Here is a 40,709-nt window from a genome sequence, read left to right on the forward strand (position 1 = left end):
CCGTAAAGAGCGCAAGTAGAAGAAAAGATAAATTTGTTGACTGACGCTTTTAGCATGGCTTCTAAAAGTGTCAGAGTACCGACAACATTATTTTGATAATATTTGGCAGGCTGGGTAACAGATTCACCTACAGCAATATAGGCAGCAAAATGCATTACAGCAGCTATATTGTGAGTAGAAAATATGTTGTCAAGAAGAGAGCGATCGCTCATATCGCCAACAATCAATTTTACCTGCAAAACATCTTCTACAAGTTCTCGATGTCCATTAGACAGATTATCTAAAACAATAACTTCATAACCTGCATTTTTTAGAGCTAATACTGCATGGGAGCCAATATAGCCGGCTCCTCCCGTAACTAAAATTGTGTTTTTCATTGGGCATTGGATTTAAAATCCGTTTTTCACAAAATCTCAAATTTCTTATCTTCTATCTTCCAAGTAGCGGGAAATGGCACTATCAAGGTGTGACATTAATTCACCGCGACTGCTACCGAGAACGCTGTAGACTGGACGGGGAGCGATGAAACCTAGTTCTTGGGTGGGTACAGAAATTAAACTGTTGACACTCACACCGGCTTTTTTGGCGGCTAATCTTGCTAAGTCAGCCCAAGCAATAGCCCCTTTATTCGCTAAGTGCCATAAACCGTTCTCGCCATCAATCAGCAAATCTAGGCTGGTATGAACGAGATCCGGTACATAGGTAGGAGAGACGATCGCGTCTTCTGCGGCGACAAAGGTATTCCCGGCTGCTAATTGGCGTAAGGCGATGGTGACGAAGTTGTACTCATCCCAAGGGCCGAAAAATGCACTGGTGCGAATCACCAAAGATGCAGGATTAGCTTGCAATACTAGCTTTTCTGCCAATACTTTGCTACAGCCATAGACATTCAGAGGAGCAACGTTATCAGTTTCCACATAGGGATTAGAGACAGCGCCATCAAATACTAAATCTGAGGAGAAAGTCAGGAGTGCTACGTGATGTTGAGCGCAAGCGGCTGCTAAAATTGCCGGGCCTTCAGCGTTTACCTTTAAACAAATATGGGGTTCCCGTTCGGCATCATCTACGCGCACATATCCGGCAGCGTTAACAACTGCCCAAGGTTGTAATTCATCAAGGACTTGATTCACGGAAGCTGGATTAGCAATATCCATATCTTGCCGTGTCAGTAGGCGATAGGATATACCTCTAACTTCACACAACCGTGCAAAAGCCTTGCCCAGAGTCCCTGTAGCTCCAATAATTACCAAAGGACGAGGGGAAAGTTGAGAAGCGAACTCCTCTTTGCTTTTGCCACAGCTAACTGCTGGATAAACCAAACGTGTTGGACGATGCCACCAGCCTGGGGTTTCAAGTATGGGGTGATTGGGTTTACGTCCTGCTGCTAAATCTTGCACCATTTTAGCGATCGCAGTTTTTCTGGGACGTAGCGATCGCAAATCAAACACCCCTGACTCGTAATATCCAACACAGCGAGTCAGTAAACTATTCCAATCAAAGCTGCCGAGAAGCGCCCAAGCTGTGACAGCGCGAACATCCGCACCTTGTTCTCGTAATTCTTGGGCGGCATTCCAAACTTCATTCAGCCAGCGTAACTGTTCTTCACGAGTGCAACTGAGATGAACTTCTGTAACAGCTAGAGGTAGTTGATAGCGTTCCCATGTCTCTTTGAGCAAGGTACGCGGGCCTGCTAAACCTTCAGTGCATACTCGTACAGCTTCCACATCTGCATAGTTATCCCGCCCATTACCGCCATGGGTGCAAGCTGGATAATTTTCGAGATTTTCATCTAAAAAGCGCTCGCTTGTGAGGTAATGGTTAATGCCAATAATGTCAGGCGGACAGGTATTTTGGCTAAATACTGCCAGTTCAGCCTCGCTGATACCACTGTCGCGCAAGTAATCCCACATGGGATGAGTTGGAGTAATTTGACCGCACAATAAATCTAAACTCAACCAACGGCGCTCATTTTCAAATTCTGCTTGATACGCTAGTTTTGCTGTACTGTAAGTCTTACCCAAATCTTCCGTTTGTACTAGTTTGGCATCGGGGTTAACTTCGCGGATAGCTTGCATCGAAAGTGCGATCGCTCGACATTCCCCTAATAACGCACGGGCAAAAGTTAAATCGTCTCTGCCGTGAGGATACCAGTGTCCGTACATCCCACTGAATCTGGCTGTTGTCAGTGGTTCGTTGATTGGTGTGTAATGGGTCACCCAAGGATAGCGTTTCGCCACCGCACGGGCAAAAACCGCTAATTTCTCTGGAAATTCTGGGTCTATCAAGCTCGTATCACGGGGGCCGCTACCATGATGTACTAAACCCACAATCGGACGAATACCGAGTTCCCGTAAACGTTCTAATCGTTCATCCGCCCAAGACCAGTCAGCATTCTCTAAACCATTGGGCGCGATCCGCTCCCACAGCACAGGATAACGGATCGCCTGTATCCCCAGTTCAGCGAATAAATCTAGGTCATCCAAGCGCATTGCATGACCGTTGCGTTCTAACTGATCGAAATACTCTTCACCCACACGATTAACCGTACACTCCACACCAGCCCACACTTCTAAGGGAAGTTGTGATTTCGTAGTGTTAAGTGTCGATTGGAAAGCAGAAGCCATAATTTACAACTCAAGCTGATATTTGATTTTTCAACTAAGACTTACCCACAAAATCTCTCAAATTCTTATTCCTCTGCGGACTCTGCGGTTTCTTTTTCCGTTGTCCTTGCATAAGTCCTATCAAATTTTGTAGGGTGTGTTGTCGCGTAGCGCAACGCACCGGACTATTCAAAATTCTCGGTGCGTTAGGACTAAAGTCCATAACGCACCCTACTTACACAGCTTTAACTGCAATTTGCTTGTATACAGTCAGAGCTTGAGCGACACATTGATCCATGTTGTAATACTTGTAAGTCGCTAACCGCCCAACAAAATATACTCCTGATGCGGCATCAGACAGCGCCTTATACTGCTTGTACATTTCGTTATTTTCTGGACGCGGTACAGGGTAGTAAGGATCGCCCTCAGCTTTGGGAAACTCGTACACAATACTAGTTTTACTGTGATCCTGACCTGTCAAATATTTAAACTCCGTCACACGGGTATAAAGATGCTCATTGGGATAGTTAATCACAGGCGCAGGTTGAAACACCGACGTATTGTGTGTCTCGTGCTTAAAATCAAGGGAACGGTATGGTAGTTTGCCGTAGCGATAATCAAAGAATTCATCTACAGGGCCTGTATAAACCATTTCCCTGCAAGGAATTGCTTTATTAATCTCCCGGTAATCTGTGTTCAGCATTACCTTGATATTTGGATGATTGAGCATATTCTCAAACATCCGGGTAAAGCCGTGTAATGGCATTGCCTGATAAGTATCTGTAAAATACCGATTGTCGCGGTTGGTACGGGTAGGTATCCGGGCAATTACTGATTTATCTAGTTCCGATGGATCGAGTCCCCATTGTTTGCGGGTATAGCCTCGGAAAAACTTTTCATACAGTTCTCGCCCCACTTTACTGACTACCACATCCTCACTAGTGCGGATTTGTTCGATGGGTTCAGCTAGGGATTTGTAAAAATCCTGTATCTCCAGTGAATTGAGACTCATCCCATACAACTTATTGATGGTGTCGAGGTTGATGGGAATTGGTACAAGTTGCCCATCTACACTAGCAAGAACGCGATGTTCGTAAGAACGCCAAGGAGTAAAGCGTGAGAGGTATTCAAAGACTTCGCGAGAATTGGTGTGGAAGATGTGAGGGCCGTATTTATGTACGAGAACGCCATGCTCGTCATAATGGTCGTAAGCATTACCACCAATGTGATTGCGCTTATCTACAACCAGGACTTTTTTACCAGATTGAGTGGCGAGACGTTCTGCAATGACGCTACCAGAAAAACCAGCACCCACAATCAGGTAATCAAAGACAAAATCTCTGGTAATGATATTTGGTGCTTGGGTACTGGCTGCACCTTTAGAGTTTGCTTTATCTTCACTATCGCGAGCTGCGATCGCAGAATCAATCAGCTTCATCATCGAAGCCCAAGTCCGATCCCAAGAAATTTTTTCTAGAAAGGCGTCTACTCGACTCAACCATTCGGATGTTCTGGTGTCCTCTCGCATTGCTTGTTCAGCAGCAGTGACGAAATCAGCCACTGTATCTGCAATCCGCACCAGTTTCAACTCGCCGTAAGGACGCACCACATCGCGAATTGAGGTAGATACTACCGGTCTCCCGGCTGCTAGATATTCTGGTGTTTTGGTGGGGCTAATAAAGCGTGTTGAATCATTGCGCGCAAATGGTAGCATCGCTAAATCCCACCCGGCTAAATATGCAGGTAGTTCTTTATAATCTCTACCGCCGAGATAATGTATATTTTCCTGTTGTGGTAAAGCTGCGGGATCGATTTTCACCACAGGGCCAATAATTACTAAATGCCAATCTGGACGGGCTTCAGCAATCCCAGCTAGCAATTCTATATCCATTCGTTCGTCAACCACGCCAAAAAACCCGAGGCGCGGATGGGGAATATGGGCTTGATCTGCAGGTTCGGAAATAGTTCTCGCTTGCGCAAAGTGGGGAACATCTACGCTGCTAGGAAATGCATAGACGTTGAGATGCTGATTGGCTTTACTTTCGTAGAGGCTTTGTCCGCCTGTAAATACGAGATCTGCAATCTTGAATAGTTCGGCTTCGTAATTTTTTAAGGTAGGTGATGCGCCTTTGAATGCAGATAATTCATCCATGCAATCGTAAATGACTGCTTGGGGTTGCAAGTGGCGAGTAAAAGCGATCGCCATTGGTGTGTAATACCAACATATATATTTATGGATATTATGCGCGGCAAATAACCCATCAATTAAGATTTGTAAATCTGCGTTGATTCTGTCTGCGCTCAAACCTTGTGGGAGATGGGGTAGAACCACGATGACACCAGTAGAATCTTCGCTGATATCTAACCTTCCCACGGGATCGTCGGAGAAAATTGGCTCTTCAATAAAGAAGACTCGCTTTCCTTGGGCGCAACGGCTTAAAAGATGCTGCGGCCTTTGATAGACGAAATTCCAGCGTAAATGAGATAAGCAGATAATATCGGGTGTATCTTGAAAGGTTTCTGTGATTTGGGTCTTTTTATTTGATGAAGCTATATTTAAGAGTGATTGAGTTGATGATTGCGTCTCCTCTAAATGCGATCGCTTGTTTGTACCTTGCTTTGGCGAAATAATATTGCTAACACCATTGTTGTTAACTTTAGCTTTTTCACTTGCCATAGATGCTCTCTGTATTTCGATTATTAATTCTCACTAGCCAATCGCTAATACCTTTTCTGGTTCAGGTAGCACCAAACTCACTCTCAGGCAATGCAACATAGTTTGGTCTTATTTACCTATGGAATCGGTATAATCATTAATTGGTTGAATTAATAATAAATTACTATTAATTTTCTTATATCTCATCTATCCAAATAAATATAAAATCAATTTATTTATTAATTCTTCAGTATTATCTGTTGTGGGAAAAGTTGATATTCTTGATGGCTAAATTAGCCCAGTACATTAAATGGCTATAGATATGCAATTATTCATAATTTTTATCATTCAAATGGCAATATATTACGGTCAATCCTTTACAAAATGACTGTAAGTACGCTAATTGATATATTCCCTAAATATTTTCGTCTTACGCAAAGACGTGAATCCACAAAGGAAAAGATATTTACTGTTGATTATAAGTCTATGTAAGAGTTTTAGTCTGCCCGGTTGCGTACATTTAATTCGATAAATATTGCAAAATGCATATACAGCATATTGCCAGTTGGTGATGTACAAATTATCGTTGATTTTAGGGGCACTGGCACTGCCATGCCCCGAAGCGCTTACCTCATTTACCTGAAATATGCTGTATTAATTTTTCTAGATAATTATTAAACTTATTTTGTAGCATTTATTACTTTAATTTTTAATCAAATTTTGCTCTAAATAAGTAAATTAATTAATCTTGTTGACTTAATTTTAAGGCTTTCAGTTTTTATATAATAATCTTCAAGGCTTTGTGAAATATTATATGTAAAGTCAACATTACGCCTTTCGGGGCATGGCACTGCCATGCCCCTACTGTATATTTTTTAATGGGGTTGGCATTGCCCAGCGTATCAGGGTTTTAGTAGGTAGCAGCAAATTTTAATTTTTAACAAATCAAATCAGATTTCTATATATCTTTTCTCTGTCTTAGGTTAGGTGAAAGCATTGTTAGCAATGCCTAATATCCTTATATTGGGATTAGTAAAGATTAGGCGATCGCTTCTATTTATCTCAGTCATTGAAGCGATTATTTCTCCTCAATGCTGCTCGTAATGAATGGATATCGTCAAGCAAAGTCTGCAATTATTATCAAAATCTGGGAAATTCATTTGAGATAGCTTTGGAGTCGAGTAAACCTATTGATATTTCAACTAGCACATAATTAACCGGAGAAGAAGCATGGAAAACATCAACCAGGCAAGAATGACGGAGCGTTACATTTCTTTAGTTATTGGCATTAGTTATTTACTGTTAGGTTTAGCGGGATTTATCCCAGCTTTAGTTTCATTACCAGGTTCAAGCGCATCTTATGTACCAGTAGATCAAGCTGCTGGTGCATATTCTGCGGGTTTTGGTTATCTTTTTGGGTTAATTCCTACTAATTTCTTGCATAATATTGTTCGCTGTTCTGTAGGATTGTTAGGCATTGCTTGTTATAACAATTTTACAACGGCGCGGCTATTCAACCGGGGCTTTGCAATTTCTTATGCGCTGCTAGCTATTTTGGGATTGTTACCTTTTGCGAAGACATTTTTCGGTTTAATGCCGTTATTTGGTAACAATGTTTTACTGAATGCATTAGCTGCGATCGCAGCTGCTTATTACAGCATTGTTATACCAGCTAAAATCATGGGTGTTAACGTCTCGGAAAATATTTAATTTTCTAGCCAAAATTAGAAACACCTAGCTGGAAAATGGGCATGGGGCATAGGGCATAGGGCATGGGGGATTAATCAATTTTTTGTTCTGGTGTACCCAGTTTATGACGGCTACTTAAATCTAAAACTACAGATGGACGCAAATTAATGCAGATGATTTTGATAATTAATCATCTGTGTTCATTTGTGAAAATACTATATGAATGAAGAAGTATCTCAGAAGTTAAAAATAATCAGACAAACCCTCTCGCAAGCTGAGGTTGAGGGTGTACGTCTGCGCGGTACAGATTGGTTTGCTTGGGCGACTGCTGGCGCTTCTCACACTGTATTGCTAACTGCGGAAACAGGGGTAGCCGAATTGTTAGTTACTCAAGAAGATGCATGGATATTGACGGATGAAATTGAAGCCCAACGTCTGAAAGATGAAGAATTAGCAAGTAATTTTAAGTTATATGTTAATCCTTGGGCTGATGCGGCGGCGCGTGAGGCTTTTGTGCGCGATGCCACATCTGGAGGTAAGATAATTAGCGATCGCCCTTCTTCTCAATTAGAACAACCCATACCACCATCTCTACAACAATCTAAACGCAGATTATTACCAACAGAATTAGAAAGATATCGCCAAGTCGGACAAAAAGCCAGCGCCGCAATGACAGAAGTATTACAAGCAGCACAACCTGATTGGACAGAATTTCAATTAGCTGGTGCGGGTGCGGAAGCCTTATGGGCGCTAGGTTTGCATCCAGCTTTGACATTAGTAGCAGGTGAGAGACGTTTACCTCTTTACCGCCATGCTACAGCCACAGGTGAAAGAATTGGACGCCAAGCAATGCTGGTTTTTTGCGCCAGAGGCTATGGATTATATGCTAACCTGACAAGATTCGTCTGTTTTGGTAGCCTTTCTCCAGATGACGCCGAATTACATCGTCATGTGCGGGAAATAGAAGCTACAGCTTTATCTGCATCTCAACCAGGAATGACGCTGGATGCAGTTTATTATGCTTTAGCTCAAGCTTACGAACAGCATGGTTTTCCTGATGCTATTCGCCAACATCACCAAGGAGGAACTACAGGATATTTAGCGCGAGAAATTGTAGCCACGCCTCAAACACAGGATTTTTTAACGGAAAATATGGCTATTGCTTGGAACCCAAGTGTCACAGGTGCAAAGGTAGAAGATACTTTTGTCATTCTCCAAGATGGGAAATTAGAAAATTTAACTTTTGATGCAAACTTCCCTCATGTTGAAGTAGAAGGTAGATTCCGCGCTGTACCTTTAGAAAAATCATAAAAATTCAAAATTCAAAATTCAAAATTCAAAATGAAGAAAAGTAGATTTTTTAGGCGAATTTTGGAGAATGAATATAAATTGGCAATTTTAGAGAAATTATGACTTTTCAAGAGATATTTAATAAACCACCAGAAACTGAAGCTAGCGCACCAGGAAGGGTGAATTTGTTGGGCGAACATACCGACTACAACGATGGTTTTGTTCTCCCGACAGCGATTCCCCAACAAACAACGGTAAAGCTAGGTTATAGCAATGATGAACAACATCAATTTTATTCAGAAAATCTGCAAGAACGTGTGAGTATTTTAGATATTCATCATTCGCCTTCAGGATTTGCTAGTTATATTTTTGGTTGTATAGAAGTAGTGAAACAAGCACAATACACCATTCCACCACTCAATATTTACGTTCAATCTTCAGTTCCTATCGGTTCTGGTTTATCTAGCAGTGCCGCTTTAGAAGTAGCGACAATTAGAGCAATTCGCGAACTTTTGGAGCTTCCAATTAATGATGTAGAAATTGCGCAATTTGCCCAACAAGCAGAAATTCATTATGCTGGCGTACAATGCGGCATCATGGATCAAATGGCTTGTAGCTTGGCTGACAATCAACATATTTTGTTTTTAGATACGCGCAGTTTAGAACGTCAGTTACTTCCTTTGCCAAGTAACACTAGTATTGTCGTGATAGATAGTGGCGTACCCCGCACCTTAGCCAGTAGCGGTTACAATCAGCGTCGCGCTGAATGTCAAGAAGCAGCGAAATTATTATTTGTTAGGGCACTGCGGGATATTACTGATGCTAGTGTAACAGAAAGCTTGCCCGAACCATTAAACCGTCGCGCCCGTCATGTGGTGACAGAAAATAACCGTGTCTTGGAAGTATTGCAAGGAGTAAAACCTGAGCGTTTTGGCGAGTTAATGAATGCATCCCATGCTAGTTTACGGGATGATTATGAAGTATCCGTACCAGCATTAGATAAATTGGTAGAAATCTTACAACATACTCCAGGTGTATATGGTGCGCGGTTAACTGGTGCGGGTTTTGGCGGTGCTTGTGTGGCGTTGGTAGCCTCAGGTAAAGAAGAAGGCGCAATTCAAGCTTTAGAACAATACAATCATGCAGGTTATACAGGGAAAATTTTAGTTCCTGAGTTGATAGAGGCTAGGGATTAGGAGCTAGGGGTTTGTCGTATTAATTATGTCGGGTAATAACCATTTCTTTGTGATGATGCACCTAATATTTATTAATAAACCGCCAAGTACGCATTAGACGCGTTCGCGGAGCGTTGCCGCAGGCTAGCGGCTTCCCGTAGGGTAGTACGCCAAGAAACAGAGAGGTAATCATTTAGTGTAAGTTTATAGAGAATCGGTATAAGTTTCTTCTTCTTTTCTCTTTCTTCGCGTACTTCGCGTCTTTGCGGTTCGTTTGTAACCAATCAAAATTAATGCGACAAACTATAAGGAAATAAGGATTTTGATGATTTTTATCAGAATTGTTCGAGATTAAATTGGAGGTAAAGAATGCAGCCTAATGTTATTTTTGGGAATGCTGTTAGCGAGGGTGCAAATCGCTGGGGTTGGTTTATGGGACATTTTATTACACCAGATGACGATCCGCGCTCAACTTCAGCAATAGAAATAAAATGGGGTGTTCATAAAGCAGGAGAATGTAGAAGCGAGTGGGCGATTAATCATCAAGCTGCTACGCTTTCTATTTTAATTAGTGGGAAATTTTGCCTTCAATTTGAGGATAGAGAAATTATCTTATCTCGTGACGGTGATTATGTGCTGTGGTGTGCGGGTGTACCCCATTGTTGGATTGCACAGTCTGACTGTACGATTTTAACTGTGAGATGGCCTTCGGTTCCCAATGATAGTGTGGAAGTGCGATCGCCTGCAACGGTCAATGATATTATGGCAGTGCGATCGCCTCAATAAAACAAACATAAATCAACCTCACCGGGGAACTGGTACTTGATTAATCACCGATGCAATCACCGCATCCATTTGTAAACCATCAAGCATTGCTTCTGGTTTTAAAATCAGGCGATGACGCAATAATGGTGATGCAACAGCTTTGACATCATCTGGCGTGACAAATTTTCTTCCTGCTAACCAAGCTGCTGCTTGAGATGTTTGCAACCAAGCACCAGCAGCACGAGGTGATGCGCCTAATGCTAATTCGGGGTGTTGGCGTGAGTTTTTCACTAAAGCTAGTAAATAATCAATAATTTTTTCATCAACATCAATTTCTTTTACAGCTTGTCGCGCCTGCAAAATTTCGCTGACTGTGGTGACAGGTTGCAAACGATTAATATCTCCCCGTCGCGCTGCAAATCCAGCCTGACGATTAAGTAACATTTGCTTTTCCGCAGCAGGTTCGGGGTAATCTACGGCTAGTTTAAATAAAAATCTATCTAATTGCGCTTCTGGTAAAGGATAAGTACCCTCAAATTCTAGAGGGTTTTGTGTCGCAATTACCCAAAATAATTCTGGTAAAGGTAAACTTTCACCATCGAGAGTTACCTGCATTTCTTCCATTGCTTCTAACAGCGCCGCCTGTGTTTTGGGAGGAGTGCGGTTAATTTCATCTGCTAGTAATACTTCTGTAAAAACAGGCCCTTTTTTTAAAGTAAAATCGCGGCTATTTAAATCAAATATATTTGTCCCAGTAATATCTGAAGGTAATACATCTGGCGTTAATTGAATCCGGCGAAAATCTGCTTTAATTAACTGCGCCAGCACTTTTACCAAGAGTGTTTTACCCGTTCCCGGTACACCTTCTAAAATTATATGTCCTCCCGCTAGTAATGCTACTATTAGCTGTTTTATCAAGCTAGATTGTCCCACAATTACTTGATTGAGTCCTTGCTCCAGGTGAATTAAACTAGAATGTGTATTGTTCATGTTTGTCATTTGTCATTTGTCATTTGTCATTTGTCATTTGTCATTTGTCATTTGTCATTGGTAAAATCAATTCTTAATTTTGAATTTTGAATTTTGAATTTTGAATTTCTTGAATTTTCTGCCATTTGCCCAACCAGCTTAACAGTTCTTTATCGCTCATGGATCGTTTTGGCGATTTAAACTTTAATACTGTAACTAATTCGGCTGCACTTCTTCCGGTTTTCTCTACCCAAATATCAATTAAGGCTTGAGGTTCGAGGAGAATTTCTCCTAATCCTAAAGCTTTTTGTAATTGTAATTGTTCTTCTTTCCCTACCATCTCCACAACAAAATCGCTGGATTCGGCTTTTTGTAAGACTCCGGCTAATGCTTGGATATATGCTTCGCTATTGTCTAAAACTGGTGCTTCTAAAACTATTGGCTTACCAAAACGGCGATTTTGTGACCAAATTAGCACTAATAAAAATATACCTGCTTGCAATATGGCTACAATTAAAGGTTGATTAGCAAAATAAGTCAATAAGTCACCTTCACCTTCTTTTTGTCTAATATCAGCGTCTTTATAACCATGAATGTATTCATCCACAAATATGGGATGATTTTGTTTGCTGACTAAATCTGCAAGAAATTTAAAATTACTTAAATAATCTTGATAAGCATTCGCTGCTAAATAGGGAGTGGTGCAAAAGATAACTTTTCCTTTACCATATTTTGTCTGCCAAACTATAGCACCAAAGCGATCGCCTAATAACATCTCTTCTTCAGCGTCTGTTTTTTGGCGTCTGCGCGTATCAATTTTGACATTACCAACAGGCGATTGTTGCATTGTCTGAAATTTAGCGGCTTTTACTGGGTACTGTGCGCCTAAAATTACCCAAATATTACCTTTTTCAATCCATGCGCGTTCTTGGGAAGTGATGACTGCATAATTCAGACGGCTGTATACTTGTAACAGCGTCACGGGAGTTTTGGCTTTAATATCATCCCACGGTTTTTGCCAGCGCTGGATAGAACTACCCTGTTCTTGCATAAAAGCATACCAAGCACCATAGCCATCAGCACTACGGTTATAAGTAGAACCACTATTAAGAATGCTGTTGCTAGGTGCCGCAAATAAGCTGATAATTACTATCGCTACTAATGCGATCGCACCTAGCAAAGACAAGCGATTTGCACGCTGCATAAGGTATAAAAATTTAGTCCATAGTCAATAGTCCACAGTCAATAGTCCATAGTCAATAGTCCATAGTCCAGAGTAATTAACCTTAACAACTGATAACACTTCATGTAGCTGTCAGTGCATCGCTGACAACTGACAATTGTACAGACGCGATTAATCGCGTCTCTGAATATTGCCTTGTAAGCCGCCTGTGTGGATTAATAATATGCGATCGCCTTTTGGGAAAAATCCCTGTTTTAATAAATCCATGACGCCATAAAACATTTTGGCGGTGTATACATAATCTAAAGGTATACCTTGTTCTTGGGTGAATTGCTGCTGAAATTGTAATAATTCGTCGTTGACTTTGGCGTAACCACCCATGTGATAATTACAGATTAGTTGCCAAGATGCGATTTCTTCATGAGCTACAGGTAAACCAGAAGCGAGGTAATTTTTCAGCCAATTATCTACATCCGATTTGAGAAATTCCCCACCTTTGAGAACCGGAAAACCAATAGCGCGTTGGCTTTTGGTTAACGACAAAATAATTCCCGCTAAAGTTGTACCCGTACCGCAAGCTACGCATACAGTATCAAATGCGGCATTATTTACTATCTCCATACACCCGCGCACACCGTTCAGATTTCCCCCACCTTCAGGAATGATAAACACATTACCAAAGCGTTGCTGTAATTCTGCTTGTAATTCTGCTGTGTGGCGCTGTCGGTATTTCTGTCTATCCAAGTAGAAAATTTGCATACCTTGTTGCACAGCAAAACTCAGTGTAGGGTTGAGTGGTAATCTCTCCTCTCCCCGAATCATTCCAATTGTGCGGAATCCTAAGAGATTTCCCGCCGCAGCTGTGGCAAATATATGATTAGAATAAGCACCACCAAAGGTAAGCAAGGTGGTTAAATTTCTTTGTTGCGCTTCCAAAAGGTTGTACTTGAGTTTAAACCACTTATTACCATTAACCAAAGGGTGCATATTATCGAGACGAAGTACAGACAATTCCATTCCAATTTGTTGAGCAATTAGACTTTGAATTGGCTGTATATTTGGAGGGAGAAAAGTTAATGACATTTAGACGGTTGACGGTTGACGGTTGACGGTTGACGGTTGACGGTTGACGGTTGACGGTTGCATAACGTTATTAGCAATTAACCCTCTTCTATCACTTTGGGAAGAGAATAATAAATGTAGGTTGGGTTAAACGGAGTGAAACCAAACAATACCAAGGTTTTCGGGTGTTGGGTTTCGTTCCTCAACCCAACCTACGCCTCAATTGATAAAAACCTTTAAAAAAAAGGGTTTGAGATTCTTATTCGGCTAGAGTGATTAAAGAGGGTTAAGTAAGTCGGTGGAAAAAAACCAAACTATATTACGAAACGTAAACTGGCTTGAAACCCTTACCAATGACAAATGACAAATGACAAATGACAAATGACAGCCATCGCCAGTTATCTTTAATTGCACCGCCCTAGTTAATCATTAACAAAATTGAGTCCTGATATTGCTCGATCAATATCTAAATTTAAATATTTATCTATTGGTAGATACATCCAATTTAGCGCTACTTGGGGATCTGGGTTAGTTCTGTGAAACCCTAATGCTGCTACTAATTGTTCGTGGCTGGGATGTATAGTGAGAGCATAAATATCGCAAATGTTAGGAAAATCAGCTTGGAGACGCAAAAATGTTTTTTGTGTATCTTTTAATAATTGACAGACATTAATTAGCCGATTGTAAGGTAAATCGATTTGCCAACTGCGGATAAAAATTGATGTACAATTGCGATCGCCTATTTGGGCAATTTCAAATGGATCAATATCCCAAGTTGCACTCATGTGTAAGCCTTTGCGGGCTGGGAGAAAGAAATTAGCTTCCGATTCTCTCGCGACTGGATACAGCGCATAAAAAGCTACAGCATCTTGGTTATCGCTACGGCGTAAAACCCTCATCCCGGTTGGATATTGTTCCGCCCAACCCCGGATAATTCTGACAATTCTATGGGGTAATGCAGTCGCTTTTTTATTCATCCAGTTGTAGTTACGGGCTAAAAAACTCGCAACGGGTACAGCATCGGTGCGGGGATTGAAATCATCAGCGAAAAGTTTAATATCGGCTTTAGCTACTTGAGAATTTTGCAGATTGGGTAATAAAGAACGGATGCGAATACAAGTACTATTACCATCAAAGTCTTTTTCAATCAGCCCCAAAGCCACCAGCTTATCAATCATCATACCCGCAGAGCGATCGCTCCCCCGCTCTTGTTCGCCATAAAAAACTTCTTGGGCTTCCCGATGGGTACAAGGAACAAACCCATCGGGTAAATCCAGTTCTGTCAAAGGTTTGGAAAAACGCTCACCTAATTCTTGGCGTTGTTTAATTAGTAAATAAACCCACAACTTGACAAAATATTCTGCCCGTCGTCGCGTTATCCCCACTCGCCCTTGCAACTGGGAGACATATTTGCGCTGTTGTTCCTGGGGAAACCATTGTTCAATACTTTGTGGATGCATCATTTCGCAAAACTCCTGACTTTTCCTAACTTGTGCGGTTGAACGGCAGTTACAATTGATTAGTCCCCAGCATTAGACTGTGTTTGTATAGCCGAACCAGTGCGTTCGGTTGCCAGACTTCTACGTAACTCAAGAGTGACTGGTTTGCGAAGAGAATTCGCCAGGTTGAGACTCCTGCACCAATCATCTTTATAAAAACTTCACCTTAATTCAGCTAAATTACGCAAACTTCATCGCCTTGACTATATTTGCTGCTTACTCATTGCATAGACATAATCGCCAACCCCAAAATTTAGTTAAACACCTGATTAACATCACAGGTATCCCTATTTGGCTGTAATGCTGAGTTTTGGAGGCAATTAATTATGGTATTTTCAGATAACGAAAACAATTTAAATTTTCTGGCTTTTTCCGAAGAAAAACAAAATCAAAAAACTCCCACAAATGATGATTTACAACCTTTAGCAAAATTTGATTTACTCCAAGCGATTATTGAAAGCTTTGTTGATGGTGTATTGATTGTCTCACCCGAAGGTAAATTAATTCATACCAATGAATACGCCCGTGCAATATGTCGGCAATTAATGCCAAAAGATGCAGATAGCTCGGCAATACCCCAAGAAATTTGGCAGATTTGTCAATCTTTAATTGAAAGTTATGAGCTATTTACTACCGAAAAAATTATTATTGAGTCAGAAATTCAACCAAAGCCAACAATCAAATTGCGCGTTAGGGCTAGATGGTTAGAACTATCTGCCAGCCCAAGCAACTTTTTATTGGTGACAATAGAAGATTGTAATCAACATAGCCAAAGTATTGCGATCGCGGATGCCAAAAAATACAATTTAACCGAACGGGAAATAGAAGTTTGGCAGCTAAGGTTAGCGAATCTTTCTTATAAAGAAATTGCCAATAAACTATTTATTACTATTAATACAGTAAAAAAGCATTTACAAAACATTCATGCTAAACAACAAGATATAAATAATCTGCATGAATACAACTTCGTGTAATAAATAAATTATTTTCCGTAGTGGATTTACACAACTAAAATAGTACATTAGATGTAGGTTGGGTTGAGGCTTTGCGAAACCCAACATGAATTTCAGCAACTCAACATAGATGCTGGTGTTGGGTTTCCTTACGTCAACCCAACCTACATTTTTTTGCAACATTTTAGCCTTGCCATGCCAGTAGGCTAACGCACCATTTTTATTTACAAATTATAGATAATTTGAGATACATCAAGATATTAAAGCAGATAAAGCATTACCTTGCAGAAAAAAGGCTTCAAGTTCAGTTTTTTTGCTGAAAATTCGCCAGCTTTATCATTTACACATATTTACGACTCATTTTTATAATTTTAGTAAACAAAAAAGGCGATCGCTTGCTCATTTATCTAAATTAACTACTCATTTTCCTGTTTTCAGTAAGCAAAAAGCCATTTCACCTTCTCGTTAAGCCTTAACGAGTTCTCATTATTGTATTTTCCTTGCGGAAAATACCATTTCACCTACTCAAAAAGCCATATCGCTTACTCGTTTCGGTAAATCGCGTACTCATTTTAGTGTTTTCCGCAGGTAAAAAGCTATATTGCTTACCCATTTCGGTAAATCACGCACTCATTTTGGTGTTTTCCGCAGATAAAAAAGGATATAGCTTGCTGAAAAATGGCGCTGTTTGATAATAAGCTGCTGTGTAGGTAGGCGTTATTGTTTTTTGCGATGTCAAAGGCGGGCTACGCCTACGCACTTATTTGAAAATTCAATTGAGTAATTGAATCTAGAAACCTAATTCATAATTCATAATTCATAATTCCCAACAGTAATACATCATAGATTTCGCGTAGCGGCAAAGCATTGCCCATTGGTGTCAACTTAAGCTCAAAAGCCTTCTCTATCTCCTTATCTCGTTTCCAGCCTCCGGCTGGAAATGCGTATTGCGAGGCTCTGCCTCGAAAGCTGATAAATTGAGGCAGAGCCTCATGATTTTAGCTCCCACGCAGAGCATGGGAGCTAGATGGAATATCTTGAGCAATAAAGCCTTTCACGTTAAGTTGACACCAATGAGCATTGCCTTGCCCCTACAATTTATATTTGTATTACAGCAGTTTTCACCTATTTAAACCACATCTGTCGTAGGGAACACCGACAATCTTTTGGTACATGCAATAATTTTACTGGTGCCGTGCCCCTACCGCGTGGTCTATTTACCTGAAAATAGCTGTAAAATTCATAAATAAATACATATAATTTAGCCTGCGTAGGCAGGCTTTGTTTGTTTAGCTCCAGGCTTCCAGCCTGAGAGCGTTAATGCCCAGCTCCACAGAAACTTAGTATAATATATGTCTTTAATTTTGAATTTTGAATTTTGAATTTTGAATTTTGAATTGATTTATGCCAACTGATAATTCTCGAATTGTCACCTATAGCCCAGCTTATACAATCGTCCCAACTTATGAATGCTTTAATCGCTGTAGCTACTGTAATTTTCGCACCGATCCTGATAAAAGTCCTTGGTTAACTTTAGCAGCAGCCACCAGCATTTTAGAAAAAATACAACAAAAAAATGTATGTGAAATTCTCATTCTTAGCGGAGAAGTACATCCACATTCCCCCAGGCGTGAAGCGTGGTTCCAAAGAATTTATGATTTGTGTCAGTTAGCATTAACAATGGGTTTTCTCCCCCACACTAATGCAGGGCCGCTTAGTTTTGCAGAAATGCAAAAGCTGAAGAGTGTTAATGTTTCAATGGGGTTAATGTTAGAGCAATTAACACCTCAATTATTAACTACAGTACATCGTCACGCCCCCAGTAAATTACCAGAATTGCGATTACAACAATTAACATGGGCGGGAGAATTACAAATTCCCTTTACTACAGGGTTATTATTAGGAATTGGCGAAACATTAGCCGATTGCTGGGAAACATTAACAGCTATATCTGAATTACATCAGCGTTATCATCACATTCAAGAAGTTATTTTACAACCCCATAGTCCAGGAAATCAGCAAACTTTTGACGCGCCAAATTTTGACCCCCATAAATTACCAGAGATAATTGCTAAAGCCAGGGAAATTTTACCGCTAGAAATTACAATTCAAATTCCGCCGAATTTAGTCAAAGATGGTGAATGGTTACTTGCTTGTATAGCGGCTGGTGCGAGAGATTTAGGTGGAATTAGCCCAAAAGATGAAGTGAACCCTGATTATCCCCATATTCAAGCAGGGGAATTGAGAGAAATTTTACAGATTGGGGGATGGGAATTAGTACCGCGATTACCTGTTTATCCACAATTTGATTATTGGTTGTCAGGAGAATTACAAACAGCAGTAAAGCGATGGCAATTTAATAGTCAATAGTCAGTAGGGGCGGGTTTATTGAGAATTATCGTTGAGCAGTGAAGATATTTGTGAACCCGCCCTTACAACAGTCAACATTCAACATTTAACTTAAATTATTCTTGAGGAATTGCAATTGTAAACTCTGTACCTACGCCTAGTTGAGAATTTACTTCTAATGTGCCATTGTGTTTTTCAACGACAATTTGATGGGCGATTGATAAGCCTAATCCTGTACCTTTTCCCACAGGTTTAGTGGTAAATAAAGGCTCAAATAGTCGTTGTTTAAGTCGTTCAGGAACGCCCATCCCATTGTCAGCAATCCGAATTAAAATATGATTTTCTGAATCTGCTGCTGTGGTAATTTTAATTTGGGGATTTTTACAGATCATTTTGCCTTGAAATATGGCTTCATCAATCGCATCAATGGCGTTAGCTAGTATGTTCATAAATACTTGGTTCATCTGCCCTAAATAGCAGTTAACCTCTGGTAATTCTCCGTAATTTCTAATTACTTCAATACAGGGGCGATCGCTATTATTTTTTAAGCGATGTTGTAAAATCATTAATGTACTATCTAGCCCTTGGTGCAAATCCGCAAGTACTTTACAATCGCTATCGGCGCGGGTGAAGGTACGCAATGAATTAGAAATATTACGGATGCGTTCGCTGGCGATTTTAAATGAATCGATTATTTTGACTAGATCGTTGAGCATAAATTCTAGATCTAAGTCTGCAATTGCTGTACTAATTGTCTCCTGGGGGTTGGGATACTCTTGTTCATATAGTTTCAAAATTGCTGATATCCCAGCAATATATTCTTCTAAAGGGGGAATATTGCTGCTAATAAAATTGATGGGATTATTCATTTCATGGGCAATCCCAGCAATTAATTCTCCTAGCGTAGATAATTTTTCTTGCTGCACTAGTTTAACTTGGGCTTGTTGTAAAGCCAAAGTGCGATCGCGTACTTGTTGTTCTAAAGATTCATTTAGCTGCTTCAGTCTTAAATGTACCAGCACTCTAGCAATGACTTCTTCTTGGGCAAAGGGTTTTGATATGTAGTCTACCGCACCAAGAATAAAACCCTTAGTCTTACTTTCGATATCGGCTAAAGCAGTGGTAAAAATAATCGGAATATTTGCGGTAACTGGATTAGCTTTCAAACGCCGACAGGTTTCAAATCCGTCAATACCCGGCATTTGAATATCGAGTAAAATTAACTCTGGTTGATTGCGTTCGACTTGCGCGATCGCACTTTCGCCGTCAACTGCTACCCGAAAACGCAAACCCTTACTAGTCAACGCTTCTGACAGCACAGATAAATTTGTGGGATTATCATCCACAATTAAGATAAATCCTTTATTGCCAATCTCACTCATAACTATAGATAAAAATAGAATTTACACCTAATTAATTCATAGATTCTTGGATAAAGCTTTCCAAGCGTTTAAGTTGAAAGTTGCTAGCCAACTGGATGATTTGCTCGGTAAATGCACCTAAATCCTCGTGAGAATTCCCAAGTTGTACCGCTATTTCTAAAATTGATTGAATATCGCCGTCTTGTACCAATTCATGTAAATTTTGCAAAACCTCACGAGCAGGTACAACTATTCTATTATTCAGAGATAAACTATCTAAATCGGGGTTTTTTAAGGAATTATTATTGCCTTCATACAGCCATTCTAATTGCAAAAATTGCCGTAGTAATTCTAGCAAAGTTTCTACATCTATGGGCTTGCCCAGAAAAGCATTAGCACCCACATCAATACTTTTATATTGGTCATTGGCAAAGACACTAGCGGAAGAAGCAATAATAGCTATATGTTTAAATTCTTCAGATTGGCGCAAGGTTTTAATAAACTCCAAACCATCCATTACAGGCATAATTAAGTCAGTAATAATCAAGTCTGGTTTGTGAATTTTTACCTGTTCTAATCCTTTTTGACCATTAGTAGCTTCTACAACCGTAAAGCCCACTGGCTCTAGTAAATTGACGATAACGGAACGGTTCTCCCATTTATCATCTAAAATCAAAATCTTCCGTCTTTGTCCTTCATAACCAATAATTGTACCTTTATCAACTATTCTGCAAAAGGTTGCCCAGTTTTGAGACTCTGCTACTTCTAAATCAAAGTAGAAAGTGCTACCTTTGCCAAACTTACTTTCTAACTGAATTTGACTCCCCATCAACGCAATAATTTGTTGGCTGATGGCTAATCCTAAACCTGTACCTTCGGTTTGTCGCTTTTGATTACCTACTTGCTCAAAAGGCAGAAAGATTTTTGTGGCTTGTTCGGGGGTAATACCCGTACCCGTATCTACTATTTCAAAGCGAATTTTATAGATGATTTCTCCTTGTTTATTAGCTGTTTGATTCAGGACTTTCACCTTAAAGGTGACACTCCCTTGTTGGGTAAATTTAATAGCATTACCCAGCAAATTAATCAAGACTTGGCGCAAACGTTTTTCATCAGCGCGAATCCCTGTTGGTAAATCACTGTCAAGTTGCAAATTAAACTCAATCACTTTTTGTTCAGCCCGAATCCGGCAAATTTCACTCACGCTATCGAGAAACGCCGGTAAGTAAAAATCTATCAGATTCAATTCCAGTTTTCGGGCTTCAATTTTGGAGAGATCCAACACATCATTAATTAGAGTTAATAAATGAGAAGCACATTGATAAATAATGCTAATTCCTTTAGTAGCTTTTTCACTTAAATTTTCTGTCCGTTGGAGAATTTGTGTATAGCCAAGAATACCGTTTAGAGGTGTGCGTAACTCATGACTCATATTGGCGAGAAATTCACTTTTGGCTTCGCTAGCATTATTTGCTATTTCCTCAGCGTGACGTAATTCTTGCTCAACGCGCTTGCGCTCAACAATTTCCTTAAGGAGTGATTGATTCATTGTTTCTAATTGGGCGGGACTAGGTAATGTGAGAGCTTGGGGTATGAGGTCAACTAACGCAAATGCTGTATATATAGAGATAATTGCCGTCAAAGCTTTCAGTGTCCCAGAAAACCAGTAATCTGGATGCCATAACGTCCAAATTTCCATTAAATGTCCAGTACCGCAAGCAATAATAAAAGCACCAAATAACATAAACACGCCATTAAAAGGTACATCTTTGCGTTGCGAGATAAAGTAAATTAGTAACAGTGGAATAGAATAATAAGCGAGAGCGATGGTTGCATCAGAAATAATGTGAAGCCAGACTAATCCGGTATTCCACAAATAACAATGTCCATGAGCCATAAAACCAAGTGAGTAGAAACCAGAGGAAAAAAATGCCAACATAATGCTGCGCTTATAGGTGCCATATTTTGTCTATCAACTTAGTATTCCCAATTAATTAAGTCAGTAACCTCAATCGATACTTTCCTCAAAAAACCCTTATTTCTACTCAAATTTCCCACACTTATATGCTTCAATTTGCTGATTGAGGAGTTTACGATCGCTTCCTTATCTAGAAATTTAAACATGTAAATTTAAATACGCTTATATAAGCAAATATACATATATTACATAGCAATCCGTTTAGGATTTACAAACACCTATCTTCCTTGTCCTCCTTGTCTTCCTTATCCTTTTTGTTCGGATATCAAATAGAATTGCTATATTCTCTAACAGACAAGATGACGAGAGTGTGCATCCCAGTTTTTAAAACGCCCGCAGGCTGGAAGCCTGGGGCTATAAAGACGAAGCCTGCCTCCGCAGGCTATAAGTTTTTGAAGCCTGCGAAGGCAGGCTTTGTTTGTGTAGCAATACCCTTCTAGGGTATTGATTAAAAAAGTGGGATGCTCCCATGACGAGAGCGATCGCTTTGTGCCCCATTAGTTAATCTTGCGGTTGCGAATTGCTGTATCTTATGCGACACCTGATTGGAGACATCAGTTAAGCCCTGTGAGAGGGTAATTTTTAGCAATATACGTTTTGGCAATTTTTTGCCCTATTTCTCCTAGCTTGGTGAGAAATCCGCGATGAAGTGCTGAGTTTTTGCAAAATATTGCTATTAGTGGAAAAATTTGGCTATTTTGGATAGTATCAATTCTTTAGGCTACAAATAAATGTATTCCCAACCTCAGTATAGAAACTTATTCGAGCGAATAGCAAAAGTTGCTTCCCAAAAGCTTAAGGAGTTATTGCCCTCGTTCTTTGGCATTTGTATATTTTTGATAATCTGGCATTTATTAAGCTTGCGTCCTAATACGTCATTACCTTCACCATTTGCAGTGGTGACTGAAACCTGGGATTTAATAAGAGATCCTTTTTTTCAGAAAGGAGGAAATAATAAAGGTTTCTTCTGGCTAATTCTCGCCAGTTTAAATAGGGTAATGGTAGGTTATTCCTTGGCGATAGTAATCGGTATTCCTATTGGTTTTTTTATTAGCTTAAATAGTTTTTGTAGAAAAGCGATAGATCCAATAATACAATTACTGCGTCCTGTTGCACCTTTAGCTTGGCTACCTTTAGCCCAAGCAGTATTTCTCAAACCTAATCCTTCAGCTATTTTCGTAATTTGTATAACGGCGATTTGGCCGATTATTTTAAATACAGCTTTGGGTGTCAGTCTGGTACCTAAAGATTACATTAATGTTTCTAAGATAGCGGGTTTATCACCATTAGAACATTTTTATAAAATCCTCTTACCGGCAACTTTACCTTATATATTTACAGGCTTGAGAATTGCTCTCGGTTTATCTTGGTTAGCAGTTGTGGCGGCGGAAATGTTGCTTTCTGATGATGGTATTGGTTTCTTTATTGTCGATGCTTACAACAATGCCAATATTCACGAAATTATTTTGGCAATTTTTTATCTAGGTGGCTGCGGTCTTATCCTCGATAAAATTATGGGCTATATTTCCGAAAAAGTCACGCCGCAAGAGTAATTAATATTAGGACTTACGCAGTGTCAGATATTTTTCCTGCTTTTTGTCAATTGTCAATAGTCAATAGTCCATAGTCCAAAAACCTGAATTTTGACCATTGACTTTTGACTTTTGACCACCCTTGTGAGGGTTTTTGTGTTCGGTGCGTAAGTCCTAAATATCAGTTAATCACAAGAAAATCTCACAACCAAACATAAAAATTTCTCTTCCCTAATCCCTAGCCCCTAGCCCCTATTTATTTAAGCCGAGAGTCAATACCATGCCTAGTTTCGTAGAAATCAGGGATATACATAAGGAATTTGTCCAAGATGGTACGAAGAACATTGTTCTTAAAGATATCAATTTAGAAATTGAGCAGGGGGATTTTGTCTCCCTAATTGGTCACTCTGGTTGTGGTAAATCTACACTATTAAATATTGTCGCCGGTTTAGAAAAACCAACTCAAGGACAAGTGTATGTAGATGGGCAATTAGTTAAAAGACCATACCGCGATCGCATGGTAGTATTTCAGAATTATTCCCTATTACCTTGGCTGACAGCTTGGGAAAATATCGCTTTGTTTGTTGATAAAGCTATGCCAGGGAAATCGAAAGCCGAACGCCGGGAGATTATCGCCTCGCACCTAGAATTAGTGGGTTTGAAAAACGCCGCCCAGAAAAAACCCGCGCAACTCTCAGGGGGGATGAAACAACGAGTAGCTTTAGCCCGTGCTTTGGCGGTTCAGCCGAAATTACTTTTACTTGATGAACCATTTGGTGCTTTAGACGCGCTAACGCGCGGTTCATTGCAAGCAGAGTTAATGTGTATCTGCGATCGCTATCACATCACAACTATCATGGTAACTCATGATGTGGATGAAGCTTTATTACTGAGCGATCGCGTAGTCATGTTGAAAAATGGCCCTGCTGCTACCATCGGTCAAATTTTAGACATACCCTTTGAACATCCCCGTTCTTTAGAAATTCGCGATACTGCCAAATTTCATGACCTACGCCATGAATTAATGCAATTTTTACAAGGTCAAGAACAAGCCAAACGATTGTAGATATAAATTTTAACTATTTTGACCAAATCAGGCAAAGGTAAAAAGATAATTTTTTACTTTTTACTTCTTACAACCTCAGTACAAGTATAAATTTTGAATTCCCCACATGGTGAAATTTAAGCGCAGACAATTTCTCACAACGGCAGGTGCAGCTGTTATCGCTCATAGCTTAAGCAACTGTAGTAATTTCAGTGTAGCGAAAACGCAATTAAATGCTGGCGTCTATGCAGGCGATCGCGATACGCCCGAAGTAACAACTGCTACACTAGGATTTGTGCCTGTGACTAGCAGTTGCCCGTTGATTATTGCCAAAGCTAAAGGCTTTTTTGCGAAATATGGTTTACCAGATATTCGCGTTGTTAAACAACCCTCATGGGCGGTGATGCGCGACAAACTCATGTTAGGTTCAGCAGATGAAGGCTTAGATGGCGGACATCTGCTATTTCCGATGGTTTACCTCATGTCCACTGGGGAAATTACTTATAGAAGAAAAATTCCCATGTATATTTTGGCAAGAATGAATCTCAACGGACAAGGAATATCTGTTGCCAACACATATAAAAATTTAAATTTGAGTACAGACAGTTCGCCCTTAAAATCAGCTTTCTTACAAAAAGCGAAAGCTGGTGAAACTGTGCGTTGTGCTGTTCCCTATCGCCGGGTGACTGGTGATTTTTTCATGCGTTGGTGGTTGGCGCATGGCGGTATCGATCCCGATCGCGATTTATCCATCATTGTCATTGCACCGCCGCAGATGGTTGCAAGTATGCGGAGTGGGAGTATGGAAGCCTTCTGTGTAGTCGATCCTTGGCACCATCGCCTGATTAAACAAGGATTAGGTTATTCGGCGGTGACAACTGGGGAATTATGGCCGAATCACCCAGAAAAAGCCTTTACCATGCGCGCTGAGTGGGTTGATAAATATCCCAAAGCAGCCAAAGCCATGCTAGCGGCATTTTTAGAAGCGCAAATTTGGTGCGATCGCCCAGAAAATAAAGCAGAATTATTTGATATTGTCTCACAAAGACAATGGATTGGGGTCAAAAGTGAATTGATCCGCGATCGCCTTTTAGGTAAATTCGATTATGGCAATGGGCGGGTAGTAGAAAATAGTCCCCATGCGATTAAATACTGGCGAGAAAATGCCTCTTATCCCTTCAAAAGCCACGATTTATGGTTTTTAATTGAAGATATGCGCTGGGGTTATCGTTCTCCTGATTTTAATACCAAACCCTTAATTGATGCAGTCAATCGTGAGGATTTATGGCGAGAAGCAGCTAAATTTATCGGTCAAGAATCAGCAATTCCAGCTAGTACATCAAGAGGAATCGAAAAGTTCTTTAACGGCTTAGAATTTGACCCCGAAAATCCCCAAGCGTATCTCAATGCACCCAAAATCACGTTGACATAGTCAACAGTCAACAGTCAACCGTCAACGCTATTTTCAAGCTAGTCTCTAGCCGCTAGGGCGTGTTTTCAAACTATAACTAGAATAAAATGGAGGCGATCATGATCATGGCTGTATAATTAGCTGCAAGTTTTTCATATCGTGTTTGATTCTGTTGATAGCCCGCTCGATAACGTGGCGTTGATTGGTTTTGCTTTTGATTTTTATTTACTCAAGTTTTCTGTTGTGGATAAAATTTGTGCAGATGGGGTTGGCAATAGTGCATTTCCCCTTCTATTTAGTTATTGGTTGAGATTTTTAGCTTTATGCACCCAGGTAGAAATATTTTTTTGATATTTTAGATTCAGGTAATACGCGATCGCCATTTTTGACAAGGTTTGAATGCAATCCGGAATCATAGTGAGAAAACATTTAATATACAAAAGTATTTTTAATTACTCGTATTAATTCAATTTTGAGGCTAAAATTATATATTGCATAATATATAGTTACATTGAGAGCCTAAATACCAATACGCTTCCACCACTAAATATAACTCCCAGGATTGATGGAATCAAAGGCAACCATGCTCCCTGTATTAAAAGTATAAGTGTACAGACTCCGTACAAAACTACTGCTATGGTAACTACGGTGCATATCTGTACTAAGAGCGATCGCACCGGCCAAACAATCAAGCCACTGACTAAACACCATCCCCAAATCCAAAGAATATCACCCCAGTAAGGCAAAACCCAAATAATTGGCCGTCGATCCAACACAGCACTGATGATTTGGCTAGTCATCTGTGCTTGAATCAACAGTCCTGGAGTTTCTTGATAAGGTTGTTGTCCCACACTATCAGGAGTAGGAAAGCTATCTCTGAGACTTTGAGCAGTTACGCCAATCAGAATAATTTTATCTTTAACGGCATCAGATTTTACAGCACCACTCAATACATCTTCCACAGTAACTTGTTCAAACTTGGAATTCCGATAATTTGTGAGTATTTGAATACCACCTAAATCTACTTTGCCTACTCCTTTTTGATAACCTCCACTACTACCTGCTGCTAATCGCCAGAATGTTTTATTATGAGTAGGCGAATGAAAAATCACACCATTATTAGTAAGTTCATATTGAATATTTTCAGAATATAAATAACGGGCAGCTAATTGCAGATTGAGGGAGAAAGGAGTTGTGCAACGCGAAGAAATTTCCTGTTTCACCATTAAGATTTGACGCCGAATAATACCATCTGGATCGCGGATGGCATCAGTAAAACCTTGACGATCGACGGGAACACCTATAGGAGGTTTAATACCTTGAGGATCGTGTTCGCTATCTTTGCCTTTGCAGACAGCAATTACGTTTTCTTGATTTAACTGTGCAGTTAGTGGTAACTGTTTTAATTTTTCTTGAAAGTCGGGGATATCTCGATAGATGTCTATACCAATAACTCGCGGTTGATATGTTTGTAATTTCTCAAGTAATTTAGCTAATTTCTGATCGGATATAGATTTTAGTCCGCGTCTCAGTTCTGATAAGTTTTGAATGTCTTTTTCTGTAACTTCAACCACCAGCAATCTGGAATCTTGTTCTTCTTGAGGACGCAAGCGGATGATGTGGTCAAAAGCTTGTAGTTCCTGTGTTTGAAATACTCCTAAAAATCGTAAACCAATGATGGATAAAGTAGCTATTGCAGTACTCAAAAGTATAGTTGCTATTGATTGTCTAATCCCAAGATTTGAGTGGATAGAATCATGGGAATTACCACATAATTCTGACCAAGTTATCGGAACTGTTGTCGGATTTTGGCAGATAACAGGTAACCAACTGGCGCAAGGAAAATCATTTTCCCATCCCTGAAGTCTTTCTCGTGCTTCCCGTACTGCTGTATAAAAAAGCTTATCTCCCGCAAAAGCGACAAGAAAGTTTTTGAGAAACTCCTGGGCTACTAAATCTGGTACCGGTTCGCGCATGACAATCATTTGGGGAATGTTTAAATCGGCTAAATCCCTTGCCAAACCCGTGCTATCACAGGAGTTGAAAATTGCCAATTGTAAACCGCGGGCGATCGCATTTTGTAGGGCATTCTTAAGTTGGGGAATAGTTAAGCTTTCAGTTTGGTTGAGATAAATTTTTCCGGTGTCCTCATCAGCCTGGCTTGAACTGTGTCCAGCAAAAAACAAGATATCCCAATCCTGATTCCACAAATATCGGTCAACTTGTCTCCGGGTTGGTTCCACAAGAAACTCAATCTCGGCAGATTGTAACCCCTTGAGCAAAGTGCGGTCTTTATCAATATCAATTCCTTCACTGTTACCCAAGATAGCAAGGATTTTTACCTTACCGATGGGCTTTCTCTTTTCGTTGTGTGGGGGTTCATACTCGTGGGAACTTAATGCTACTTCTGCTTGACGATAATCATCAAAAAAGTTCCAAAGATGCCAGGGAAGTCGCTGAAGTAAGGGAATATTTGTTTCAAAAATTACTCTAATTGTATCATTTCTGTTGAGTAGAGTTCTTAACTGTTGGACTATATTTTGAAATGGTTCTGAGTTCAACCACCTATTTATAGAGTTTTTTAATTGTTGGCAGACTTCACCAAATTCACTCACAGAGATATTCGTGACATCTTGTGCATGAATTTTAATGCGTAAACGCGACCCCAAACGTTGATGGAGTGCCTCATAAAGTAGCTGCCAGCGATGATATAGTTCGCTTAGTTCTGGTGCTGGTGGTAGAGTCCCTGTCAGTTTCATCGGATATTGTCGATTACTGTCCCAAACTTGAGCAGTCACCGCAGAAAATCCTTGATGCAAATCACCTGATAAGAAGCTGAAGACGACTAGTTTGTTCATCACCGTCTTTGTTTAATGACTAAAATATAAAATTTTCTCTGATTTGAAAGTTATTTAATCCTACTTGAATGCAAAAGTTTTCTCCCGATTCCACATCAAAACGTGGCAGTTGTACAAAGTTATCCTGGCTTCTAGCTTCCACCTCCTGAAGCATATCTCCAGATTCCGAAAGTAAAGCTAATTTAATATTTTCTGGTAAATAGAATTCCCCAGCAGTCGGATGTAATTGCACTCGCACGCTTATTTGTCTATCTACCTCAGGTATGAGAGCAACGAGTAAAACTACAGTTTTGGAATCTAATTGCATTCCCAAATCAATCAACTTGGCTCGCTTGGTTGCAACTTCTCCCAAACCATAGCCACTCCTCAATCCTAAAGCCATACTGCTACCGTTTGTACCAAAAAATATTTCTAAAGCCTCCCAGCCTGATGAAAACAATCCTTCTAACCACTGACTAAGATTAACTTTTATTTTGCCTTGGCGGTAATTGTACAATTGCTGTCGCCAATGTTCTTGCTCTAGTAACGCTCCCCAAATTGTCAATGGTAATTCCAGCCGGGAAAATTTTGCACTAGGGTTACCCAACCGTTGTAAAAGGTTTTCTGCTTGGGTTGCTGTTAATTCTGGTAAGGATGCGTTGGCGTAGCCTGCCGCAGGCATCGCTGCTTGGGTTTCTTCTTCTCGACAAAATTGGTAAGTTAAAAAGAAGGCATTAATATCTTTGGTAATATGTTGTATTGGCAAGCAGTAGGTGCGGTCAATGGAGTCATAATTTGCAAGTGATTTCAATTCCTTATGGGTGGTGTAACCCCAAACTCGCACCCAATCCTCATCTGGTTTGACTTGCACTGCTAAATAATAATCTGCTGCCCAACTCTGAATATCCACCCATTCTTGGGGAATTTCTAACTCTCGAGAGTCAATTGCTTCGCTGGGAATTAACACTACCTTCTTACCACCGAAGGAAATCGCCGTTCCGTTGACAAACTCCCAAAAACTTGGCATATCTGCACTGCTATACCAAATCTCGGCATCAGGAAAATACTCTTGTTTTACCCAGTCTAAAAACACATCCAAACAAATTTGATTGATATAGGCACACCAACGACTGCTAGGATTTGCATAAATTTGGCTATTTTGCCAAGACTGCGATCGCAATAATGGCGATACTTCTAATAATAATTCCGTTGGTTCCGTAAACATACTTATCATTTTTGATACCTCATACGGTTGAAGCCTTAAAGCTAGATTTTGCATAATAAATTCTCAACCATTCTTCCAAAGCTGCACTCATATCTTTTATTTGGTTGGAACTTACGGAAATATTCTGTGCTTTTTGACTCCAATCAATCAAGGCCTTGAGTAATGATTCTCTACCTTTGAGTAACCGACGGGAAACTGTAGGCTGGCTGATTTTTAACTCTTGGATAATCTGTTGCTGTGTCATGCCTTGTTGATAATAGAGTTCGAGTATCCTCTGAGATTGAGAATCCAGTCCTTCTAAGGCTGACAGCAGGACATCATTCATTTGCGAGATTTGATTGCGGCGGTTTTGAGCTTCTTCTTGGGCAAGAATATCAGCTAGCAATGATTCAGAAGTTGGATCTTTGATGTCAAACTCCGAATTTGAATCTTCGTCTTGATTATATACGTATAAAGAACTAACACTAGGGTAAAGATAATTACGTACATAAATAGTAGTTTTGTTCAGCCATTCCGCAATCATTTCCCAGTTGCATTCTGCGGTGGGGAAAGTTAGCTGGCTGAGTCTTTCGCTATTGTAGAGATGCGCAATATTTTCCCATAGTTGACGATTTGGTTGGGGCAGTTTTTGTATTCCTCCCGGTTGATTTTGCAGATATAGCATCCGGAAGCAAGTCCAAGCTAGGCGATATTGGGCGACTTGTGTGGGGGATAATCCAGCATTTTGCAGCGCCTCTAGCACTACTTTTTTACTCACCTTGCGTAAAAGTCCCCAGTTTGTGCAAATATCCGCTTCCTTGCGTTGGCGCAGCAGATCCTTCAATCTGCTGGGAAAGGCTATGGTGGCATAGGTTTTCAAAGCCGTGGATTTGTCTGGGTTATACCCTTGTAAGATAGTTTCTAACTCTGCAATGCCCATTTGGAAATAATCAGCTAATCCATACTGAAAAACAGCAAATTTAGCGATCGCTTTTTCGGCTGCCCAATAACAAGTTTCCTGCAAATAAGCTGATAAATGTGCTTTTGCCAGATTACTTAAATGAGAGTTTGAACGCCATATTTTATACCAATAAAACGCCCAAAAATTTTCTGTAAACTTATTTGCCTGGTCTTGATTATTAGCGATCTCTGCCAAATTATTTTGCATACTCCGGCGCAACTTAACTTCTGTTAGCCATTTGCTAAATCTATCTGCTTCTAGTTGGGCAAAGGTAGAGAATATTTCAATAATTTCTAAACGAGGACGCATAGGCTAGTTATAGTCTGATATCTTTTAACAGATTTGGTAAATGGATTCTGCCTTATAGCGCCCTTTTGCGCTCATATTTTCAACGCAGGTAATGGCACTAGTTAATTCTTTCATCCCTTTACGGATAGTATCTCGATTCCATCCTAATTCCGAGGGGAGCAAGTCTGTGTCCATCTAAACCAAAACCTTGGACTGTTGATGCTATAAAGAAAGCCTATTGCAGCACCTTTTAATTGAAATGCTATTTGTTTCAATAGTTGTTTTAGGGAAGAAGTTAATACCATAGACACCTCTGCTGCACCCAAAAATTCAATCATTATTACTGAATTTACTACAAAAAGGAGGGGAAAAAGCGACTGCCACTTTCTCCCCGGTTATAATAATTATCATTATCCTAAAGAAGATGTTTTATTTTTTGGCAGTCCCTCACAAGCAATCTGCTGTATTTTCTGAGATATTCCTTTGCGATCGCTAAATACTGGAGTTACTAGCATTAGAGCTACCCATTATCCTAGACCTAGCTTGCTCTCATTTTCTTGAACTTCTGCCTAGCAGCACTAGTTATCGGCTTTTCTCAAAAAATTCCTCGTTCAGTATTTTTGAGTGAATAAACCATAAAAGGCCAACTAATAAAACAACAGAGGGAAGCAGATACAGTAATTCTGCATCCTTTCAATTCTTTTTTCCAACATAGTCAATTTATTACATCAACAAAGAGAAACTTATGCCTTACCGTATTGATGGCACACCAAATGTGTTTACCTTGACTAATGGCAATGACACTTTTGATGGTTATATAGGAGTCGATGTAATCGATGGTAAAGGAGGAAACGATTACATCTTTGGCGGTGATATGCCTGATCAGCTGACAGGCGGAGCTGGTAACGATACCCTTGATGGAGGTAATGGTTACGATACTGTTGTTGAACAAGGCAATTTTAACTTTGTCCTTACCAATACCAGACTGACTGGAAACGGAACTGATACCTTGATTAGTATTGAAGATGCAGTTTTGGCTGGTGGTGATGGTAATAATATTCTTAATGCCTCTGCTTTCTCAGGTGGTGTTTCGCTTTTTGGTTTTGCTGGAAATGATTATCTTTATGGGGGTAGCTCAAACGATTGGCTATTTGGGGACGTGGGCAATGATACAATGTCCGGCGGGAATGGTAATGATTTTCTAGATGCTAGTGCGGGAAATGATCTCCTATATGGTGGTGCGGAAAGTGATGATCTATTTGGTGGCGATGGAAATGATCTCCTATATGGTGGTACGGAAAGTGATGAACTATATGGTGGCGATGGAAATGATTACCTTGTAGGCTATGGATCTTCATCTGTGTATCAAATCGATACTTTGAAGGGAGGAACTGGTGCAGATAAGTTTGTCCTTGGTGACGCTTCCAGTTCTCCGTATACTAATGGGACAATAATTTTGGGTAGTGACGCCAACAAAGCGATTATTCAGGATTTCAGTGCTGTTGAGGGTGACAAGATTCAAGTTTATCGTGGTGGCAGCTACAATTTATATCAAAATAGAGACCTTGGCTACGGCTCTTCTAGCGCATTTGATACAGCAATCTATGACCGTGGCAACTTAATTGCGATCGTTCAGGATACTGTTGGATTGACTCTTGCTTCCAACTTCATCTTGGTCTAAATTGATCGGCTTTTCTATGGACTATTCAACTTATGATTAAATATTGACAGATTGCCATTGCCAAAAAATTGCCAGCTGCGTGAAAAACCAATCAGTTCCAATTCAAACCGGTTCTTCTACAAAACTTTCCAAGAAAGTTAGTTCAATAACTCAACTGCTAAGACAACCCAGTTGGCAAACTAAGCTAGTCAGTGCTTTTGTTCTTAGTGGAGCAATATTTACTTTCTCTAACATGTGTGCGCTGGCTCAAAATATTACCCTTGACGGTACGCTGGCTCCTCAAGAGACTTTGACAGGCCCAAATTATCTCATTCCGCAACGAGCGGGACGAACTGTTGGCAATAATCTTTTTCAAAGTTTTGGCAAGTTCAACTTAGATACAGGCGAAGTGGCTAAGTTTGAGAGTTCTGCCAGTATCAGAAATATTTTGGCTCGTGTCACAGGTGGTAGTCTTTCTTCGATTAATGGTTTGATTCAAATTCAAGGCAGTAATGCCAACCTGTTCCTGCTTAACCCAAATGGTATTATCTTCGGGCCCAATGCTCAACTAGACATTCGGGGTTCTTTTCTGGCTAGCACCGCCAATAGTTTTGTCTTCCAAAATGGTAGTGAATTTAGTGCCATTCATCCGCAACCACCCGACTTGCTGGCAATTAATGTGCCGATTGGCTTGCAATATGGAGGACAACAACCAGGGGCAATTAGGCTTGAGGGATCTCTAGCTGTTGATCCAGCAAAAACCATTACTCTTGTGGGAGGCCCAATCACTATACAAGGTCAGTCTAATCCAGATAATCCAGACTTTAGATCTTTAAAAGCGCTGGGAGGACAGATTAATCTGGGCGGAGTTTTAGGTGCAGGGATAGTTGGGCTGAATGGGGATGGAAATCTGTTGAGCTTGAATTTTCCAGAGAATATAGCACGAAGTGATATATCTCTTGTAAACAGTGCTTTATCAGTCAAAGGAAACGATCGCGGAGGTGTTGAAATTTATGCCCGGAACTTGCAAGTTTCATCGACGACTATTGATGCTGGCATTGGTGCAGGTTTAGGTTCAACTGCGAGTCAAGCAGGAGACATTAATCTTAATACAACTGAGACAACTACCATAGGGCCATTGGCTAACATTGGAAATTCTGTTTATTTTGGGGCGACTGGAGATGGTGGCAACATTAAGGTAGAAACTGGATCGCTTTTCTTAACTGATGGTGGTAGCATCGGCACATTTACAGATGGAAACGGAAATGCAGGGAGTATCAAAATAAATGCTCGTAACACCGTAATTATTGACGGCGTATCCCTTTTCACATTTGTCGATCCTGACCCTGACATTGGTCTTCAAAACATAATTGTTTTTAGCACAGTATACAGTTATTCAGGAGAAGAGGGCAGAGGTGGGAATATTGACATTACCGCCAGATCGCTAAAAGTTAGTGGCGGAGGTACAGTGGAGTCCAGCGCCAACAGAAGAGATGGGGGCAAGATAACAATCAATGTTAATGATGCTGTGGTTATTGACAATGCAGGCGCTGACTCTACTATCCCTGTCTATGCAAGAGGAACAAGTTCTATACTAAGCTATACGGCATGGCAGAGGGAAGGCAGAGGAGGAGATATTGATATTAATGCAGGGTCACTTTTAATCAGTAATGGCGCTCAGTTATTTGCTAACAAAAGAGGGCAGGGTGATGGCGGCAATGTCAACATTACAACTAGATCGCTCACTCTCTCCAATGGAGGTGTACTGTCTGCTAGAGCAGAGTATGGTCAAGGAAATGCAGGTACAATAAGCATTAATGCTGATGATACAGTCAGTATTAATGGCATAGGCAGCGAGAACAAGCTGAGTGGCATCTTTAATAATATACTTCGTGAGTCTGAAGGCAAAGCTGGTGGTATCAACATAACAACTGGTTCACTTTTTCTGGCTGACGGTGCTTTCCTATCTTCTAGGACGTTTGGACAAGGAGATGCAGGAAACATAACAATCAATGCACGAGATAATGTTTTGTTGACAGGGAGGATAATTGAAGGTGTCCTTCGTTCCAGTGCAATTATCAGTGAGGTAAAACAAACAGGCAATGGACGAGGTGGAGATATCTCGATTACAACTGGGTCATTTTTCCTCAGTGAGGGTGCTAGCATAGGCTCTGCAACTTTAGGGCAAGGAGACGCAGGCAATATTACTATCAATGCCCGTGATACCATTTCTTTAATTGGCCGAATGGATATCTTTGGGCAGACAGGAAACTATATTGCTAGCAACGTTGAAACTAGTGGTACAGGAAAGGGCGGAAACCTGCAAATTGCCACTGGCTCACTGTTTTTGAGCAATGGGACTGAACTGCAAGCCCTAACACGCGGCAACGGAGATGCTGGAAATATCACCATTAATGCTCGTGATGCAGTCGTCATAGACGGAGTTGGAGTCAGTGGATTTTCTAGCGGGTTATTTACCAGTGCAGAACTTGGGGCGTTAGGTCAAGGACGCGCTATTACTGTAAATACGCCTTTATTGCGGCTGAGTAATGGCGGTGTGATTAATGCCCGCACACTCAACAATAAACCCGGAGGCAACATCACCATTAATGCTGACACCTTTGAAGCAATAAATGGTGGACAGGTAATCACGACTACCTATGATAGTGGACAAGCAGGTAATATCATCCTTAACGTCACTGACAAAATTACTTTATCTGGCAGCGATCCGACCTATAAAAACCGAATTTTTCAATTTGCTCAAGGCAATCCGGACAATACAGGCGCAGCTAGTGGGCTTTATGCTAACACAACCCCTGGATCAACAGGAAATGCTGGTAGTATTTTTATTGACCCCAGAACCGTCCTTGTTCAGGATGGAGCAATAATTGCTGTAAATAGTCAGGGTAGTGGTCAAGGAGGCGATATTGACATTCGGGCAGGAAAATTGACACTGGATAATCAAAGTCTGATCTCAGCAGAAACAGCAAGCAATCAGGGTGGTAACATCAACTTCAACAGCAATTTACTATTGCTGCGTCGTGGCGCTCAAATTTCTACCAACGCAGGTACTGAGCAACAAGGCGGTGATGGCGGCAACATCAATATCAACTCAAAATTTCTTGTCGCTGCACCCAATGAAAATAGCGATATTACTGCCAATGCATTCAACGGTGCTGGCGGCAAAATCCAAATTAACGCGACTAATATCTTTGGCATCGCACCACTTAGCCGACAAGATCTAGAAAGATTGCGTCCACTGGATTTAGACCCATATCAACTGCCAAGCAATGACATCACCGCCGTTTCTCAAGCAAACCCTTCTTTAAGCGGCACTATACAAATTAACACCCCAGATGCTGATCCCAGTCGCGGTTTAGTACAACTATCTACTAATGTCGTCGATGTTTCTGGGCAAATTGCCAACGGTTGCACCCCTGGTAGTCGGCAAAGTCAGAGTTCCTTTACCGCTACTGGAAGGGGGGGATTGCCAATCAGCCCCAATCAACCATTACAAGATGTCAGTATGTTGTCAGAGTGGGTGAGAGTAACACAAAAGCCTGCAACTTCTAACCAAGTGCAAGTCACGCCAATATTAGCCAAGTCTGCTACGCAAATTGTCGAAGCTCAAGGGTGGGTGGTTGATGGTAATGGTGATATTAAGCTGGTTGCCTATTCCCCGCAAGTAAATCTGCGTAGTTCTTGGCAAGCATCTGTGTCCTGTCCAACATTTTAGAAAATAGGTACATTCATTCTTTGAATTCAGTCAATAAAACGAGAAAAGCCAACTAATAAATAGGTATCTAGGCTTCAATACTAAATATAGTCATCATCAAAAATTTAAGCATTCTTACGCATAAGCGAAAATCCCAAACTAATAAAAGATTATTATTAAATAATAATTAAAAAATCAACTTTTTGAGGATATGTAATTTAACTTTTTAGATAATTCATTCATCAAGATGAAATACAGCATAATTTAAAAAATATTGCTACCTAAAAATTAGATAAAAAATCATAAATCACTTTTATTGTGATAATTATAGCTATGAAATCATCGTTTAAATCAATAAAATGGATATTGCCGACTGTGCTGATATTGAGCAATGTAATTCAATATCCAGTATTGGTTAAAGCCCAAACTCAATTACCAAGCTCTTCTCCAAAACCAGCATCGTCTAATAAACCAGTTTCTCCTCCAAAAAATCAATCTCGACCTATTTTCCGTTGGACAAAACCCCCAGCCGGACTCAGCACTATATCAGGACGCAGTATTGGCATGGGAAGCCGGAATTTGTGTCCCTATGTACAGATACCTTTAATGGCTTTAGTACCATTTAAAGAACGTGACTCAGCCAAAAATTCTGGTGATAAATCAGTTTCGACAATCTCAATGGATGTGTGGGGATTAACTACAGATGAACGTCCAAGTTTTTGGTTTTACGTTCCTTATACAAAAGAGATTGCTAATGCAAGTGCGGAGTTTGTCTTGCAGGATAGTCAAGAAAATGAAGTTTATAAAAATGCTGTATCTCTAAGAGCAAAACCAGGAGTGATAAATGTTGAATTACCATCAACAACTCTACCATTAGAAGTAGGTAAAACCTATCGTTGGTTTTTCAAGGTCAATTGTAGCGGACAAGATAGTGCTAGCATTCCAATTTATGTTGAAGGTGATGTACAGCGAATCAATTTGGACTCTAGTTTGGCAAACCAAATAGCGACAGCACAACCGCAAGATAAGATTGCTATTTATGCTGCAAATGGCATTTGGTTTGATGCTTTAAATTTACTAGCACAATTGCGTAAAGCTAATCCTAATAATGCATCTTTAGAAAGCGATTGGCAAAGTTTGCTGGAGTCTATTAAATTGGGAAACATTGCCAAAGCTCCCTTGGAGGAATAGGGAATATGGTGAGGCGACTATCAAATTCTGCTCGCTCAGTGATTGGCTATTTTTTTATTTGGAAGTCTCTTAGGTATCAAGTAAAAATAAGTAGTGCTTTCGCGTAGCGTGTCCAAAGGACAAACATCTTGCTCGCGCGGGCACGATGCCCGCACTACAAATATTACAGCAATTTTCAGGTAAATAGACCACACTGTAGGGGCACGGCATCGACAATCTTCTCGTATATACAATAATCTTACTGGTGCCGTGCCCCTACTACTACTTTTCTCTTCCTTCGCGCACTTCGCGTCTTCGTGGTTCGTTTTTTACCCAGCAAAATTAATGGGACAGACCACTAGATTTGGAACAGCTTATAACCAATTACCCACAAGCACATAAGGTGCCCATTGGGCAGGACGACTGTAATTATCACTCTTTAACATTTTAATTTGCGCCTGACGTAGTGCTTCTGATTTTGTCGTTTTACCAGTAGTTAATTGGCTGTAAAATTCGCTGATAAAGAAAGCTGTTGAATCATCATTAATATTCCATAATGAAGCTAATGTACTTCGCGCACCAGCTTTAATAGCAACTCCGGCTAAACCTAATGTGGCGCGGTTGTCTCCAGATGCGGTTTCACATGCACTTAAAACTAGCAATTCCACAGGTTCGCTACGTTTTTCACTTCTACTCTTGAGCAATGTATCAAGTTCACCAACATAAATGCGTTTGTCGTAAGCCAAAATAAAAGTTTCTGTGGCTTTTGAACTAAATTTTCCATGTGTTGCTAAATGAACAATTCTGTAAGGTTGTTCGTTAATTGTTTTTTCTAAAATTGTGCTGATAAATTGATCGTTTAGTAGTGTAGTAGTCCTAACGCCTAATTTCTGAATTTTATTTAGTTCATTTTTAACGTTAGGCAGGGGTGCAAATTTCTCATTTTTGGGGATTTCGGAAAGTCCTCCAGCCAGGGCATTAAAGTTAGTTTTTGTTAATGGTTGGGGTGTAAAGAGTTGCAATCCAGGGCTAAGAGCGAGGGCATATTTTTCGATTAAATATTCTTTACCGTCATACAATACAGCCATTGGAATATTTCGCAAAAGTCCATCGGGAATAAAAACTAGTGTATTGACACCACTAGTTTTTAACTCATCGGCAATTGGTTGAATTAGCCAGTTATAAAGTTGCTCTGAAAGTTCCTTAACTTTCTTAGTTTTTTCAGGTTGAACAATATCTTTTCTTAATTGCATGACAACTTGTTCAACTTGCTGGCGGCTCACTACATTATTTTTATATATCAGAGGTTTGTTAGGAAGTTTGAGGATAACAGCTAACTGGTTTTCGAGAATAATGGGATAAAAGATAGCAGTATGAGGATTATCTTGATCTACTACTCGATCGAGAACCACAAATTGGTTATTTAAGCAAGCTTCTCGAAAGAAATTGTCTAATTCGGCTAGTTGTAGAGTTTCAATGCGCTTGCGGGCTTTATCTAAGTCTGGTTTGTTTTCTCCCTTTTCTTGTAAAAGCAATTCCACTGACTGACGGTAAATAGGTTCGACGCGATCGCGAAAATTAAATTGTACGTCGCGGTTAACTGCAACTAAGTCACTACGCAGAGATTGCAGGGTGGCAACTGCTGCATCGTAGAATGCGATCGCAGCTGTTATATCCCCCTTGGCTCTCAACAACCTTCCTAATTGCCATTGCCAAAGGTAAGCTATATCAGAAGCATCTATTTCTTGCGCAATCAATAATGCTTTCTGGGTCAATTTTTGGGCTTCATTCCACTGCTGAGTTTGTTCGTATACTTCCCCTAAACTGCCCAGCGCGTAGGATTCTGCTTGCCTATCTCCCAGAGTTTGCGCTTGCTGTACAGTTTTTGCGAGTATCTGGGCAATGTCTTGATTGCCACCAAGATTTTTAATAGTCCGAGCAAAATGTATACTGGCATATAAACTTGAATGATTAAGTGGTAAATTAGCCAGTTGCGATCGGATAATGGGAACAAGTACTTTGGCATCTGCGGTTTTTTCGGTTTCCAGCAGCAGACTCAGTTGATTGATTTGGGCTTGGATTTTGGTAAAGGGGGTAGGTGCAACTTCAGCAGCTTTTTGGTAATGAGCGATCGCGCTAGCAAAATCACCTGCGGCTCTTTTGGTGTTACCTAAGCTAAATTCTCCAATACTGATATCTTGGGGTAATTTGAGGTTTTGGGCGATATTGATACTTTGTTGGAGAACTTGCTGAGATTGCTCAAAATCACCCGCTAGTTGCAGTGCATTTCCTAGCGATCGCAAACCAGCGACTTTCATCGGTGAGTCGGGTTGGGTTTGCAACTGTTTGTTAACCGCTTGCAGTGTATCTAATGCACGGCGGTAGAAGCCAGAAACCCTTAAGGCTTGAGCTTGGTTGATGCGGCTGTATGTTACTCTATCTCCATTTCCTAGTTGCTGCCAAAGTTTCTCCGCTCTTTGGGAAGTAGTTAAAGATACTTCTGACTGTCCCACGGATAGTTGCAGTCCCGCCTGAATGTCAAAGGTTTGCGCCAGAACTTCCAAAGGTTCTGAGTTTTGATGATTAACTTTTAACTTTTGATCTTTTACATCCCAACCAAGTAAGTTTAAGCTGGTATTAATAGCATTTTCAGCTTCCTGCAACAAGCCTAATTGCTGATATACCAAAGCCAGATTGCTCAAAGCTGCGGCTTGGTAAATATTGTCCTTTTGCAGCTTATAGGTGCGAACAGCTGCTTGTAGTACTATCACTGCTTGAGAAAAGTTCCCTGATTGATAAAGCTGTTCACCTTTTTCAATCAGCTTTTCTGGATTTGGCGCAAATTGAACATTTGGGATTTTAGTTGCTGGTTGGTTGGCAAAGGTAATGGGAAGAGAAGTCAGGTAAAAAGCGAGGGTGAATAGGAGTATGGAATTTACTACAACCTGTTTTCGACGCAGGAAGTTTTGTAAATTAAAGTGAAGGCTATATTTTTTAGTAAATAATTTTTTTGTCATCTCTCTAAAGAAGTAATTTTTATTCGTTAAGCGTATTTGCGAGCCAAAAAGATACCTCTATTTGGGTGTCCGCCGAGATGCAAATTGGGACAAGTTGTAAATAAATATTGTAGAGAATGCTTTGTTGATTTACGCGCCTTGCCTAAATTTAGTGCGATCGCTACGCACTTCCATTACTGTGGGAGAGGGGAGCATCCCAAATGTGCAAAAACGCCCTCACCCTATAAGGGCTTGTCATTACCAACATCTTTTAAAGTGATTGGGTAATCAAATCAGCAGCCCAACACATATCCTGTAATCGCAACCAGCCTCGCCATAAGGTCTGCCAACCGGGCAG

At 40.4% G+C, this 40,709-nt stretch carries 25 protein-coding genes and 1 pseudogene (1 of these 26 only partly in view); 12 read left to right on the top strand and 14 right to left on the bottom strand.

Going from position 1 to position 40,709, the window contains the following annotated elements; all coding sequences use genetic code 11:
• From galE to glf, 3 genes are all read right to left on the bottom strand, one after another.
• Positions 1 to 377, bottom strand: the beginning of a protein-coding gene (gene galE, locus H6G08_RS18175) for a UDP-glucose 4-epimerase GalE (RefSeq protein ID WP_190545428.1). Its footprint begins 613 nt before the window's first position; only the first 377 of its 990 coding nucleotides appear in the window; it begins with the start codon at positions 375 to 377; its stop codon lies off the left edge, out of view.
• A gap of 45 nt (positions 378 to 422) precedes the next feature.
• Positions 423 to 2,624, bottom strand: a complete 2,202-nt coding sequence (locus H6G08_RS18180; RefSeq protein ID WP_190545430.1) for an SDR family oxidoreductase — start codon at positions 2,622 to 2,624, stop codon at positions 423 to 425.
• Between the two features lie 214 nt (positions 2,625 to 2,838).
• Entirely contained in the window at positions 2,839 to 5,280 is a 2,442-nt protein-coding gene (gene glf / locus H6G08_RS18185) for a UDP-galactopyranose mutase (RefSeq protein ID WP_190545432.1), read from the bottom strand.
• 1,209 nt (positions 5,281 to 6,489) lie between these two features.
• Between glf and H6G08_RS18190 the strand changes: the two genes are divergently transcribed.
• From H6G08_RS18190 to H6G08_RS18205, 4 genes are all read left to right on the top strand, one after another.
• A complete protein-coding gene (locus tag H6G08_RS18190) occupies positions 6,490 to 6,969 on the top strand; it encodes a DUF4383 domain-containing protein (RefSeq protein ID WP_190545434.1) in 480 nt (159 codons plus the stop codon).
• A 198-nt stretch (positions 6,970 to 7,167) separates the two neighbouring features.
• A complete protein-coding gene (locus tag H6G08_RS18195) occupies positions 7,168 to 8,259 on the top strand; it encodes a M24 family metallopeptidase (RefSeq protein WP_190545436.1) in 1,092 nt (363 codons plus the stop codon).
• A 98-nt stretch (positions 8,260 to 8,357) separates the two neighbouring features.
• Positions 8,358 to 9,434, top strand: coding sequence for a galactokinase (galK, locus tag H6G08_RS18200; RefSeq protein ID WP_190545438.1), 1,077 nt, complete (start codon positions 8,358 to 8,360; stop codon positions 9,432 to 9,434).
• A gap of 348 nt (positions 9,435 to 9,782) precedes the next feature.
• Entirely contained in the window at positions 9,783 to 10,199 is a 417-nt protein-coding gene (locus tag H6G08_RS18205) for a cupin domain-containing protein (RefSeq protein ID WP_190545440.1), read from the top strand.
• An 18-nt stretch (positions 10,200 to 10,217) separates the two neighbouring features.
• On the opposite strand, the gene H6G08_RS18210 is transcribed toward H6G08_RS18205, so the two are convergent.
• From H6G08_RS18210 to H6G08_RS18225, 4 genes are all read right to left on the bottom strand, one after another.
• Positions 10,218 to 11,168: an AAA family ATPase gene (locus H6G08_RS18210; RefSeq protein ID WP_190545474.1), complete on the bottom strand. Its 951-nt coding sequence runs from the start codon at positions 11,166 to 11,168 to the stop codon at positions 10,218 to 10,220.
• Between the two features lie 73 nt (positions 11,169 to 11,241).
• Positions 11,242 to 12,351: a DUF4350 domain-containing protein gene (locus tag H6G08_RS18215; protein WP_190545442.1), complete on the bottom strand. Its 1,110-nt coding sequence runs from the start codon at positions 12,349 to 12,351 to the stop codon at positions 11,242 to 11,244.
• Between the two features lie 150 nt (positions 12,352 to 12,501).
• Positions 12,502 to 13,413, bottom strand: a complete 912-nt coding sequence (locus H6G08_RS18220; protein ID WP_190545444.1) for a 1-aminocyclopropane-1-carboxylate deaminase/D-cysteine desulfhydrase — start codon at positions 13,411 to 13,413, stop codon at positions 12,502 to 12,504.
• 401 nt (positions 13,414 to 13,814) lie between these two features.
• Entirely contained in the window at positions 13,815 to 14,855 is a 1,041-nt protein-coding gene (locus tag H6G08_RS18225; protein WP_313942033.1) for a hypothetical protein, read from the bottom strand.
• Between the two features lie 362 nt (positions 14,856 to 15,217).
• On the opposite strand from H6G08_RS18225, the gene H6G08_RS18230 reads away from it, so the two are divergent.
• Both H6G08_RS18230 and cofG read left to right on the top strand, forming a co-directional pair.
• A complete protein-coding gene (locus H6G08_RS18230; protein ID WP_190545446.1) occupies positions 15,218 to 15,865 on the top strand; it encodes a helix-turn-helix transcriptional regulator in 648 nt (215 codons plus the stop codon).
• A 1,383-nt stretch (positions 15,866 to 17,248) separates the two neighbouring features.
• Positions 17,249 to 18,214 (top strand): 7,8-didemethyl-8-hydroxy-5-deazariboflavin synthase subunit CofG, encoded by a 966-nt coding sequence (gene cofG, locus H6G08_RS18235; RefSeq protein WP_190545448.1) that lies wholly within the window; start codon positions 17,249 to 17,251, stop codon positions 18,212 to 18,214.
• Positions 18,215 to 18,309: 95 nt separating this feature from the next.
• Here the strand turns inward: cofG and H6G08_RS18240 are convergent, their stop codons facing one another.
• Together H6G08_RS18240 and H6G08_RS18245 are read right to left on the bottom strand one after the other, a co-directional pair.
• Entirely contained in the window at positions 18,310 to 19,575 is a 1,266-nt protein-coding gene (locus H6G08_RS18240) for a sensor histidine kinase (protein WP_190545450.1), read from the bottom strand.
• A gap of 31 nt (positions 19,576 to 19,606) precedes the next feature.
• Positions 19,607 to 21,493: an ATP-binding protein gene (locus H6G08_RS18245; protein ID WP_190545452.1), complete on the bottom strand. Its 1,887-nt coding sequence runs from the start codon at positions 21,491 to 21,493 to the stop codon at positions 19,607 to 19,609.
• A gap of 770 nt (positions 21,494 to 22,263) precedes the next feature.
• Between H6G08_RS18245 and ntrB the strand changes: the two genes are divergently transcribed.
• From ntrB to H6G08_RS18260, 3 genes are all read left to right on the top strand, one after another.
• Positions 22,264 to 23,085 carry a nitrate ABC transporter permease gene (gene ntrB / locus H6G08_RS18250; RefSeq protein WP_190545454.1) on the top strand — a complete coding sequence of 274 codons (822 nt, stop codon included), beginning with the start codon at positions 22,264 to 22,266 and terminating at the stop codon, positions 23,083 to 23,085.
• 259 nt (positions 23,086 to 23,344) lie between these two features.
• The gene (locus tag H6G08_RS18255; protein ID WP_190545455.1) at positions 23,345 to 24,130 is read left to right on the top strand and encodes an ABC transporter ATP-binding protein; all 786 of its coding nucleotides are present in this window, start codon (positions 23,345 to 23,347) and stop codon (positions 24,128 to 24,130) included.
• Positions 24,131 to 24,236: 106 nt separating this feature from the next.
• Positions 24,237 to 25,541 (top strand): CmpA/NrtA family ABC transporter substrate-binding protein, encoded by a 1,305-nt coding sequence (locus tag H6G08_RS18260; protein WP_190545456.1) that lies wholly within the window; start codon positions 24,237 to 24,239, stop codon positions 25,539 to 25,541.
• Between the two features lie 485 nt (positions 25,542 to 26,026).
• Here H6G08_RS18260 and H6G08_RS18265 read toward each other — a convergent pair whose 3' ends face one another.
• The 4 genes and pseudogenes from H6G08_RS18265 to H6G08_RS37550 form a co-directional block, all read right to left on the bottom strand.
• Positions 26,027 to 28,378, bottom strand: a complete 2,352-nt coding sequence (locus tag H6G08_RS18265) for a CHASE2 domain-containing protein (protein WP_190545478.1) — start codon at positions 28,376 to 28,378, stop codon at positions 26,027 to 26,029.
• Between the two features lie 19 nt (positions 28,379 to 28,397).
• Positions 28,398 to 29,591, bottom strand: a complete 1,194-nt coding sequence (locus tag H6G08_RS18270) for a DUF1822 family protein (RefSeq protein WP_190545457.1) — start codon at positions 29,589 to 29,591, stop codon at positions 28,398 to 28,400.
• A gap of 10 nt (positions 29,592 to 29,601) precedes the next feature.
• The gene (locus H6G08_RS18275) at positions 29,602 to 30,831 is read right to left on the bottom strand and encodes a sigma-70 family RNA polymerase sigma factor (RefSeq protein ID WP_190545458.1); all 1,230 of its coding nucleotides are present in this window, start codon (positions 30,829 to 30,831) and stop codon (positions 29,602 to 29,604) included.
• Positions 30,832 to 30,844: 13 nt separating this feature from the next.
• A pseudogene (locus tag H6G08_RS37550) lies at positions 30,845 to 31,115 on the bottom strand (ISAzo13 family transposase); the annotation flags it as partial.
• 440 nt (positions 31,116 to 31,555) lie between these two features.
• On the opposite strand from H6G08_RS37550, the gene H6G08_RS18280 reads away from it, so the two are divergent.
• The 3 genes from H6G08_RS18280 (at position 31,556) to H6G08_RS18290 (ending at position 37,376) form a co-directional block, all read left to right on the top strand.
• Positions 31,556 to 32,491, top strand: coding sequence for a calcium-binding protein (locus H6G08_RS18280; RefSeq protein ID WP_190545459.1), 936 nt, complete (start codon positions 31,556 to 31,558; stop codon positions 32,489 to 32,491).
• A 79-nt stretch (positions 32,492 to 32,570) separates the two neighbouring features.
• Positions 32,571 to 36,206, top strand: coding sequence for a two-partner secretion domain-containing protein (locus H6G08_RS18285; protein WP_190545460.1), 3,636 nt, complete (start codon positions 32,571 to 32,573; stop codon positions 36,204 to 36,206).
• Between the two features lie 312 nt (positions 36,207 to 36,518).
• Positions 36,519 to 37,376 (top strand): DUF928 domain-containing protein, encoded by an 858-nt coding sequence (locus H6G08_RS18290; protein ID WP_190545461.1) that lies wholly within the window; start codon positions 36,519 to 36,521, stop codon positions 37,374 to 37,376.
• Between the two features lie 353 nt (positions 37,377 to 37,729).
• Here the strand turns inward: H6G08_RS18290 and H6G08_RS18295 are convergent, their stop codons facing one another.
• The gene (locus tag H6G08_RS18295) at positions 37,730 to 40,372 is read right to left on the bottom strand and encodes a CHAT domain-containing protein (protein ID WP_190545463.1); all 2,643 of its coding nucleotides are present in this window, start codon (positions 40,370 to 40,372) and stop codon (positions 37,730 to 37,732) included.
• Positions 40,373 to 40,709 lie beyond the last annotated feature (337 nt).

Source organism: Calothrix anomala FACHB-343, assembly GCF_014696435.1.
Classification (GTDB): domain Bacteria; phylum Cyanobacteriota; class Cyanobacteriia; order Cyanobacteriales; family Nostocaceae; genus Aulosira; species Aulosira anomala_A.

Bases quoted from the DNA above. Each gene is read 5' to 3' on its own strand.
- H6G08_RS18180 (WP_190545430.1), bottom strand. From the start codon at position 2,624: ATGGCTTCTGCTTTCCAATCGACACTTAACACTACGAAATCACAACTT.
- glf (WP_190545432.1), bottom strand. From the start codon at position 5,280: ATGGCAAGTGAAAAAGCTAAAGTTAACAACAATGGTGTTAGCAATATT.
- H6G08_RS18190 (WP_190545434.1), top strand. From the start codon at position 6,490: ATGGAAAACATCAACCAGGCAAGAATGACGGAGCGTTACATTTCTTTA.
- H6G08_RS18195 (WP_190545436.1), top strand. From the start codon at position 7,168: ATGAATGAAGAAGTATCTCAGAAGTTAAAAATAATCAGACAAACCCTC.
- galK (WP_190545438.1), top strand. From the start codon at position 8,358: ATGACTTTTCAAGAGATATTTAATAAACCACCAGAAACTGAAGCTAGC.
- H6G08_RS18205 (WP_190545440.1), top strand. From the start codon at position 9,783: ATGCAGCCTAATGTTATTTTTGGGAATGCTGTTAGCGAGGGTGCAAAT.
- H6G08_RS18210 (WP_190545474.1), bottom strand. From the start codon at position 11,168: ATGAACAATACACATTCTAGTTTAATTCACCTGGAGCAAGGACTCAAT.
- H6G08_RS18215 (WP_190545442.1), bottom strand. From the start codon at position 12,351: ATGCAGCGTGCAAATCGCTTGTCTTTGCTAGGTGCGATCGCATTAGTA.
- H6G08_RS18220 (WP_190545444.1), bottom strand. From the start codon at position 13,413: ATGTCATTAACTTTTCTCCCTCCAAATATACAGCCAATTCAAAGTCTA.
- H6G08_RS18225 (WP_313942033.1), bottom strand. From the start codon at position 14,855: ATGATGCATCCACAAAGTATTGAACAATGGTTTCCCCAGGAACAACAG.
- H6G08_RS18230 (WP_190545446.1), top strand. From the start codon at position 15,218: ATGGTATTTTCAGATAACGAAAACAATTTAAATTTTCTGGCTTTTTCC.
- cofG (WP_190545448.1), top strand. From the start codon at position 17,249: ATGCCAACTGATAATTCTCGAATTGTCACCTATAGCCCAGCTTATACA.
- H6G08_RS18240 (WP_190545450.1), bottom strand. From the start codon at position 19,575: ATGAGTGAGATTGGCAATAAAGGATTTATCTTAATTGTGGATGATAAT.
- H6G08_RS18245 (WP_190545452.1), bottom strand. From the start codon at position 21,493: ATGTTGGCATTTTTTTCCTCTGGTTTCTACTCACTTGGTTTTATGGCT.
- ntrB (WP_190545454.1), top strand. From the start codon at position 22,264: ATGTATTCCCAACCTCAGTATAGAAACTTATTCGAGCGAATAGCAAAA.
- H6G08_RS18255 (WP_190545455.1), top strand. From the start codon at position 23,345: ATGCCTAGTTTCGTAGAAATCAGGGATATACATAAGGAATTTGTCCAA.
- H6G08_RS18260 (WP_190545456.1), top strand. From the start codon at position 24,237: ATGGTGAAATTTAAGCGCAGACAATTTCTCACAACGGCAGGTGCAGCT.
- H6G08_RS18265 (WP_190545478.1), bottom strand. From the start codon at position 28,378: ATGAACAAACTAGTCGTCTTCAGCTTCTTATCAGGTGATTTGCATCAA.
- H6G08_RS18270 (WP_190545457.1), bottom strand. From the start codon at position 29,591: ATGATAAGTATGTTTACGGAACCAACGGAATTATTATTAGAAGTATCG.
- H6G08_RS18275 (WP_190545458.1), bottom strand. From the start codon at position 30,831: ATGCGTCCTCGTTTAGAAATTATTGAAATATTCTCTACCTTTGCCCAA.
- H6G08_RS18280 (WP_190545459.1), top strand. From the start codon at position 31,556: ATGCCTTACCGTATTGATGGCACACCAAATGTGTTTACCTTGACTAAT.
- H6G08_RS18290 (WP_190545461.1), top strand. From the start codon at position 36,519: ATGAAATCATCGTTTAAATCAATAAAATGGATATTGCCGACTGTGCTG.
- H6G08_RS18295 (WP_190545463.1), bottom strand. From the start codon at position 40,372: ATGACAAAAAAATTATTTACTAAAAAATATAGCCTTCACTTTAATTTA.